Source organism: Streptomyces sp. NBC_00158 (genome assembly GCF_045160885.1).
Lineage (GTDB): Bacteria > Actinomycetota > Actinomycetes > Streptomycetales > Streptomycetaceae > Streptomyces.
Genome location: NZ_CP108161.1, coordinates 1708274 through 1764977 on the forward strand (window position 1 = coordinate 1708274; position 56704 = coordinate 1764977).

Below are 56704 nucleotides of genomic sequence, written 5' to 3' on the forward strand. Positions count from 1 at the left end.
GATCTTCTCCTCCTCCTTCACCTTGGTGGCGATGAAGTCCTCGACGTCCGGGTGGTCCACGTCCAGGACGACCATCTTGGCCGCTCGGCGGGTGGCGCCGCCCGACTTGATCGTTCCTGCGGAGGCGTCGGCGCCGCGCATGAAGGAGACCGGACCGGAGGCGTTGCCGCCGGAGGAGAGGAGCTCCTTGGAGGAGCGGATGCGGGAGAGGTTCAGGCCGGCGCCGGAGCCGCCCTTGAAGATCATGCCCTCTTCCTTGTACCAGTCGAGGATCGACTCCATGGAGTCGTCGACGGCAAGGATGAAGCAGGCGGAGACCTGCTGCGGCTGGGGCGTGCCGACGTTGAACCAGACCGGGGAGTTGAAGCTGAAGATCTGGTGCAGGAGGGCGTAGGTCAGCTCGTGCTCGAAGATCTCCGCGTCGGCGGGGGACGCGAAGTAGTCGTAGTCCTCGCCGGCCTTCGTGTAGGTCTTCACGATGCGGTCGATGAGCTGCTTCAGACCGGTCTCGCGCTGCGGGGTGCCGACGGCGCCGCGGAAGTACTTGCTGGTGACGATGTTGACCGCGTTCACCGACCAGAAGTCGGGGAACTCGACGCCGCGCTGCTCGAAGTTGACCGAGCCGTCGCGCCAGTTGGTCATGACGACGTCACGGAGCTCCCAGTTCACCTCGTCGTAGGGGTGCACGCCGGGGGTGGTGTGGATGCGCTCGATCCGCAGGCCGCCCTTGGCGGCCTTGGTCCCCTTGGCGCGGGAACCACGTGCCGAGCTGCTCGCCGTCTCTGTCATGCCGCCTGCCTCCCATATGCGGGCAAAAACGCCCTAAAGTGCCAGCGCTATTCCGCGGCACAGTGCTGTGTGTCTTCTATCTACGAACTCGCCCACCGGCCGGCCGGGCCGCGCTGCACTGCGGCCCCGAGCGGTCAGTCGGTGGCGGAGGCGGGCACGGGGACGACCGCGGGGGTCCCTCCGGGCTCGCACTCGTGGGGGTGAGGCCGCGGCACGCGCAGTTCCGCGATGGCGGTCTCGAAGTCTTCAAGGGTGTCGAACGCTTTGTAAACGGATGCGAACCGCAGGTAGGCGACGAGGTCGAGTTCCTGCAACGGGCCGAGTATGGCCAGACCCACGTCGTGGGTGGTCAGCTCGGCGCTCCCGGTGGCGCGCACCGCCTCCTCGACCCGCTGGCCGAGCTTGGCGAGGGCGTCCTCGGTGACCGGCCGTCCCTGGCACGCCTTGCGCACGCCGGAGATGACCTTGGTACGGCTGAAGGGTTCGGTGACCCCGCTTCGCTTGATCACCATCAGCGAGGCCGTCTCCACCGTCGTGAAGCGACGGGAGCAGTCGGGGCACTGACGGCGCCTGCGGATCGACGTTCCGTCGTCGGTGGTGCGACTGTCGACGACACGGCTGTCGGGGTGCCTGCAGAAGGGGCAGTGCATGGTTCCCTCACCCTCCTCTTGGCACGACTGAATCACCCCACGGAGCCCCTCAACGACGGAGAGCGAGTCTTCGCCGGGGGCTCGTGAAGCAGCCACAAGCATATGCGATCCAGAGGACCTCGGAGGACCGAGGACCACAACTTCTGGGCGGCCGCGCCCATCCAACCACTAGATCTTGGGTTGCGCCGGATTTACGCCGCTCCGCGTGTCGCGGTGTCCGATGGCCGGATACGGGGGGTCCCGGTGCCACACTGGGCCCGGCGGCGGACCCTGCCCGGACACGGCCGATCCAACCGGGAAGGGTACCGTAAGGAGCGGACGCGGAGCCGAACCCGCGTTCGGCCGGACGGGCGCCGAGCGCATTCCGCTTCGGCCGCCGCGGCCCTGTCCGACCGGCCACCCATTACCGGTCACCGGTCGCCATACACCCGCCGATCTAACCCGGGTGGGGGATCCGCGTTTTTTCACTCGAACGTGTGTTTGGCGCAACCTTTCGAAAGCTACTACCGTTGTCCAGCTAGGGAGAACATTTCGAGAGGGGCCGACGTGACCACCACCGCAGACAGTGCCACCATCACTGCCCAGAACCGCTCCCAGAGCCGACTCGAGCCGGTGCATGCCATGAATGACGCAAGTCAGAACCAGGAGGCGGAGGCCGTACGCCCCGCGCGCTCCCTGCCAGGGCGCCCTCCAGGCATCCGCGCCGACAGCTCCGGACTCACGGACCGGCAGCGGAGGGTGATCGAGGTCATCCGGGACTCCGTGCAGCGCCGCGGCTACCCGCCGTCGATGCGCGAGATCGGCCAGGCGGTCGGCCTCTCCAGCACCTCCTCCGTGGCGCACCAGCTGATGGCCCTGGAGCGCAAGGGCTTCCTGCGGCGCGACCCGCACCGGCCCCGCGCCTACGAGGTGCGCGGCTCCGACCAGCCCAGCTCGCAGCCCACGGACACCACCGGCAAGCCCGCCGCCTCCTACGTCCCCCTGGTCGGCCGGATCGCGGCCGGCGGGCCGATCCTGGCCGAGGAGTCCGTCGAGGACGTGTTCCCCCTCCCCCGCCAGCTCGTCGGCGACGGTGAGCTGTTCGTGCTCAAGGTCGTCGGCGACTCGATGATCGAGGCCGCGATCTGCGACGGCGACTGGGTCACCGTCCGCCGTCAGCCCGTCGCGGAGAACGGCGACATCGTCGCCGCGATGCTGGACGGCGAGGCCACCGTCAAGCGCTTCAAGCGGGAGGACGGCCACGTGTGGCTGCTCCCGCACAACGCCGCCTACCAGCCGATCCCCGGTGACGAGGCGACCATCCTCGGCAAGGTCGTCGCCGTGCTGCGGCGGGTCTGATCCGGGTGCCGCGACGGGCCTGATCCGGCCCCGTCGCCCCTCAGCCAGCTCCGGGACCCACTGCGCCGGTCCCGGAGCTGTTCCATGCCCGGGGACCGCCGTCCCGCTCGCACGGTCCGGACCCGGTCCCGCCCGGCCTCTACTTGCCGTCGGCCTTCGCGCTCGCGTCGATGGCGGCCAGGCTGCGGCGGACCTGGTTGCGGTCCGTGGTGTACCAGAAATCGGGCAGCGAGGACCGCAGGAAGCTCCCGTAGCGGGCCGTGGCCAGGCGCGGGTCCAGGACCGCGACCACGCCCCGGTCGCCGGAGGCCCGTACGAGCCGGCCCGCGCCCTGCGCCATCAGCAGCGCGGCATGGGTGGCCGCCACCGCCATGAAGCCGTTGCCGCCGTTCTCCTCGACCGACTTCTGCCGCGCGCTCATCAGCGGGTCGTCGGGACGCGGGAACGGAATCCGGTCCATGATCACGAGCTGGCAGCTGGGTCCGGGCACGTCGACGCCCTGCCACAGGGACAGCGTGCCGAACAGGCAGGTCTTCGGGTCGGCCGCGAAGGTCTTGATCAGCTCGCCCAGCGTCTCCTCGCCCTGGAGCAGGATCGGGTTGTCGAGCCGCCCGCGCAGCTCCTCGGCGGCGGCCTTGGCACCGCGCATGGAGGAGAACAGGCCCAGGGTGCGGCCGCCGGAAGCTTCGATCAGCTCCGCCAGCTCGTCCATCATGTCGCCGCGGGTGCCCTCCCGGCCCGGCGTCGCCAGGTGCTTCGCGACGTAGAGGATGCCCTGCTTCGGGTAGTCGAACGGCGAACCGACGTCCAGGCCCCGCCACACCGGCACCCCGTCGCCCTCCACCCCTTCCGGGGAGAGGCCCAGCGAGGCCGCCACCCCGTTGAAGTCGCCGCCCAGCTTGAGGGTCGCGGAGGTGAGGACCACCGAACGGTCCTCGAAGAGCTTCTCGCGCAGCAGCCCGGACACCGAGAGCGGGGCGACCCGCAGGGTGGCGCCGAAGCGGTCGTGGCGCTCGTACCAGACGACGTCGTACTCGGAGCCGTTCGTGATCCGCTCCGCCACCGCGTGGACGTTCTCCACGGCGGCGAGGGCCTGCTTGCGGACGGCGTCCTCGTCGTGGACGGACTTGTCGCGGGTGGCACCGATCGCGGAGATCACGTTGCGCGCGGAGTCGCGCAGCGACATCAGCGCGTAGCCGAGGTCCTCGGGGATCTCCTCCAGGCGGCCGGGGAGCGCCAGCTCCATCACCCGCTCGAAGGTCTCCGAAGCGGTCTGCAGGGCGTCCGCGATCTTCTCGTCGACGAGCTTGGCGGCACGCTTCACGGCCCGGTTGACCTGGCCCGGGGTGAGCTCGCCGGTGGCGACACCGGTCACGCGCGAGACCAGCTCGTGGGCCTCGTCCACGATCAGCACCTCGTGCTGCGGGAGCACCGGAGCGCCCTCGATGGCGTCGATGGCGAGCAGCGCGTGGTTGGTGACGACGACGTCCGCGAGCTTGGCCCGCTCCCGGGCCGCCTCCGCGAAGCACTCGGCCCCGTACGCGCACTTCGTGGCGCCCAGGCACTCCCTGGAGGAGACCGAGATCTGGCTCCAGGCCTTGTCGGAGACGCCGGGGGTGAGGTCGTCGCGGTCGCCCGTCTCGGTCTCGTCCGCCCAGTCGCGCAGGCGCAGCAGGTCCTTGCCGAGCTTGCTGGTCGGGGTGGCCGCCTCGAACTGGTCGAAGAGGCCCTCCTCCTCGTCCTGCGGCACGCCCTCGTGGAGGCGGTGCAGGCACAGGTAGTTGGACCGGCCCTTGAGCATGGCGAACTGCGGCCGCCGGCGCAGCTGCGGGTGCAGCGCCTCGACCGTGCGCGGCAGGTCGCGCTCGACGAGCTGGCGCTGGAGCGCGAGCGTCGCCGTGGCGACGACGACGCGCTCGCCGTGCGCGAGGGCCGGCACCAGGTAGCCGAGGGACTTGCCGGTGCCGGTGCCGGCCTGGATCAGCCGGTGGGAGTTGTCGTCGATCGCTTCGGCGACGGCTTCGGCCATGGCCACCTGGCCGGGCCGCTCCGTGCCGCCGACGGCGGAAACGGCGGCGTGCAGCAGGTCGGGGAGGGAGGGCTTCGTCATAGCACTGCCAACCCTACGGGGCGCCACCGACAGCGACCGCATCGATCACTCTTCAGGGGCTGTGGAGGGGATTGGGCACGGTGCCGTGCACGACGGCGCCCGGGCGGTCCGGGCGGTCGCGGTAGCCGTCCGCGTGGAGCCGGTTCCGGTTGAGGCAGAGCCTTTCGATCCGCTGCGGCAGCAGGTCGAAGAGGCGGTGCCGCTCCTTGTCCTCGGGGAAGCGGGCCTGGTGCTGGAGGATCTCCGCCCGTACGAGGGACCAGAACTCGTCCTCGGGCACGCCGAGCCGCTCGTCGCACAGGGCGGACAGGTAGCGGAAGACGCCGATGAACAGCCCGGAGTGGATGAACTGGGTGAGGAAGGCGGGAGGCTCGGTGAGGAGCGCGGCGCGGACCTCGTCGGGCATGGAGGCGTGCTCGGGCAGGGGGGTACGGCTGATGGTGACGTCGTCCACGAAGTCCTTGACCGCGAGGCGGACGGGAACGTCCCGCTCGTCGAAGATCACGACGGTGTTCTCCCCGTGCGGGGAGAACACCGTGCCGTAGCGGTAGAGGAAGTGCAGCAGCGGGGGCAGCAGGGCGGCGAAGAGGCGGCGCAGCCAGGCCTCGGGGGTGAGCCCGGAGCGGGCGACGAGCTCGGCGGTGAAGGAGCGGCCGCGGGGATCTACGTGCAGGAGGGCGGCGAGGGTGCGGGCGCGCTCGCCGGGGGCGAGCCGCCCGGCGAGCGGCTCCCGCCAGATCGCGCCGAGGAGTTCCCTGTACTGGTAGGGGACCTCGGGGAGCCCGTCGTACACGGGGTGGCGGACGGTGACCGAGGCGACCTCGCCGAGCAGTACGACCCGGCATTCGTCGCGCAGGAACGGGTCGTCGTCGCGGAGCGAGTGGATCCAGGCGGTGACGGCGGGCGCGGCCGCGCTGAGGTCGCTGGGCAGGCCCCGCCAGACGGTGGTGTTGAAGACGGACAGCGGGAGTTTGACGCTGTGCCGGTCCGGACGGGTGAGGTTGAGGAAGGTTCGGATCGACTGCTGCGGGATCCTGTCGTCCGGGTCGGCGGGGAGCGGCACGAGGGCGCCGGAGGCGAGGGCGGGGGCGAACAGCGGGAGGACGATCTCGTCCCACTGCCAGGGGTGGACGGGCAGGTAGAGGTAGCGGAGCGGGTCGAGGCCCCGGTCGCGCAGGATCCGGTCGAACGCCGCTCGGGTGGCGGGGTCGAGCTCGGCCGCGTAGAGCCGTGCCGGGTCTTCGAGGCCCGCGGTGCCCCGGTACTCGGCCAGAGAGGTGTGGGCGGCGAGCCAGGGCAGCCGCTGCCGGGTGCGCGCCTCGGGGGCCCAGGCGGCGGCGTCCGCGGCGGACCACCCGACGCGGCCCTTGTTGGCGACGAGCCAGGGGTGGCCGGTCTGGTGCCCTTCGAGGGCCGCGTAGTCGAGGTCGGCCAGGACGTCGGCGGTGAGCGCGTGGTGGTCGAGGCGTGCGTCGGCGGCGAGGGTGGAGCTGAGCTCGTGGATCAGGTGGCCGAGGGTCGGCCCGTCGAGGCGCAGCAGGGTGCGGGCCCGGACGAGGAAGGCGTACGGGTCCCCGAACGCGATCGGAGGCTCCGCGGAGGGGGCGGGCGGGGTCAGCGTGATCGTGTCCGGGGCGACCTGCCAGCTGTCGTAGGCGCGGCGGCGGGCGCGGAATCCCAGGCTGCTGCCGTCGTCGAGGGTCAGGGTCCAGGCGTCGCCGGCGGCCGAGGGGACCGGGACGGGGCTGACGATGTCCTCGTACGCGAACTCGCCGAGCATCTTGGCCAGCAGTCGGCGCGCCGCGAAGTCCCAGGTGGGCTGGTTGAGTTCGGGAGGCGTGCACGGGTGCTGGGGCGACGGGGGAACGGCGTGCTCGGCGGAGTCTGGGGCTGCGGGGAAATTCGGCACGGGACTCCTCGGATATCGGGAACCTTGCTGAGCGACGCGGAGTTCTGGAGATGAGAGCTGTGAAAACCGAAGCCGAATGTCGAGAACCTGATACCGAGCGAGGGTCGACGACGCCAACCGGGTCCGAATGAACGGAATAAGCGGAATGAGCGGGCTGAGCCGGATGGCAGGGCGGCGGTCAAAGCAGATTGCGCAGCGCCCGCTCACGGATCATCAGGGCGGCTCGCTTCTCGGGCAGGTCGATTTCCGTGGAATAGCGGAAACCGGCGTTCATGAAGGCTGAAACGGAGGGGGTGTTGCGAATGTCCGGTTCTGCGATGACGCGCGTGCATCGGGGGCGGTTGTCGAAGACGAGCTCGGCGACGGCGCGCAGCAGCATGGTGCCCAGGCCCCGGCCCCGGTTCGTGCCGTCTCCGATGAGCAGGTGGATACCCGTGTCGTGGGAGCGCGCCGGGTAGTGGCGGGAGACCGGGTCGAGGTCGCCCCGGTAGATCTCCCAGTAGCTCATGGGGCTGCCGTCGAGGAGGCCGAGGCAGGGGATGCTCTGCCCGTCGCCGTCGAGCTGGGCCCGCAAGTGGGCCTCGGTGACGGCCGGGGACCCGTTGAGCTCCCAGTAGGCGGCCACGTCGGGGTCGTTCATCCAGCCGGTGAGCAGTGCGAGGTCCCGGCCCGGCCGGACGGGTTCGAGGCGGAAGGGCCCTGCCGGTGTCGGGGTCGTGCCCCAGCCCGCCGGTGAGTCGAGGAGGTCCGCCTCGGCGAGCAGCGGCAGCAATCCGACGGTGAAGCGGTGCGCGGTGGCCTCGTGGGAGGCGGGGCCGCCGGCGGTGCTCGTGGTGGTGTCCGTGGGAGGCATCGGGGCTCTTCTCGGTGTCGGTGGGAGCGCGTCAGTCGTGGAGGGGGTTGGTGATGGTGACGTAGACGGACTGGGTGTCGACGGGGCCCACGAGCTCGTCGAGCCCGCCCAGGCGGGTGAGGAGGTTCGCCTTGCAGCGCAGGGTGGGCGAGTCGAGGAGCCGCGCGGGGACCGGGCCGAGGACGGAGGCCTTGCCGAGGAAGCGGCGGAAGGCGGCGAGGAGCACGCGTTCGTCGGCGAGCCGCTGCGATCCGAAGGCGCCGATGAGGCCGATCACGTTGTTGATGCCGAGGTAGTAGGCGAAGCGCTCGTCGGTGACGGCGTCCGGAACGAAGGTGTCGCTGGCGTCGCCGATGCCGGGGAGGCGTCGTTCCAGTTCTGCGCGGCGGGAGTCGCGGAAGTAGTAGCCCTGGTTGTCGCGGAAGCGGCCGCCGACGGGCCAGCCCGCCCGGTCGAGGAGCACCAGGGTGTTCTGCTGGTGCGCTTCGAGGGCGATCCCCGCGAGGGCGTCGAAGGCGAGGACCGGCAGCACGACGTGGTCGAGGTAGCGCAGGAACCACTCGGCGGCTACGGCGGCGACGGGCCGGCCGGTGGTGACGGCGAGGCGGGAGACGGTGTCGGCGAGCCGGGAGCGCATCGTGGTCCGGCCGGGCCACGGACGGAGGGAGGTCAGTGCGGCGACGCAGACGGCGTCGTCGTCGCAGCGGAAGGGGTTGTGGCGCAGTACGGCGTCGAATCCCCGGACGGGGGTGCCGTCCAGGGCGTCGACGGCGACCCAGGCGGGGTCGCGCACGATGTCGAAGCCGGGGTGGGCGGTCTGCCACTGCTCGGCGAGGCCGGTGCGGAGCAGCCGGTGGACCTCGACACCGCGGTGGAGTTCCTTGCGGAGGTTCTCACGGCGGGAGTTGGTGATGCGCAGGCCGAGGGAGAGCTTGAGCATCGCGGGGGCGCCGGGCCGGTGGACGGTGCGGACGGAGGAGGTGGGGTACCAGGGAGTGCCGTACGGGCCCAGGTCGGTGATGAGTCCCGCGTCGCGGAGGGCGGTGACGGCGGGGCGGTGGAGGAGGTCGCGTGCCTGCCAGGGGTGCAGGGGAACTGCGGTGGTGCCGGCCGGCAGTGGGAGGCCGGGGGCGAGCCGGGCGAGGAGCTGTGCGGCGGAGACCGGGCGGCCGCGTTCGGTCCAGGCGGAGTCGGTGGCGAGGGCGTCGGGCGCGACCGCGATCCAGTGCAGGGGGAAGGAGCCGTGGAGTTCGGGTGAGTAGTGGCGTACTTCGGTTTCGGAGAGTCCTTCGCGGCTCTTGGGGTCCGGTTGGAGGGGGTGGCCGAGGAGGAGTGACTGTTCGGCGGTGAGGAAGCGGTCGCCGGCGACGGGGTCCGGTCCGGTGGGGCGTTGGCGGCGGTCGGCGATGAACTCGGTGGTGCGGCGCACCGAGTCGGCGACCCGGCCTACGAGGTCGGTGCCGCTGCGGCCGTCGCCCTCACGGGCCAGCAGGGCCGCGAGGGAGACGGCGTCGACGGCGGGGGCGTGGGCGGGGGCGCCTTCGAGGCGGGCGGGGGCGAAGCGGTGCCAGCCTGCCGGGGACCAGTAGCGGACGGGGACGATCAGCGCGGCCCCGGAGGCGGGGAGGGGGATGCGGAGCAGGGTTCCGACGGGCCCGTCGGGGCGGCCGATGCCGCTCTCCCGGACCCAGCAGCGCAGTAGGTTCTCCACCGTCGCGGACTCGGCGGCGGTGGCCGGGTCGGGGTGGTCCAGCAGGTCGGGCAGCGCCGCCGGGTCGGGGCCGGTGGGCCCGGTGCCGCCGACCCGGGGGCGGAGGGTGCCGTCCTGCTGCCGGGGCACGGTGCCCGCCGGGGCGTGGGATGGGGTGGCCTGCGCCGCCGGAGCCCCGGGCACGGCCGCGGGCTCCGCTCCGGCCCGGTCCCGCCCGGGAGCCTGCTGCTCCCGGTCCACGGCCGGGGATGCCGCGGGCCGCTCGGGCCCCGGCGGTACCTGCGCGGCGGCGGACGCCCCGGGCGGCGGAGGCCCGGCGGGGTTCCCGGCGGCGGGCGGCCGGGCGGAGCCGTCGGGCCGCACCGGGGCGGGCGATGCCGCCGGGCAGGCCGCGGCCGGATGGTGGTCGGCGGCGTCTGCGGGCTGCGCCGGAGCCGGGGTGACGGCCGGGGCCGGGCCGCTGCCGGGACCGGCCGCCGGTCGGACTGGGGCCTGCGCAGCCGCGGGGGCGCCGCCGCTGCCCGGTGCCGTCTGCGTGGGGGCGGCTGCGGGCGCGGGCGGGCGCTCGGCGGGGGTGGCGGCCCGGGCCGGGGCGGAGGGGGCCGGCGCGGGCACCGAGCCGGGGAGGGTGGTGGGGGCCGGGGGGACCGCATCGACGGTCGGGGCCAGGCGGGCCGGGGCCGGGTGGGCCGGGGCCGGCGCCAGGTCGGCCTGCGCCGGGTGGGCCGGAGCCGACGGCTGGTGGGCCGGGGCCGGGTGGGCCGACGCCTGGTGGGCCGGGGCAAGGGGGGTGGGGGCAGGCGGGGCCGACGGCTGGTGGGCCGGGGCGAGGGGGGTGGGCGGGGGGCACGCGAAGGGGAGGGACGGGAGGGGGGTCGAGGGCGGGGTTTCCGGGGTTTCGGGACGGGGGGTGGTGGAGGGGTCGGGCATCGGGGGTCCTTCGGCGTGCGGTCAGTGGGGCCGACGGGCGGCGGCGGGGATGGAGTCGGCCAGCCGGTCCAGGACGGCCGCGGCCTGTTCGTCGGTCAGGGTCAGCGGGGGCAGCAGGCGGACGACGCTGGAGTGGCGGCCTCCGAGCTCGACGATCAGGCCCCTGTCCAGGCACTCCTGGCGCACCGCGGCGGCGAGTTCGGGTGCGGCGGCACCGGTGTCGGGGTCGACGAGTTCGACGCCGATCATCAGGCCGCGGCCCCGTACGTCACCGACGCACGGCTGCTCCGCCGCCAGGCCGCGCAGGGCAGTCAGCATCCGCCCGCCCAGGGCCTCCGCCCGCTCGGCGAGGCCGTTGCGGCGGACGTAGGCGAGGGTGGCGGTGCCCGCCGCCATCGCGAGCTGGTTCCCGCGGAACGTTCCGGCGTGGGCACCGGGGGCCCAGACGTCCAGCTCGGCCCGGTAGACGATCACGGCCAGTGGCAGGCTGCCGCCGATGGCCTTGGACAGGACCATCACGTCGGGGACCACCCCGGCGTGGTCGACGCCCCAGAAGGCCCCGGTGCGGCCCACCCCGGTCTGCACCTCGTCCGCGATCAGCGGGATGCCCCGGGCGGCGGTGATCTCCCGCATCCGGCGCAGCCAGGCGTCGGGAGCCGGGTGGACCCCGCCCTCGCCCTGCACGGGCTCGACGATCATGGCGGCGGGCAGCGGCACCCCGCCCTTGGGGTCGTCGAGCAGGGTCTCGGTCCAGCGGGCCCCGAGCCGCGCGCCCTCGGCGCCGCCGACCCCGAACGGGCAGCGGTGGTCCTGCGGGTAGGGCAGCCGGGTCACCCGTACGTCGCCGGCGCCGCCCGAGGCTTCCAGGGCTCCGGCGGTCATGCCGTGGTAGGCGCCGGTGAAGGTGAGCAGCCCGGTGCGTCCGGTGGCGGCCCGGACCAGTTTCAGGGCGGCCTCGACGGCGTCGGTCCCGGCGGGCCCGCAGAACTGGACGCGGGCGTCGGCGGCCAGTTTCGGGGGCAGGCTCTCGAAGAGCTCGGTGGTGAAGGCGTCCTTGACCGGGGTGGCCAGGTCGAGGACGTGCAGCGGGGCCCCCGAGTCGAGGACCCCGCGGATGGCTTCGAGGACGACGGGGTGGTTGTGCCCGAGGGCGAGGGTGCCCGCGCCGGAGAGGCAGTCGAGGTAGCGCCGCCCGTCGGCCCCCTCGATCGTCAGCCCCCGGGCGCGTACGGGGACGATGGGCAGCGAGCGGGCGTAGGTCCGGGCCGCTGACTCCCGCAGCGCCTGCCTGCGCAGGATCCCTTCGGCCGAGGCGGGTCCGCGTCCGCCCTGGGCCGGGACCTGTGTTCCCGGGTGCGCCGGGGTGCGCGGTGCGGTCTCGGCTGCGGTTCCGGCCGGGGCGCCGGCTGCGGTCGGTTCGGTCACGGCCACGACTGTCGGTCCTCCCGCGGGTTGCTCTTCCGGATTGCGCCTCGAACACGAACGCTGCTGCACCATCCCCCGTACGTACCAACGACGGTGACGGCTTCGGATCACGGGTGGGCCGAAGATCCTTGCGGTTCGGCCGGGCCGCGTCGGCAGGAACCATCGACCCGGCGCCCGCCGTCCTATGCCTCGGCGGCATAGTGGGGTGCTGCGATCCACCCCGATCGACTCCGTCTCAACACCTCGAAACTTCTGGGGGCTTACGACATGCGACCGAACCGACCGGTCACCGCGATCCTCTGCGCGGCCGCGCTCGCGCTGACCGCCTCGGCCTGCGGACCCGGCGACGGGGAGGCCGGCGCCGACGCCAAGCCGACCGTGGCTGCGCCCCTGCCGTCCGGCGCGGCGGACGGGATCAAGATTCCGGACGAGCTGAAGGAGCGGCTCAAGCAGCACGGCTTCGACCTGGAGAAGTGGAAGGGGGGTGCGTGGAAGAACTGGAAGAAGGAGGACTGGCTCCGCGAGGCGGGCGACTACGTCAACCCGATCATCGACGGTCTCTGGGACCCGGACCGGATGCGTGACGCGGAGCAGCCGCAGCGCCCGGCCGTCGACCCGGACGCCGGCAAGGACCAGGGCGTCACCGACCCGACCCCGGCTCCGGTGACCGCGCAGCCTGCGGCTTCGCCGTACCACTCCAGCGTCCCGGCCTCGGGCAAGGTCTTCTTCGACGGCCCCGAGGGCTCGATGGTCTGCTCCGCGACCGTGGTGAAGGACCCGGCCCACCCGGGCAAGTCCAACATGGTCTGGACTGCGGGCCATTGCGTGCACGCGGGCAAGGCCGGCGGCTGGTACCGCAACATCGCCTTCGTCCCGTCGTACAACAACGCGGGCAAGCCGGCGGCGGCGCTCAAGGGTGCGCCGCGCGAGCAGGTCGCCCCGTACGGCGTGTGGTGGAGCGACTGGGCGCAGACCTCGGACCAGTGGATCGCGACGGGCGGTCCGACGGGTGGCGCGGGTGCCCCGTACGACTTCGCGGTGCTGCACGTGACGCCGGAGAAGGGCGGCGGCAAGTCGCTGGAGGAGACGGTCGGTACGGCGCTTCCGGTGGAGTTCAACGCTCCGGCGGTGGGCAAGGTCGCGAGCATCACGGCGACGGGCTACCCGGCGGCGGCTCCGTTCGACGGGCAGAAGGCGTTCCAGTGCGCGGACAAGCCGGGCCGGCTGGCGCTGAAGCAGGCCGATCCGGTGATGTACCGCATCGGCTGCACGATGACGGGCGGTTCGTCCGGTGGCGGCTGGATCGCGGCGGGTGCCGACGGCAAGCCCGCGCTGGTGTCGAACACCTCGATCGGTCCGGCGAAGGCCGGGTGGCTGGCCGGGCCGAAGCTGGGTCCGGAGGCCAAGGGCATCTACACCGCGGTGAGCGCCAAGTTCAAGTGAAGCGGGCCGGATCGATCCGGGCACGTGAGATGAGGGCGTGAGATGAGGGAGGGCCCCCGCTGTTGCGGGGGCCCTCCCTCATTTCCGGTGGGCGACGCCGTGCGGCGCGTGGCCCTTACTGCTTGGCGAGGACGTACGGCGCGAGTTCGGCCGCCAGTTCCTCGTGGACCCGTGCCTTGAGCAGGGTGCCCTCCGGGGTGTGCTCCTCGGAGATGACCTCGCCGTCGGCGTGGGCCCGGGCGATCAGGGCGCCGCGGGTGTAGGGCACGAGGGCCTCCACCTCGACGGCGGGCCTGGGCAGCTCGGCGTCGATGAGCGCGAGGAGTTCCTCGATGCCCAGACCGGTACGGGCGGAGACGGCGATGGAGTGCCGCTCGATGCGCAGCAGCCGCTGGAGGACGAGCGGGTCGGCCGCGTCCGCCTTGTTGATCACCACGATCTCGGGCACGTTGACCGCGCCGACCTCGCGGATGACCTCGCGCACGGCCGCCAGCTGCTCCTCCGGTGCCGGGTGCGAGCCGTCCACGATGTGCAGGATGAGGTCGGAGTCGCCGACCTCCTCCATCGTGGAGCGGAACGCCTCGACGAGGTGGTGGGGCAGGTGGCGGACGAAGCCCACCGTGTCGGCCAGGGTGTAGACGCGGCCGGAGGGGGTCTCGGCCCGGCGCACGGTCGGGTCGAGGGTGGCGAACAGCGCGTTCTCCACCAGGACGCCCGCGCCCGTGAGGCGGTTGAGGAGGGAGGACTTGCCGGCGTTGGTGTAGCCGGCGATGGCGACCGAGGGGACCTTGTTGCGGCGGCGTTCCTGCCGCTTGATGTCCCGGCCGGTCTTCATCTCGGCGATCTCCCGGCGCATCTTCGCCATCTTCTCGCGGATGCGGCGCCGGTCGGTCTCGATCTTGGTCTCACCGGGGCCGCGGGTGGCCATGCCGCCACCGCCGCCGCCACCCATCTGACGGGAGAGCGACTGGCCCCAGCCGCGCAGTCGCGGCAGCATGTACTGCATCTGCGCGAGTGCGACCTGCGCCTTGCCCTCTCGGGACTTGGCGTGCTGGGCGAAGATGTCGAGGATGAGGGCGGTCCGGTCGACGACCTTGACCTTGACCACGTCCTCGAGCGCGATGAGCTGGCCGGGGCTGAGCTCGCCGTCGCAGACGACGGTGTCGGCCCCGCTCTCGAGCACGATGTCACGCAGTTCGCGGGCCTTGCCGGAGCCGATGAAGGTGGCCGGGTCGGGCTTGTCGCGGCGCTGCATGACACCGTCGAGGACGAGGGCGCCGGCGGTCTCGGCGAGGGCGGCGAGCTCCGCGAGGGAGTTCTCGGCGTCCTGCACGGTCCCGGAGGTCCACACACCGACGAGGACCACGCGCTCCAGGCGGAGCTGGCGGTACTCGACCTCGGTGACGTCCTCGAGCTCGGTCGAGAGACCGGCGACGCGGCGTAGGGCCGCGCGGTCGGAGCGGTCGAGCTGGTCGCCGTCCCGCGCTCCGTCGATCTCGTGGCTCCAGGCGACGTCCTCTTCCATCAGGGCATCGGCCCGAAGGCTCTCGGTGAAGCGCTGCGAGTCCCGCACGTCCTGCGTGTCCCGCGGGTCCTGGGAAGGGGAAGAAGAGGAGGTCATTGGATCCTTACGTCGATTCGATGGTGTCGCGCCGACCGGTTCCGGCGCCCGGCCGGCTCGGCCAGGGCCAAAGGTACCGCTGTGCGTGACATAACACTGTCATGTCCAACGTGTGGGCCGGTCCGGTGATTCCCCGGGACGGATCCCGGGGCCGGTTCACCCGGGGGGGCGTCCCCCTCGGCCTCGTCGATGGTGTCATGCCCGTTCCCCGGCCGTCATACCGTTTTCCGCGCCTACGGCTTGCCCGGCGCCTTCCCCCGGGCCGCCGCCGGGCCGCCCCACTCCGGGTGTCCGGGCATCGCCGGCGTGGTCTCCCCGTACAGCCAGGGCCGGAGGAAGGCGGTGAGGTCGCGTCCGGCTTCCTGCGAGGCCAGGCGTACGAAGTCGTCCGTGCCGGCGATGCCGTCCTTGTGCTCCGCGACCCAGCGCCGCTCGACGCGGTCGAAGGCGGCGGCGCCGATCTCCTGGCGCAGGGCGTAGAGGATCAGCGCGGCCCCGTCGTAGACCACGGGCCGGAACAGGCCGATCTTCTCGCCGGGCGCGGCCGCCTTCGGGGCGGCCGGGGGGCCGCCCTGGGCCCGCCACTGGTCGGAGCGCTGGTAGGCCTCGCGCATCCGCCGCTCCAGCGGGTACTTGCCGAGGCCGTCCGCGTACAGGGCCTCGTACCAGGTGGCGTGTCCCTCGTTGAGCCACAGGTCGGACCAGGTGCGGGGGGTCACGCTGTCGCCGAACCACTGGTGGGCGAGCTCGTGGACCATGACGGACTCCACGTACCACTCGGGGTAGCCGGCCGCTTCCCCGGCGAACAGGCCGTGCTCGAAGAGCGAGAGGGTCTGGGTCTCCAGCTCGAAGCCGGTCTTCGCGCGGGCGATGAGCACCCCGTAGTTCTCGAAGGGGTAGCGCCCGACGCGCTCCTCCATCCACGCGACGTGCCCGGCGGTCTTCATCAGCCAGGGCTCCAGCCGGTCCCGGTCGGCGGCGGGCACCACGTCGCGCAGGGGCAGGCCGTGCGGCCCGGTGTGGTGGAGGACGGCGGAGCGGCCGATGGAGACCTGGGCGAGCTCGGTGGCCATCGGGTGGAGGGTCCGGTACGTCCACTCGGTGGTGCCGGCCGCGCGCGCGGCCGGGAGCGTGCCGGGCAGCCCGTTGGCCACGGCCCTGTACCCGTCGGGGGCGGTGATCCGGAAGGTGAAGTAGGCCTTGTCGGCGGGGTGGTCGTTGCAGGGGAACACCCGGTGGGCGGCGTCGGCCTGGTTGGCCATGGCGAGGCCGTCCTCGGTGACGACCCACCCGCCGTCGGTGGCGCGGCCGCGCGGGTCGCTGGTGTGCCGGACGGTGATGTGCAGCGGGGCACTCGCCGGCACGGGGTGCGCGGGGGTCAGCACGAGGTCCTCCCCGGCGGCCTCGAACCGTGCGGGCTGCCCGTTGACCTCGACGGAGGCCACCGTCCCGTGCGTGAAGTCGAGGTTGATCCGCTCCAGCGGTTCCAGGCTGCGGGCCTCGATGGCGGTGACCGCGTCGAGGGGGCTGCGGTTGTCCTTGTACGTGAGGGACAGGTCGTACGAGAGGACGTCGTAGCCGGGGTTGCCCAGCTCGGGGAAGAGCCGGTCTCCGATGCCCAGCGGCTTCGGCGGGGGCAGCACGGCGGCGACGAGGGTGAGGGAGGCCGCGGCGAGCAGGGAGGCGCGAAGGCGCGGGGAGGTGAGCTGCATCCACCACCGCTTACCAGCGCCCGTCCCGGGGCTGCGAGCGGCGCGCGACGACTCCACCCGAACGGGGCGCCGCGGCCGGGCGGCGGACTCCGTACGCCCCCGCGTGCGCGCCCCGGCGCGCGCTGTCCCCGTCGTGCCGGGCGGATCACTCCTCGGGCTCCCCCGGGCTCCCCCGAAGCCTTCTCCGGCCCCTTCTCCCCCTCCCCCCGCGCCCCCGCGTTCCCCCGAACGCCCTTCGCTCCTCCCGCGCTCCTACACCCGGCTGACGTCGTACACGCCGGGTACGTCCCGCATCGCGCGCATCAGCGCGGGCAGGACCGCCGCGTCGGGCATCTGCAGGGTGTAGCTGTGGTGGACGCGCTGTTCGACGGGCGGCTCGACGGTGGCGGAGATGACCTCGACGCCCAGCCGGGCGATGGCCTCGGTGAGGTCGGCGAGCAGGTGCGGCCGGCCGAACGATTCGGCGGTGAGGGTGACCCGGCAGTCGGCGGTGGCCCGCCAGTGCACGGCGACCGAGGTGCGGCCCAGGGAGCGCATCTGGGCCACGGCCGGGCAGTGCTCGCGGTGGACGGTGACGGCCCCGCCGCGTACGACGAACCCGGCGACGGCGTCGGGCGGTACGGGGGTGCAGCATCCGGCGAGGCGGACGTGCGCGTCGGGCAGGTCGGCGACGGCGTTGCCCCCGCCGCCGCGCAGCCCCGCGACGGACAGCTGCGGCCGGGGCGCGGCGGTGGCGGGGCCGGGGCCGTCGGGGTGGGCCTGGAGCCAGCTGCCGATGGCGATGCGGGCGGCCGGGGTCCTGGCGTGCTCCAGCCAGTCGGGGGCGGGCCCGGAGGAGGCGTCCTGCGCGAGGAGCAGCTGGACGGTGTCCCCGTCGGAGAGCGGGGAGGAGAGGGAGGTGAGGCGCCCGTTGACGCGGGCGCCGATACAGCCGTGGGCCGCCTCGCCGTGCTGCGCGTAGGCGGCGTCGATACAGCTGGCGCCGGCCGGCAGGCCGAGGGTGCCGCCGTCGGCGCGGAAGACGGTGATCTCCCGGTCCTGGGCGAGCTCGGCGCGCAGGACGCTCCAGAAGGTGTCGGGGTCGGGTGCGGACTGCTGCCAGTCGAGGAGCCGGGAGAGCCAGCCGGGGCGGGTGGGGTCGACGCGTTCCTCGTCGCAGTCGGCGGTGGTCTCGCCGGTGGCGTAGGGGTTGCCGAGGGCGACGACGCCGGCTTCGGCGACGCGGTGCATCTGCCGGGTGCGGACGATGACCTCGGCGACGTAGCCCTCGGGGACGGCGACGGCGGTGTGCAGCGACTGGTAGAGGTTGAACTTCGGTACGGCGATGAAGTCCTTGAACTCGGAGACCACCGGGGTGAAGCAGGTGTGGAGTTCGCCGAGGACCCCGTAGCAGTCGGCGTTTTCGGCGACGAGGACGAGGATGCGGCCGAAGTCGGAGCCGCGCAGTTCGCCGCGCTGGCGGGAGATGCGGTGGAGGGAGACGAAGTGCCGGGGCCGTACCTGGACCTCGGCGGCGATGCCGGCGTCGCGCAGGACGGTGCGGACGGATTCGGCGATGGCGGCGAGGGGGTCGTCCTGGCCCGCGCGGGCGGCGATGAGGGCGCGGGTGTACTCGTACTCCTCGGGGTGCAGGATCGCGAAGACGAGGTCTTCCAGCTCGGTCTTGAGGGCCTGGACGCCGAGGCGTTCGGCGAGGGGGATCAGGACGTCGCGGGTGACCTTGGCGATGCGGGCCTGTTTCTCGGGGCGCATCACGCCGAGGGTGCGCATGTTGTGGAGCCGGTCGGCGAGTTTGATGGACATGACGCGGACGTCGTTGCCGGTGGCGACGAGCATCTTGCGGAAGGTCTCGGGTTCGGCCGCGGCCCCGTAGTCGATCTTCTCGACCTTGGTGACGCCGTCGACGATGAAGCAGACCTCGTCGCCGAACTCCTCCCGGACCTGTTCGAGGGTCACGTCGGTGTCCTCGACGGTGTCGTGGAGGAGAGAGGCCGTCAGGGTGGTGGTCTCGGCGCCGAGTTCCGCGAGGATGAGGGTGACGGCGAGCGGGTGTGTGATGTACGGCTCACCGCTCTTGCGCATCTGGCCGCGGTGGGAGTGCTCCGCGAGCAGATATGCCTTCCGCAGAATGGACAGGTCGGCGTCCGGATGGTGGGCGCGGTGGGCTTCTGCTACGTGTCCGATGGCGTCGGGCAGGCGGTCGCGGGACGTGGGCCCGAGCAGGGCGGCGCGCCCCAGGCGGCGCAGATCGAGTCGGCTTCGGCCTCGTCTGCGCAGCTCAGGGCGCATCTCGGCATGTGCTTCGGGGTTCGTGGCCTCTGCACTCATGGGCACCTCCGGCGGCTTCGACCGGCGGTGGCGGGCATGGGGTGAGCCCTCAGGGCCGGTGCCTGATGTTACCGACCCCACCACGTGGCGCAGTCCACCTCTCGCTCAGCGTGAAACGGATCACCCATGAGAGGGAATCTTCAGGCGAAAGCCGTTTCGGTGAGCCAGGCGGCTTCGAACTCGCCGGAGGCGACGATGACGGCGGGTCCGGTCATGTCGACGCGGCCGTCGGGGTGTTCGGTGATGACGAGGGTGCCGCCGGGCAGGTCGACGGTGTACGAGACCGGCTGTCCGGTCTCGGCGGGGTCGGCTCCGTCCCGGCGGATGGCGGCGACGGCGACGGCGCAGGCGCCGGTGCCGCAGGAGCGGGTCTCGCCGGAGCCGCGCTCGTGGACGCGCATGGCGACGTGCCGGGGGCCGCGGTCGACGACGAACTCGACGTTGACCCCGGCGGGGTAGGCGGAGGCGGGGCTGAACGGCGGGGGGCTGTACAGGTTGCCGGCGTGGTCGAGGCTTTCAACGAACGCGACGGCGTGCGGGTTCCCCATGTTCACGTTGCGCGCGGGCCAGGAGCGCTCGCCGACGGAGACGGTGACGTCGCCCTCGGGGAGCAGGGCGCGGCCCATGGAGACGGTGACGTCGCCGGTCTTGTCGAGGTGGACCTGCTTGACGCCGCCGCGGGTGGCGATGGCGAGGTCGCCGGGCTCGACGTGGCCGGCGTGCTGGAGGTAGCGGGCGAAGACGCGGACGCCGTTGCCGCACATCTCGGCGATGGAGCCGTCGCTGTTGCGGTAGTCCATGAACCACTCGGCCTCGTCGGCCATGTGCGCGGCCTCGGGGTGGGCGGCGGAGCGGACCACGTGCAGCACACCGTCGGCGCCGATGCCGGCGCGGCGGTCGCACAGGGCGGCGACGGCGGTCGCGGGCAGGTCGACGGCGTTGTCCGGGTCCGGGACGATCACGAAGTCGTTCTCGGTCCCGTGGCCCTTGAGGAAGGAGAGGGTGGTGTGCGTCACCCGCCCATGGTACCGAGCGGGCCGGGGCCGTGGCCTGCGGGATCAGCATGCGGTCAGGCCGCTGCCACGGGGCTGCCTCGGGGCTGCCGCAAGGGCCGTCGCGGCGGGGCGGCGCGGTCAGCGCAGCCGGGCCACCCGGTACACGGCGAGTGCTACGACGGCCAGCGCGACCAGCGCGTACAGTCCGGCCATCCGCCAGTCGGGGCGGCGGCCGCTGCCGCGGGGCGGCAGCCCGGGCCAGGCGTAGCCGACGCGGCGCGCGGCCATCATGCCCCAGCCGCCGGCGCAGCAGCTGATGAGGAAGCCGAGCATGGCGACGACGGCTCCGCCGTCCCCGAACTCGAAGGCGAGGGGGAAGGCGAACATCAGGGAGCCGGCGGCGGCCAGCATCACGATGGGAGCGATCTGCCAGATCCGCAGGCGGCGCTGCGGGCGCAGCTCGACCTCGAACTCGGGGCCGGCGGCCTCGGTGCCCGGTTCCGGTGCGTCGGGGCCGTCGGGGCTCAGCCGGGCCGGTTCGGCGGGCAGCCCGAGGCCGTCGGCGTCCGTGCCGGGACCCGTCGGGGTGCCGGTCGCACCGGGACCCGCCGGGGCGTCCGGCGTGCCGGGGCCGACGGGCGCGCCAGGCTCGCCGGGCCCGCTTCGGAGCACCGGGTCCGCTCCTCGCCTGGTGTCGTCCCGCCCCGTGTCACGAGGGCCGGCCTCCATAGCCACGCGCCCTCCCCACTCGGACTTCGTACGCCGCTGTTCAGAAGTTTGATGATGGCACGGACCCGGGCCCGCGACGGGCACACGGGGCTTCCCGATGCAATCACGTGATCAGGCTGTGACCGCTCGTTCGACCAACGACTGCGCGAGTCCGGGGAGTTCCCCCCGGTCGGCGGCGGCTCCGCTGAGCCAGTGCACGCGGGGGTCGCGGCGGAACCAGGAGTCCTGGCGGCGGGCGAAGCGCTTGGTGGCGCGCACGGTCTCGGCCTTGGCCTCGTCCTCGGTGCACTCCCCGGCGAGGGCGGCCAGCACCTGCTGGTAGCCCAGCGCGCGGGAGGCGGTGATGCCGTCGCGCAGTCCCCGGGCCTCCAGGGCGCGGACCTCGTCGACGAGGCCGTCGTCCCACATGCGGTCCACGCGCAGGGCGATCCGCTCGTCGAGCTCGGGGCGGGCCACGTCGACGCCGATCTGGACGGTGTCGTAGACGGATTCGTGGCCGGGCAGGTTGGCGGTGAAGGGCTTGCCGGTGATCTCGATGACTTCCAGGGCCCGGACGATGCGGCGGGCGTTGCTGGGCAGGATCGCGGCGGCCGCGGCCGGGTCGGCGGCGGCAAGGCGGGCGTGCAGGGCGCCGGGGCCGCGCAGGGTGGCCTCCTCCTCCAGCCGGGCCCTGACCTCGGGGTCGGTGCCGGGGAACTCCATGGCGTCGAGGGCACCGCGCACGTAGAGGCCGGATCCGCCGACGAGGACGGGGGTGCGGCCCTGGGCGAGCAGCTTGTCGATCTCGGCGCGGGCCAGGCGCTGGTACTCGGCGACGCTGGCGGTCTCGGTGACGTCCCAGATGTCGAGGAGGTGGTGCGGGACCCCGCCGCGCTCCTCCGGCGTCAGCTTGGCGGTGCCGATGTCCATCCCCCGGTAGAGCTGCATGGAGTCGGCGTTGACGACCTCGCCGCCGAAGTGGCGGGCCAGGGCGACGCCCAGGTCGGACTTTCCGGCCGCGGTGGGACCGACGACGGCGATGACCCGCGGGGCGGGGGCTGCATTCCTCACCGACACAGTCTCGCAGCCCCTGGTCAAACCACCGCCACCTACCCGTTCGGGTGAGGTGACGGGGTGCGGGCGGGGTCGTTGCCCTGAAGAGGTTCCGGCCCCGGCGTGCGCCTGGCGCGCATTTGGTGGAGACCGGTCGGGTCAGGGCGGAACTTCACCCGCACGAGTAACGTTATGGGAGTAGACATGGGCGTTTTTGACCGGATTTTTCGTCGCAAGGAAGAGGTAGTGGCCGAGCCGGCCGCCGCCGAGGCCGGGCCGGCGGAGGCGCTGGAGGCGGAGACCGAGCCGGCCGCAGGGACCGGGGAGGCCGCCGAGGCCGCGGAAGCCGGGTCTGCGGCGGCCGGGACCCCCGCGGCGGAGGCCGTGGAGATCCCGAAGCAGCAGTCGGCCGAGGCGGCCTCGGACAGCGAGGCCGGCGAGGGCGCCCGTACGTAGTCCCGCAGTCACGCCACTGGAAGGTGCCCCATGGGGTTCATGGACAATCTGAAGGCCAAGCTCGCTCCGGCGAAGGACAAGGTCGGCGACCTCGCGCAGCAGCACGAGGGCAGGATCGGCGAGGGCCTGGACAAGGTCGCCAAGGTCGTGGACTCCAAGACCCATGGCAAGTACAGCGACCGGATCACGACCGGCGCGGACAAGGCGAAGGACGCCCTGGGCAAGATCGCGCACAAGGACACCCCCGGCGGGCCGACGCCGCCGGCCGCTTCCTGACGCGGTGACCGGAGGGGCGCGGGATCTGAAGATCCCGCGCCCCTCCGTCATGCGTGCGCGTGTCGCGCGTGTCGTGCGTGTGCGTGTCGCGCGTGCGGGCGGCGGGGTGCGCCGCCCGGGTGTCCGCTACGACCAGGCGGCCACGAAGTAGCCGACCCCGTACGGGGCGTCCTCGTACAGCAGCCGGCCGTCCAGGCCCGCGCCCTCCGCGGCACCCGCGAGCACCTGCCAGGGCGCCCGGCCGGCCGCCAGCAGCTCGGCGGCGAGCGCGGGGTCCAGCGCGGCGAGGGCCCGCGTGTCGGCGGCGCCCAGGGCCCGCCCGGCGGCGGCGTCGAAGGCGGCGGCCCGTTCGTCCAGGTAGCCGGGGGCCTTCAGGGTCCGGCAGGCACTGCCGTCGCCCATGACGAGCATGGCCACCCGGTCCGCGGAGCGGCCCAGGTCCGCGCCGAGGAGGCCGCAGCCACTGGCCGGGAGGTCCTCGGCGACGGCCACCCCGGCGACCGGGGCCGCCGCCCAGCGGGCCTGCCCGAGCAGCCAGCCGGCCACCGCGAGGGAGGGCGGGAGGACGGTGCCGGTGGCCTCGCCGGTCGGCGGTCCGCCCAGGTCCGGTCCCAGGGTGACGGTCAGGTCCACCCCGACGCCGGCGAAGCCGCCGGGCGTGCCCTGGTCGTACCCGCCGCCCTCGGCCGCGGCCCCGACCACGACCAGCAGGTCGGGCCGGGCGGCGGCGAGCACGGCCAGCGCGTCGGAGCAGGCGGTACGGGCGTCGTCGAGTTCGGCGGCGGCGCCCGCGGCGACCTCCGGCACGAGGAGCGGCGGGGCGGGGCAGACGGCGGCGGCTACGAGCATGATCCGCAGCCTAGCCGCCCCGGCCCCCGCGCGGTCAGTCGATCGCGCAGCCCGAGGTGGCCGCCGGCAGCGGGGCCGGGACGCCGATGGACGGGATGCCGAGCATGACGCCCGCCGGCTGCGCCGGTGCCGCGTTGCGCTTCTCCCAGGCGTCGCCGGCGCGGGTGCGGCGCACGGACTGCGTCGGGCCTTCGGCGAGGAGGTGGTGAGGGGCCGCGTAGGTGATCTCCACGGTGACCACGTCGCCGGGGCGGACGTCCTCGTCGGGCTTGGTGAAGTGCACGAGCCGGTTGTCGGGGGCACGGCCGGACAGGCGGGCGGTGGCCCCGTCCTTGCGGCCCTCGCCCTCGGCGACCATGACCTCCAGGGTCCGGCCGACCTGCTTCTTGTTCTCCTCCCAGGAGATCTCCTCCTGGAGGGCGACCAGGCGCATGTAGCGGTCCTGGACGACCTCCTTGGGGATCTGCCCCTCCATCTCGGCGGCCGGGGTGCCGGGGCGCTTGGAGTACTGGAAGGTGAAGGCGCTGGCGAAGCGGGCCTCGCGCACGACGTGCATCGTCTGCTGGAAGTCCTCCTCGGTCTCGCCGGGGAAGCCGACGATGATGTCGGTGGAGATCGCGGCGTGCGGGATCGCGGCGCGGACCTTCTCGATGATGCCGAGGAATCGCTCCTGCCGGTACGACCGGCGCATCGCACGCAGGATCGGGTCGGAACCCGACTGCAGCGGCATGTGCAGCTGCGGCATCACGTTCGGGGTCTCGGCCATGGCGGCGATGACGTCGTCGGTGAAGTCCTTGGGGTGCGGGGAGGTGAAGCGGACCCGCTCCAGGCCCTCGATCTGGCCGCAGGCGCGCAGCAGCTTGGAGAAGGCCTCGCGGTCGCCGAGGTCGGAGCCGTAGGCGTTGACGTTCTGGCCGAGCAGGGTGATCTCGGAGACGCCCTCGGCGACCAGGGCCTCGACCTCGGCGAGGATGTCGCCGGGCCGGCGGTCCTCCTCCTTGCCGCGCAGCGCCGGGACGATGCAGAAGGTGCAGGTGTTGTTGCAGCCGACGGAGATCGAGACCCAGGCGGCGTACGCGGACTCGCGGCGGGTCGGGAGCGTGGAGGGGAAGGCCTCCAGCGACTCGGCGATCTCGATCTGGGCCTCCTCCTGGACGCGGGCGCGCTCGAGGAGGACCGGCAGCTTGCCGATGTTGTGCGTGCCGAAGACCACGTCGACCCAGGGGGCCTTCTTGACGATGGTGTCGCGGTCCTTCTGGGCGAGGCAGCCGCCGACGGCGATCTGCATGCCGGGGCGCTTCGTCTTCATCGGGGCGAGCCGGCCGAGGTTGCCGTACAGCTTGTTGTCGGCGTTCTCGCGGACGGCGCAGGTGTTGAAGACGACGACGTCGGCGTCGCCGTCGCAGCCCTCGGGCGCGCGGACGTAGCCGGCGTCCTCCAGCAGACCGGAGAGCCGCTCGGAGTCGTGCACGTTCATCTGGCACCCGTAGGTGCGCACCTCGTAAGTTCCCTTGGGGTCCACCACTGCCGTGCTCCGGTCGCTGCTGCTGGTCATGCATCAAGGGTAGGCGGTGCCGGAGGGCCCTCCGGTCGCCCGGTGCCCCCGGCCTGGACTCGCCGCTCATGGAGCTGTCCCAGTTGCGGTACCTCGTGGCGGTGGCCGACGAGGGCGGCTTCACCCGGGCCGCCGAGCGGCTGCACGTGTCCCAGCCCGGGGTGAGCGCGCAGATCGGGCAGTTGGAGCGGGAGCTGGGGCAGCGGCTGCTGGACCGCTCGGGGCGGCGGGTGACGCCGACGGAGGCGGGCGCGGCGGTACTGGAGTACGCGCGGGCCGCGCTGGCGGCGGTGGAGGGGATCCGGCGGACCGCCGACGAGTTCTCGGGGCTGCTGCGGGGGCGGGTGGCGGTGGGGCTGGTGCCGGGGGCGGCTTCGGCGGCGGTGGGCGCCTTCGACGTGGTCGGGGTGCTGGGGGACTTCCACGACGCGCACCCCCGGGTGGAGATCTCGCTGGCCGAGGACACCTCGGAGCGGATGCTGGCGGCGCTGCGCCGGGGGGAGCTGGACCTGGCGGTGGCCGGGCTGGCCGGGGAGCCGCCGCGGGGGATCACGGCGCGGGTGGTGCTGGACGAGCCCCTCGTCGCGGTGGTCCGGGCCGACGACCCCCTCGTACGGACGGCCGTGGACGGCCGGGTCGCGCTGGCGGAGCTGCGCGGGCGGGCGCTGATCGCGCTGCCGCGCGGGACGGGGCTGCGCGCGGTGCTGGAGCGGGCCTGCGCCGAGGCGGGTTTCGGCCCGCGGGTGGACTTCGAGGCGGCCGCGCCGGCCGTGCTGGCCCGGCTGGCGGCACGGGGGCTGGGGGTGGCGGTGGTCCCGGAGGGCGCCGGGTCGGCGGCCGGGCCGGGGGTGCGGGCGCTGCGGATCACCGGGCCGGAGCTGCGCGGCCGGGTCGCGCTGGCCTGGCGTTCGGACGGCCCGTCCGGCCCGGCGGCCCGCCGGCTGCTGGCCCGCCTGTGCGCGGCCCTGCCGGGCCCTCCGGGGGACGCGGGGTAGCGGCGGGGCCGGACACGTCCATGCGCCACGGCGGCCGGCGGGGCGGAGGTACGGGGCGAACGCCGGAGGCGAAGGCGCAGGGCGATCGCCCACGGCCGAGGCGGCGGCCCGGGAGCGTGCGGGCAGGGCGGAAGCCGGGGCCGGCAGCGCGGGTCGGGCCGCCTGAGCCGCCCGTCGGCCGGTTCCGGCGGGCGCGGCGGCGCTTCCCGCCCCGCTCCCGGCAGCGCCGTGCGGTCGCCGTGCGGGGCCGGAGCCACCGCCACGTTCCGCCGGAACCGGGCCCCCGCCGAGCCGTACCGGGCAGGGCGGGGCCGGAGAATCGACGCCACGTTCCGCCGGAACCGGGCCCCCGCCGGGCCGTACCGGGCAGGGCGGGGCCGGGGGCGAGGCCGCGTCCGCCGGAACCGGGCCCCCGCCGGGCCCGTACGGGCCGGGCAGGGTTCGCGCTCCGCTCGCGGGAGGGCCGCGCCGGGCGGCGGGGGCGGGCCGGCCGTGACAGGACGGCGGGGCGGGTGGGAGGATCCCGGCATGCCCCTCGTACCTCCCCGCATCAGCCGGCGCCGCCTCGTTCTGGGGCTGGTCGCCGTGCTGGTCGTGCTCGGGGGGCTGCTGTGGTGGCCGAGGCCCTTTGCGGAGCCGGAGCTCAAGGGCGGGCTGACCTTCAGCACGGGTGTGCGTACGGGTGTCTACCACCGCTACGGGCAGCTGCTGGAGGGGGCGCTCGCGCAGGACATGCCCGGGGTGGAGGTGCGGCTGGAGCCCAGCGAGGGTTCGCAGCAGAACCTCCAGCGGGTGGCCGCGGGGCAGGCGGACTTCACGATCGCCACGGCGGACGCGGTCTCCAAGTACCGGGCCGACGGGAAGCAGGGCGCGGACCGGCTGCGGGGCTGCGCGCGGCTCTACGACGACTACGTGCAGCTGGTGGTGCCGGCGGGTTCGCCGGTGCAGTCGGCCCGCGACCTGCGGGGCAAGCGGGTCGCGGTGGGCCAGGACGGCTCCGGCGTCAGGCTGGTCTCGGAGCGGCTGCTGACGGCGGCGAAGCTGAACCCGCACAAGGACATCACCGCCGTCGGGATCGGCATCGACACCATGCCCGCCGAGCTGGAGGCGGGGCGGATCGACGCCTTCTTCTGGTCGGGCGGCCTTCCGACGAACGCGGTGCGCGAGCTTTCGGAGCGCTTCGACATCCGGCTCGTGCAGCTGGGCGACCTGGTCGAGCAGCTCCAGGCCAGCGGCAGCCCGGCCCGCTACTACCGCGCCGCGGTGATGCCGCAGGACGCGTACGCGCGGGCCCGCAACACCTCGGCGGTGGCGACGCTCGCCGTGCCGAACCTGCTGGTGACCCGGGAGGACACCAGTGCGGAGCTGACCGAGCAGTTCACCCGGACGGTGATCCTCAGCCGGGACCGGATCGGGCACCAGGTGCACGCCGCCCAGCTGGTGGACCTGCGGACGGCGATCTACACGGATCCGCTGGACCTGCACGAGGGGGCCCGGCGGTACTACCGCTCGGTCAAGCCGTAGGCAGCAGCATCATCGCGGCGGCGGCCGCGCCGATCAGCCCGGCGTGGGTGCCGAGGGTGGCCGGGACGACCTGGAGGTCCTTGACGAAGGACAGGGTCGCGTACGAGGCCAGGTGCCTCCGGATCGGTGCGAAGAGGGTGTCCCCGCTGGCGGCGACCCCGCCCCCGATCACCGCGATGTCGGTCTCGACGAGGGTGGCGGTCGCGGCGATGGCCGCCGCGAGGGCCCGCCCGGCGCGGTCGAAGGCGGCCACCGCCACCGGGTCGCCGGCCGCGGCGGAGGCGGCGACGCCCGCCGCGGTGGGGTCGGGGCCGGTCCAGCCCTGGGCGAGGGCCCAGCGGGCGATGGCGGTCCCGGAGGCGAGGGATTCGACGCAGCCGTGGCCCCCGCAGACGCACCGCTCACCGTCGAAGGCGACGCTGATGTGGCCGATGTGACCGGCGTTGCCGGTGGGGCCGGGGTGGAGCTGGTTGTTCAGGATCAGGCCGCCGCCGACCCCGGTGGAGACCACCATGCACAGGGCGTTCGCGTGTCCCCGGGCGGCGCCGAGCCAGTGCTCGGCGGCCGTCATGGCCACGCCGTCGCCGGCCAGCACGACCGGGATGCGGGCGCCCCGCGCGGCCAGCTCGGCGGCGGTCCGCGCCTGTACGGGGAACTCCCGCCAGGCCCCGATGTTGACCGGGCTCACGGTGCCCCGGGAGGTGTCCACGGGGCCGGCGCTGCCGATGCCGCAGCGGACGGCCTTCGCCCACAGGGGGTCCTGCGCCAGTTCCGCGACCACCTCCGCGACCGCCGCCATGACCCCGTCGGCGTCCGTGCCGCGCGGGGTGGGACGCCGGGTGACCGCGGTCATCGCGCCGTCGGGGTGGACCAGCGCCCCGGCGATCTTCGTACCGCCGATGTCGATCGCCACGGTCGGGCCGGCGACGGCGGCCGCGGCGGCACCGCGCGGCACGGGGAAGGCTGAGGTGGGGGTGGTCACGGAGGCGCTCCTGCGAAGGGGTCGGATTTCAGTATGCCGCCGAGGGCGGGGCCGTACTCTCGCGGGGTTCCAGCCGGGGCAGCTCGCTCTCCCGGGCCCGGGGCGGGCCTCCCGCGAGGAGCGCGAGGAGCTCCTCGGCCGCGAGCCGCCCGAATCCGGCGGTGTCGCGGACCAGCGCGGTCAGCCGGGGGTGGGTGACCCGGCACAGGGCGGAGTCGTCCCAGGCGACGATGGAGAGCCGGCCGGGCACGGGGATGCCCAGCCCGGCGGCGACCGCGCTGCCGGCCACCGCCATCACGTCGTTGTCGTAGACGAGGGCGGTGGGCGGGTCCGGCTCGGCCAGGACCCGGCGGGTGGCGGCGGCGCCCTCGGCGTCGGAGTAGTCGGTGGGCACCGACCGGACGTGCCCCTCGGGGAGCCCGAGCCGGCGGGCCTCGGCGCGCAGCGAGGCGATGCGGCGGGCCGTGTGGGCGAGGCCGGGCAGGCCGGCGACGTGCGTGATCCGGCGGTGGCCGAGCCCGTGGAGGTGCCCCAGCACCCCGGCCATGGCGCGGGCGTCGTCGGCCCAGACGGACGACAGCGGCGGCGGGGAATCCGGCGCCACCGGCTCCCCGGACACCACCGGCTCCCCCGTCCCGCCGACGAACACGGCCGGGAGCCCGAGCCGGGCCAGCAGCTCCGGGCGCGGGTCCCGCGTACGGGGGTCGACGACGAGGACCCCGTCCACGCGCCGTTCGGCCCACCAGCGGCGGTGGACGGCGCATTCGGCGTCGATGTCCTCCACCACCTGGAAGAGCAGCGCGGTCCGCCCGGCGGAGAGCACCTCCTGTACGCCCGAGACGAGCTGGAGGAAGAACGACTCGACGCCGAGGGTGTGCGCGGGCCGGGCCAGCACCAGCCCGACGGACCCGCAGCGCTCGCCGGACAGCACCCGGGCGGCGTGGTTGGGCTGCAGCCCAGTTCCTCGGCGACCCGGCGGACCCGGGCGCGGGTGTCCTCGGAGACTCCCGGCCTGCCGTTGAGCGCGAAGGAGACCGCGCTCTCGGACACACCGGCCCGGCGGGCGATGTCCTTGATGGTGGGTCTGCGGGCCATGCCTGCCTCATCCCTCGGTGACGTGGACTGCGTTGGGGCGGACCGTACGCGATCCGCCCCCGCGGGTCCGCACCCCCGGCGAAACCCGGCCGCCCGGCGGCAAAGGCACTGTTGACCCCGCCCCGCGCGGCCCGGCAGGTTGTGGGCGTCCGGCGCATCCCCCCAACCCCGGGACCCTCCATGCACCGCACCCTGCGCTTCGGCGTCAACTACACCCCGGCACGCGGCTGGTTCCACCACTGGCTGGACTTCGACCTCTCCGAGGTCGGGGCCGACCTCGATTCGATCGCCGCCCTCGGCCTGGACCACGTACGGGTGTTCCCGCTGTGGCCGCTCTTCCAGCCCAACCGCACGCTGATCCGGCCGCGCGCCGTCGAGCAGCTCATCGCCCTCGCCGACGCGGCCGCCGCGCGCGGGCTCGACGTCGCCGTGGACGGCCTCCAGGGGCACCTGTCGAGCTTCGACTTCCTGCCCGCCTGGACGCGGACCTGGCACCGGCGGAACCTCTTCACCGACCCGGACCTCGTCGCCGGCCAGGAGGAGTACCTGCGCACCCTCGCCGCCGCCCTCGCCGGCCGGCCGAACTTCCTCGGGATGACGGTGGGCAACGAGATCAACCAGTTCTCCGGCCCCCCGCACCCCGACCCCGACCGCATCACCCCCGAGCAGGCGGGCCGCTGGCTGGAGCGGATGCTCGCCGCCTGCGAACGGGGCGCGCCGGGGCGGATGCACGTGCACGCGGAGTACGACGCCGCCTGGTACCAGGACGGGCACCCCTTCACCCCGGCCCAGGCGGCCCGGCTGGGCGCGGCCACCGCGGTGCACTCGTGGGTGTTCAACGGCACCGCGCAGCGCCACGGCCGGACCGGGACGGCCACCGAGCACCACGCCGCTTACCTGGTCGAGCTGTCGAAGGCCTGGGCCGAGGACCCCGCGCGCCCGGTGTGGCTCCAGGAGGTCGGGGCGCCGGCGCCGCTGATCCCCCCGGAGCACACCGCCCGGTTCACGGCCGCCACGCTGGCGGCCGCACTGGACTGCCCCGGGCTGTGGGGAGTGACGTGGTGGTGCTCGCACGACGTGTCCCGGGAGCTCGCGGACTTCCCGGAGCTGGAGTACGGCCTCGGCCTGCTCACCAACGACCGCCGCACCAAGCCCGCGGGGACCGTCCTGGCCCGCGTGGCCGCGGCGTGGCGGGACCGCGAGCACCGCCCGCCCGTACGCGACACCGCGCTGGTCCTGGACGAAACCGTTGGCCGTTCGACCTGCGCCCCGGGCGGCCCCTTCTTCGAAGCCTGGTCCTCCCTGACGGCCCGGGGCGCCCGCCCGACGGTGGTCCTGGCGGACCGCGCGCAGGACCCCACCCACCTGTCCGCACGCGGCATCACACAAGTACTCCACCTCAAGGACTTGGAATGACGGCCGGCACCGGGCCGGGGCCGGGGGCGGGGTGGGGTGTCGTCCGGGACTAGAACGAGATGTTTTCGGCGCGCGGTACCGCAAGGCAGCACACGCACGGATCAGGCGCCGAACATCGAAGCCCGTCCCGGACGACACCCCACCCCGTCACCGGCCCCGGCCCCACCCCCGCCCGAGTCGCACCGTGAGGAGCCTCCGATGCCCGACCCCGCCCCCTTACCCCCGACCAGACGCACCCTCCTGGCCGCCGCAGCCGCCGGAGCCGCAGCCGGAGCCGCAGCCCCGCTCCTCGGCCCGCCCACCCCGGCGGCAGCAGCCCCCGCACCCACCGCCCCGCCCGGCACCGGCACCGGCACCGGCACCGGCACCGGCGACCTGACCCCCCACGCCTCCTACTGGTTCCCCGGCTCCCTCCCCCACGGCACCCCCGCCCCCGGCGTCGTCTGGCGCTCGCTCGGCGACTGGAACCCGGAGTCGGACCCGGACCTCGCCCACAACACCGCGTCCGTGCCGCTGGCCCCGCGCTTCACCCCCGTCCCCCCGCACCGCGGCGCCCGCGCCGGCCAGGCCCGGATATCGGCGCTGGTCTCGTTCGGGCCGACCTCCCGCAATCCCTCACAGGGCTCGGCGACCGCCGACCACTACGCCCTGACGCACTGGGCGTACCTCGACGAGCTGGTCTTCTGGGGCGGCTCCGCCGGCGAGGGCCTCGTCCTGGCACCGAACGCGCCCGTCGTCGACGCCGCCCACCGCCACGGGGTCCCGGTGCTGGGCAACGTCTTCCTGCCGCCCGTCGCCTACGGAGGCGACCTCCAGTGGACGCGCGACCTCGTGCGGCGGGAGCCCGACGGCCGGTTCCCGGTCGCGGAGCAGCTGGTCCGCGTGGCGGTGGCGCACGGCTTCGACGGCTGGTTCGTCAACGCCGAGACGGACGGCGGCGACAGCGCCCTCGCCACCCGGATGCGCGAGTTCCTGCGGGCGCTGCGGGCGGCGGGCGCGCCGCACGGGCTGCGCATCACCTGGTACGACGCGATGAACATCACCGGCAGGGTCGGCTGGCAGGGCGCCCTGAACGCGCTCAACCAGGAGTTCTTCGAGGACCGTTCGGGCCGGGTCGCGGACACGGTGTTCGTGGACTTCCGCTGGACGGCGCGCACCCTCACCGACTCCGGCGCCCTCGCCGGCCGGCTCGGCCGCAGCCGCCACGAGCTGTGGGCGGCGGTGGACGTGGAGTCCAAGGGCTGGGACTCCGCCGTCCGTTGGGACGCGATCGTGCCGCGCGACCGCGACCACGTGGTCAGTCTCGGCCTCTACCGGCCGGAGTGGACCCGCAACCACCTCACGGACCGCTCCCCCGGCGCCTTCCACCGCGCCGACGACCGGTTCTGGACGGGCGAGTCCCTGGATCCGTCCAGGCCCGCGCCGCAGGCCGCCTGGCGGGCCCCGGCCACCTTCGTCGCGGACCGCTCCACCGTCGCCGGGCTGCCGTTCGGCTGTTCCTTCAACACCGGGCACGGGCTGCGCTGGTACGAGGACGGCGCGGTCGCCTCCGAGGAGCCGTGGAACCACCTGGCGCTCCAGGACCGGCTCCCGGGCCGGCGCTGGGTGGTGGACACGGCCGGGGCGCGCCCCTCGGTGACCCTGGACTTCGCGGACGCCTGGCGCGGGGGTTCCAGCCTGCTGGTGGCGGGCGCGCTCACCGGGCCGGCGACGGTCGCCCTGCACTCGACTCGCCTGCCCCTGACCGGCGGCGCCGTCGCGGAACTGGTCCACACGAGCGGCGGCGCGGCGCCGGTGTCCGTGGAGCTCGGCGTCGCCGTCCGCGAGCCGTCCGCCCCGGGGGCTCCGGTGCCGTACACGTGGCTGGCGGCGGGGACGGCGGGCGCCGGCCAGGGCTGGCGGACCTCCCGCGTCCCCCTCGCGCGCCTGGCCGGGAGGACCGCGTACGCGCTTGCCGTACGGATCACCGCGCCCGGGAAGGCGGCGGTGTCCTGGCGGCTCGGTGCCCTGACGGTACGCGACACCGCCGCGCGGCGGTCCCCGGCCCCGCCCCCGCACCTCAGGGTGGAGGCCGTCTCCCCGCAGGGCGACGGCCGCGCCGGGCTCCGCCTGCGCTGGGACCGGGCGGCCGGGCCGGTCCGGCACTACGAGCTCCACCGCCTCCTGCCCGACGGCACCCGCCGCTTCCTGGCCGGCACCTGCGCGGCCGCCCTCCACGTGCCCCTGGTCGTCCGCGCGGACGGGGAGCGGGCGGCCGTCTTCGAGCTCCGGACGCTGGACGAGACGTACACCGCCTCCGCCCCGGCCCGCACCGAGCTCCCCTGGCCCTGAGCCCTGAGCCCTAGCCCTCCTGCGGGTCGGTGCGGGGCACGGCCACCGTCACGCGCAGCCCGTGCGGCGGGTTCGTCTCGTAGGAGATGGACCCGCCGCCCGAGGCGAGCAGGGCGCGGGAGATCGACAGGCCGAGGCCGGAGCCCTTCACGTTCTGGTGGCGGCCGCTGCGCCAGAAGCGGTCGCCGACGCGCAGCAGCTCGTCCTCGGTCAGGCCGGGTCCCCGGTCGGCGACGACGACGAGCGCGCTGCGTCCCTCGGCGGAGACGGACACTTCGACCTCCTCGCCGGTGGGGGTGAACTTCAGGGCGTTGTCGATGACGGCGTCGAGGGCGCTGGACAGGGCGATGGGGTCGGCCCAGCCGGTGACGGCGGTGCGGCCCGCCTCGGTGAGCCGTACGCCCTTTTCCTCGGCGTAGGGGCGCCAGGCGGCGACCCGTTCGGCGGCGAGCTCCCCGATGTCGGTGAGGCTGATCTCGGCGGAGGCGTGTTCGGCCAGCGCCAGGTCCAGCAGGTCGTCCAGGACCTGGGCGAGGCGTTTGCCCTCGGTGCGCACGGAGGCGATCTCCTCGTTGCCCTCGGGGAGTTCGAGGGCGAGGAGCTCGATGCGCAGGAGCAGCGCGGCGAGCGGGTTGCGCAGCTGGTGGGAGGCGTCCGCGACGAACGCCCGCTGCTGCTCCAGTACCTCTTCGACGTTGTCAGCCATCTCGTTGAACGAGCGGGCCAGCCGTCTGAGTTCCGGCGGGCCGCTCGCGGCTGCGACGCGGGAGTTCATCCGTCCGGTGGCGATGCCGTGGGCGGCGGCGTCCAGGGTCCGTACGGGCTTGAGCACCCAGCTGGTCAGGCGCAGGGCGGCGCCGAAGGCGACCAGCATGGCGGCGGCGAGGCCCGCGGCGATGACCGCCCACCCGCGCAGGGTGCGGGCGCGCATCTGGTCGGTGGGTGATTCGGTGGCGACGACGGCGACGACGTCGCCGTTGAGGACGACCGGGGAGACGACGAGGAGTTTGCCGCTGGTCTGCCAGGGCCAGACCTGGCCGGGGTCGTGGCTGCGCCGGCCGGCGAGGGCGTCCTGGAAGGCGCGCTGGCCTTCCGTGGACTCGGGGAGCTGCCACCAGCCGGGGGAGCGGACCATGGCGTTGTCGTCGCGGTAGAAGATGCCGACGCGGATGCCGTACAGCTCGTGGTAGCGGGCGAGTTCGAGCTGGAGGGTGTTGCGGCGGTCGTCGGCGCCGCTGGCTCCGGAGCCCTCGGCGTCGATGACGAACTGTGCGAGGGCCGCGAAGCGGGCGCTGTCGTCGATGCGGTCGACCACCACCCGCTGCTGCTGGGCGGCGGCCAGGCTGACGGCGAGCGGGAGGCCGAGCGCGATCAGGACGCCCGCCATCAGGATGACCAGGAGCGGGAGCAGCCGGGTGCGCACGGCGGGGACCCCGCTAGGGGGCGGCCGGGGTGACGAGCCGGTAGCCCACCCCGCGGACGGTCTCGATGAGGGCGGGCATGCCGAGCTTGGAGCGCAGCGAGGCGACGTGCACCTCCAGGGTGCGGCCGGTGCCCTCCCAGCTGGTGCGCCAGACCTCGCTGATGATCTGCTCGCGGCGGAAGACGACGCCGGGCCGCTGCGCGAGCAGGGCCAGCAGGTCGAACTCCTTGCGGGTGAGGGGTACGTCGGTGCCGTTCACGGTGACGCGGCGGGTGGGCAGCTCCACGGCGACGGGGCCGAGCCGGACCGTGCCGGGGGCGCTCTCGGGGGCGGCGGCCTCGTCGGAGGCGCCGGTGCGCCGGGCGACGGCGTGGATGCGGGCGAGGAGCTCGCCGGTGTCGTACGGCTTGACCACGTAGTCGTCGGCGCCCATGTTCAGGCCGTGGATGCGCGAGCGGACGTCGCCGCGGGCGGTGACCATGATGACGGGCGTGGAGGTGCGCTTGCGGATCTTGCCGCAGACCTCGTAGCCGTCCTGGTCGGGCAGGCCCAGGTCCAGGAGGACCACGCCGAAGGGCTTGGCGCCGGCGGGCAGCAGGGCCTGGAGGGCCTCCTCGCCGTTGCGGGCGTGGGTCACCTGGAAGCCGTGCCGGGCGAGGATCGCCGACAGGGCGGCGGCGACGTGGTCGTCGTCCTCGACGAGCAGCAGCCTCATGGCGTCCCCCTTCCGGCTTCTTCCGCTTCAGCTTCCGTACACATGGTCACCATGCATCCACGCCCATGGGAGAGTCCCACGTCAAGAGGGTTCCGGTCCGGCGAGTCTTCCGTTATGCACCCGGTACGAGTACATCGCGGCCTTCGTGGGTACCGGGTACGGAGCGTATCGGTGCGAGGCCGTTTCGTTATGCTCAATTCTCCCTCAGATGTGCTGACGGTGTGCTCATCTCGTCACTACATTCCTCCCAACCGACGGAGGACGGAGCAAGAAGCCGATGAGCGGAGTATCAGTGACCAAGGACGTGGAGGATGCGGCCGGTGCCGCCGACGACCTGGTCGTACTGAGCAACGTCAACAAGCACTTCGGCGCGCTGCACGTGCTTCAGGACATCGATCTGAGCATTGCCCGCGGTGAGGTCGTCGTGGTGATCGGGCCCTCGGGCTCGGGCAAGTCGACGCTGTGCCGGACCATCAACCGGCTGGAGACCATCGACTCGGGCAGCATCACGCTGGACGGGAAGCCGCTTCCGGCCGAGGGCAGGGAACTTGCCCGGCTGCGCGCGGACGTGGGCATGGTCTTCCAGTCGTTCAACCTGTTCGCGCACAAGACGGTGCTGCAGAACGTGATGCTGGGTCAGCTCAAGGTCCGCAAGACGGACCAGGCGACGGCCCTGGAGAAGGCGAAGGCGCTGCTGGACCGGGTGGGCGTCGGCGCGCAGGCCGACAAGTACCCGGCGCAGCTGTCCGGTGGCCAGCAGCAGCGCGTGGCGATCGCCCGGGCGCTGGCGATGGACCCGAAGGTGATGCTCTTCGACGAGCCCACCTCGGCGCTGGACCCGGAGATGATCAACGAGGTGCTGGAGGTCATGCAGCAGCTCGCCCGCGAGGGCATGACGATGGTCGTCGTCACGCACGAGATGGGCTTCGCCCGTTCGGCGGCCGACCGGGTCGTGTTCATGGCGGACGGGAAGATCGTCGAACAGGCCGCCCCGGAGCAGTTCTTCAGCGCCCCGAAGAGCGACCGCGCCAAGGACTTCCTCTCGAAGATCCTGCACCACTGACGCTCTCGTCTGGTAGTGATCCGATCGGCGGCCCGTGCCGTCGCCCCACGACGTGTCCTGCTCGTCGTTCAACAACGTCTCACCCGAGGGAAGTTCACCATGAAGGTTCTCAAGACCGGCGCTGCCGTTGCCACGGCCGTCGTTCTCGCCCTGACGGCGACCGCCTGTGGCGGCGGCAGCAAGGACGCGGCGAGCGACGGCGGTCCGTCCGGCGGCGGCAAGACGGACAAGATCGTCATCGGCATCAAGTTCGACCAGCCGGGCCTGGGCCTGAAGACCCCGGACGGCAAGTTCGAGGGCTTCGACGTCGACGTGGCGACCTACGTCGCCAAGGAGCTCGGCTACCAGCCGGACCAGATCGAGTGGAAGCAGGCCGTCAGCGCCGAGCGCGAGAACCTGATCTCCAACGGAGACGTGAAGTTCATCGCCGCCACGTACTCGATCAACGACAAGCGCAAGGCGCGCGTCGACTTCGCCGGCCCGTACTTCCTGGCCCACCAGGACCTGCTGGTCCGCGCCGACGACAACTCGATCACCAAGGTCGAGGACCTCAACAAGAAGAAGCTCTGCTCCGTCACCGGTTCGACCTCGGCGCAGAACATCAAGAAGGACGTCGCCAAGGACGCCGACCTTCAGGAGTTCCCGGGCTACTCCGAGTGCCTCACCGGCCTGGAGAACAAGGCCGTGGACGCGCTGACCACGGACAACTCGATCCTCGCCGGTTACGCCGCGCAGGAGAAGAACAAGGGCAAGTTCAAGCTCGTCGGCCTGAGCATGAGCAACGAGAACTACGGCATCGGTCTGAAGAAGGGCGACAAGGAGCTCCAGACCAAGATCAACGCCGCGCTGAAGAAGATGGTCTCGGACGGTTCCTGGGAAGCGGCCATCAAGAAGAACCTCGGCCCGGCCGGCTACAAGAACGAGCCTGCCCCGCAGATCACCGAAGGCAGCTGATTTCCCGGTGGGGTGCGTCGCCGCCCGCCCGTCCGCGGGCGGCGGCGCGCCCCACCGGCCATCCTGGGGAGAGCGCAGGGCAACGTGTTCGACTTTCTTGATTCCGGGCAGTACGACCTGCTCGGAGCCTTCTGGGTGACGGTTCAGCTCACCCTCTACTCGGCGGTGGGTTCCCTGATATGGGGCACCGCCCTGGCCGGGATGCGGGTCAGCCCGGTCCCGCTGATGCGGGCCTTCGGCACCGCGTACGTCAACTTGGTCCGCAACACACCGCTGACCCTGCTGATCATCGGCTGCTCGCTGGGCCTCTTCCAGACGCTCACGATCAACCTGGGCGGCGACACGTCCAAGGAGACCGGCTTCCGCCTCGCCGTCCTCGCGCTGACCGCCTACACCGGCACCTTCGTCTGCGAGGCACTGCGCTCGGGCATCAACACCGTGCCCGTCGGCCAGGCCGAGGCGGCCCGCGCGCTGGGGCTGAGCTTCTTCCAGGTGCTCACCCTGATCGTGCTCCCCCAGGCCTTCCGGGCCGTCATCGCGCCGCTCGCCAACGTACTGATCGCGCTCACCAAGAACACCACGGTGGCCGCGGCCATCGGCGTGGCCGAAGCGGCCCTGCTGATGAAGGAAATGATCGAGAACGAAGCGGACGCGCTCTTCGCCATCTTCGGGGTCTTCGCCCTCGGCTTCGTCCTGCTGACCCTGCCCACCGGTCTGCTGCTGGGCTGGGTGGCCAAGCGAGTGGCGGTGAAGCGATGAGCACCAGCTCCGTGCTGTACGACGTGCCCGGCCCCAAGGCCAAGGCGCGCAACTGGATCTACACGGCCGTCTTCCTGGTCCTGTTCGCACTGGCCGCCTGGTGGATCCTGTCCGTCATGGCGGAGAAGAGCCAGCTCGACGCCGACAAGTGGACCCCCTTCGTCACCGACAGCCGGATCTGGACCACCTACCTGATCCCCGGCCTGCTGGAGACGCTGAAGGCCGGCGCGATCGCCATGGTGATCGCCCTGCCGCTGGGCGCCCTGCTGGGCATGGGCCGGCTCTCCGACCACGCCTGGGTGCGCATCCCGGTCGGCACGGTCGTCGAGTTCTTCCGCGCCGTTCCGGTGCTGATGCTGATGATGTTCGGCTCCGTCTTCATCGTGCAGTTCGTCCCCGCCGTGTCCTCGGACTTCCGCCCGCTGTACGCGGTCGTGATCGGCCTGGTCCTGTACAACGCCTCGGTCATCGCCGAAATCGTCCGGGCCGGTGTGCTGTCCCTGCCCCGCGGGCAGACCGACGCCGCCAAGGCGATCGGCATGCGCAAGGGCCAGACCATGGTCCACGTCCTGATCCCGCAGGCCGTCACGGCGATGCTGCCGGCCCTGGTCAGCCAGCTCGTGGTGATCCTCAAGGACACCGCCCTCGGCGGCTCGCTGCTCGGCGTGAACGACCTGCTCGCTGCGAACCGGCAGATCTCGGCGAACTACGCCAACACCATCGCCACGCTCGTGGTGATCGCCCTGCTCTACATCGGCGTGAACTTCGCCCTCACCTCCTTCGCCTCCTGGATGGAGGGCCGGCTGCGCAAGTCGAAGAAGAGCACCGGCACCGTGGTCGGCGTGGGCGATGTCAACGACATGGCGACCGGAGCCAACTCGGCGGCCTGACCGGTCCAGCCCGGCTCCAGCCCGGCCGGAAGGCCGCCGGAGGGCTGACGTAGGGTCAGTCATAGTGCGTAGCCCGTGTGGTGCGGCGGAATCCTCCGCCGCACCACACAGTGCTGTCCCGGCCGGGTGTCACTTGACGCCGGAACCTCCAGTGGGTTGCATACGTTCTGTGATCACATACCGGACATCGGGAGCCGCATCATGGACCCGGTGATCGTCGTAGGCGCGGGGCCCGTCGGGCTGTCCCTGTCCCTCGCCCTGGCCGGACACGGCGTGCCCAGCGTCCTGCTCGACGAGGGCCCCGGCAAGGACGAGCCCCGGCCCGCCCGCAGTGTCGTGCTGCACTCCGACACCGCCGCCATGGCCCACCGGCTGGGCTGTACCACCCTGCGCGACGAGGGCGCCCAGTACGCGGCCTGGCGCACCATGAAGCGCCGCCAGGAATCCCGCCGGATCACGTTCGAGGGCGCCTTCGAGGGGCAGGCCCCCCTGCACCTGCCGCAGCACGCCCTCGTACGCGGACTGCGCGACGCCGCCACCGCACACCCCCTGGTCCAGCTGGTCCCCGGCGCCAAGCTGGACTCCTTCGAGCAGGACGACCACGGGGTCACCGCCCGCGCCCGGGGCACCGAGAGCACCTGGTGGCGCGGCAGCCACCTCGTCGGCTGCGACGGGGCCCGCTCCACCGTGCGCAAGCTGCTCGGCATCCGCTTCCCCGGCCGGACCGCCGTCGAACGGCGCGCGGTGGCCGCCCTGCGCGCCGAACTCCCCTGGCCCGGCGAAGCGTTGCTGCACCGCAACCCGCCCTCCGGGCCCGAGGAGGTCACCGCCCGGCCGCTGCCCGACGGGGTGTGGCGGCTCGACTGGCTGCTGCCCGCCCGCGGGGACCTCGTCACGCCCGACGCCCTCGTCACCCTCATCCGGGACACCCTGGCCCTGTGGTGCGGCGGCACGACTCCCCCGTACGACCTCATCGACACCGGCGTGCACACCCTCCACCACCGGCTCGCCCTGCGCTGGCGCGACGGCCGGGCCTTCCTCGTCGGGGACGCCGCGCACCTGCTGGGCGCGGCCGGCACCCAAGGCGTCGAGGAGGGGCTGCGCGACGCCGAGAACCTCGCCTGGAAGCTGGCCCTGGCCTGGCACCAGGGCGCCTCCGAGGCCCTGCTCGACAGCTACGAGGGCGAACGCCGCACCGCCGTCGCCGCCCGGCTGCGCGCCGCCGACCAGGCCGTGCCCGTACTCCGCGGCGGGGGCGGGCTGCGGACCCTGCTGCCGGGGACGGGCCGGTCCGCCGAGGCCCTGCTGACGGACGGACACCTGGGGCGCGGTCCGCTGGGCGCGCAGCCCGCGTACGCCCCGCCCGTGGCCGTGCGCGAGGTCCCGACGGCGACCGAGCCGGGCGGACCCGTCGCGAACGTACCCGTGACCGCGCCCGACGGGGCGACCGTCCCGCTGCGCGACCTGCTGGGGCGGGGCCGGCTGCTGGTGCTGCTGGTCGCGCCGGGCACCGGGGTGTGGGACCGGCGGCACTGGCAGAGCGCCGGGGTGATGCCCCGCCTCGCGGCGGCCGTGAGCGCGCTGCCGGTCCCGGCCGACCTGCTGGTCGCCGACGCCTACCCGGGGGCGCCCGCGCACACCGTGCTGCTGGTACGCCCGGACGGGCACCTGGCGGCCACCTTCGCGGGGGTCCGTCCGGCCGAGCTGTACGCGGCGGCCGACGCCGTCCGGGCGGGCGCCCCGGCGGGCTCTCCCGCCACACCCGCCCCCGTGATCGATTGACCGCTCTCGGGGGCGCGTGGTTCACTCGCGGACATGACCGGCAACGACGTACGCCTGTGGCGGAGGGTTCACATGGACCTGCTCCGCTACGCGGGCTGCGTGTGTCGCCCCTCCTGCTGATTCGCCTTCCCTCCGCGCGCCCCTGAGCCCTGCCGGCCCGGCGCGCGCACCTTCGCGAACCCCAGGACGGTCACATCCATGCCTCCCGTGTACACGCACGCCCCTGCCCGCACGTCCTCGTCCGCCCCGACGGCGGCGGAACTCCTCGACTTCGCCCTGCGCACCGCCTCCGACCCGGAGATCGTCGACTCGCTCCCCCTCGACCCGGAGGGCCGCACCTGGATCCGGCTCGACGGGCCGGGCGGCAGCGAGGCCTGGCTGATCGGCTGGCCGCCGGGCACCGGCACCGGCTGGCACGACCACGCCGAGTCCCGGGGCGCGTTCGCCACCGCGCGGGGCCGGCTGACGGAGCACTCCCTGGCCGTCCGGCTGCCCTCGGAGGGCTGGCAGAGCCTGGAGCTGGCCCCCGACCTGGACCGCACCCGCAGCATCGGCGCGGTCAGCGGGCGGGCGTTCGGCGAGCACCACGTCCACGAGGTGCTCAACGAGTCCCCCTCGGAGCACGCGGTCTCCGTCCACGCGTACTACCCGCCGCTGCCGCTGATCCGCCGGTTCAGCCGCAGCGGTCCGGTGCTGCGGCTGGAGCACGTCGAGCGCCCGGCGGACTGGCAGTGAGCGCCGTCGGCATCGACGCCCTGCTGGAGCGGGTGCGTGCGACGTACGACCGGGTCGGCCCGCGGGAGGCGTACGAGGCCTCGCTGGACGGGGCCCTGCTGGTGGACATCCGCTACCAGGCGCTGCGCGAGCGGGACGGGCTGATCCCGGGGGCGGTGGTCGTGGAGCGCAACGAACTGGAGTGGCGGCTGGACCCCTTGGGCTCCCACCGCCTCCCGGAGGCCGACTCGCACGAGCTGCGGGTGGTGGTGATCTGCAACGAGGGCTACGCGTCTTCGCTGGCCGCGGTGTCGCTGCACGCGTTGGGGCTGCGCCGGGCGACGGACCTCACGGGCGGGTTCCAGGCGTGGCGGGAGGCGGGCCTGCCCGTTGTTCGACCTTCTTGACGCGCCGCACTCCTTCTTGACGCGCCGCTCGCGCGGTGCGGCCGCGGGCGGCCGTCCCTCCCTGACGCGGTCCTCGCGCCGCTCAGCGCCGGGGCGCTTCGCGGGCTTCGGGCCCGCTGCGCCGGACTCCGTCCGGCGGTCCGCTGGGCGGGGCCGGTTTGCGTGGCTGGTGCCGGTGGGCGTGTGCGGGTGGGTTGGCCGCTGCGCGGGGCTGGGTCCCCTACCCGCCCTTCCACCGTTCCCAGGGGCTCCGCCCCTGACCCCGCACGGGCGCTGCGCGCCCGTCGCCTCAAACGCCGGCGGGGCTATTCATAGCCTCTCCGGCGTTTGAGGCGCTGGGGGTCCCCCCAGCGGTAGCTGGGGGAGGGTCTGGGGGCGGAGCCCCCAGGGGGTCCGGGGCGGAGCCCCGGGGAACGGGCGAAGGGCGGGGCGGGGAACCGGCCCCGCGCAGCGGCCCACCCACCCGCACCCCACCGCCCCACCGGAATCCCCGGACGGGGTCACGCCTTGGAGGTGGCGACCTCCACCGGGCGGAGACGGAGCGCGGCCCGGCCCGGCAGGGCAGTGGCGGTCAGGGCCAGCAGCCCCGCCGCACCGATCACCACCGCGTACACCAGCGGCAGCACCGCAGGCGCGGCCACCCCCGTCATGCCCACGCTGAACGCGGTCAGTACGGCCAGCGAGATCCCGGACCCGAGCACCGCCCCGATCAGCAGCACGGCCAGGGTCTCCGTGCGCAGCATCCGCAGCACCTGCCGGCGCTTCGCCCCGGCGAGCCGCAGCATGGCGAACTCCCGGAACCGTTCGGCGGTGGACATCGCCAGGGTGTTGACCACCGCGATGGCGGTGAAGGCCAGCACAAGGCCCATGGCCAGCAGGTTGATCTCGGCGCCGGCCTCCTGCCGCTCGGCCCGGGCCGCGTCGGCCTGTGCCGCGGACAGTACCGAGACCCCCGGGGCGGCCAGCCGCTCCCGGCCTACCGACGGCTCCGCCGCGACGAGCACTCCGGCTGCGAGGGGGTTGTCCACGTGCGCGGCGACGAGGCCGTGCGGCAGGGTCAGGTCGCCGAAGCCCAGGCCCCGCCCGTACACGGCGGACACGGTCAGGGTCACCGGGGTGCCGTCGCCCAGGGTGAGCGCCAGCGGGCTGCCGGGCCGCAGCCCCAGCTGGTCGGCGGCGAGTTCACTGACGGCGGCGCTGTTCTCGCCGAAGCCGTCGAGGCTGCCACTGGTGACCGCGGGGTCCCAGGTGCGGGTGAGGCCGGCCGGGGTCACGCCCTGGGCCGCGTACTTGGTGAGGCCGACGCGTACCGAGGTGTGCACGATCTCGGTGGCGGCGGTGACGCCCGGCGTGCGGCGGATCCGCTCGGCGGTGCCGGGGGTCACGCCGGGGCCCTGCGCGGTGACGACCCACTGGGCGCGGACCCCTTCGCGGGCCTGGGCGCGGGCCGCGTCGCCGAGGGTCGGGGTGACGAAGAGCACGGTGCAGGTCATGCCGATGAGGAGGGTCAGTGGGGTGACGGCGGAGGCCATGCGGGTGGCGTTGCCGCGCAGGTTCGCGGTGGCCAGCCTGCCGCCGGGGCCGGCGAGCCGCAGCGGTCCGGCGAGCAGCGCGGTGGCGAGCCGGACCAGCAGCGGGCCGAGCAGGGACACCGCGCCGGCCAGTACCACCACGGCCAGGAAGGTCACGGGGGTGGAGGCGGGCTCGGTGCGCAGCGAGCCGAGTACGACGACCAGCACGGCGCCGCCGGCCAGCAGGAGCAGTCCGGCCAGGGTCCGGATCCAGGAGGGGCGTGCCCGCTCGACGGCGGCTTCGGCCAGTGCTTCGGCGGGGCGGATCCGGGCGATCCGGCGGCCGGTGATGCGTGCGGCGGCCCAGGCTCCGAGCAGGCTGGCTCCGACGGCGGCGAACATCGGGAAGATCCCGGCGGTGCGTTCCAGGTTGGCCGGGATCACTCCGCTGGTGACGAAGCGGCCGTGCAGCCAGGCGGCGAGGGGCAGTCCGGCGAGGGATCCCGCGGTGCCGGCGGCGACGCCGACGAGCAGGGCCTCGCGGCCGATCATGCGGCGCAGCTGCTTGGGGGTGGCGGCGATGGCCCGGAGCAGGGCGAGTTCGCGGTAGCGCTGCTGGACGGAGAGGGCGAAGGTGCCGACGACCACGAGGACCGCGACGAGCAGGGAGGTGCCGCCCATGGCTCCGCCCATGGAGACGAGCTTGATGCGTGCTCCGGCGGCGTCGAGGAACTCGACGGGCCCGCGGTCGTCCCCGGCGGCGACCTGTGCGGTGGCGCCCTGCGGGGTGGCGGCCAGCGCCTGCCTGATCTGTCCGGCGAGGCGGCCGGCGTCGACTCCGGGCCGGGGCAGTACGCCGACGGCGGTGACCTGTCCGGCGCGGGCGGCGAGCCGCTCGGCCTCGGTGTCGGCGAAGAACAGGGAGGTCTGGCGGGCGAGGTCGCCGTGGGCGGTGCGCGCGATGCCGCTGACGGTGTAGGTCTTGGGCTCGCCGGTGGCCTGGACGGTCAGCCGCGCGCCGGTGGCGAGTGAGGCCCGGGTGGCGAGGGCGCGGTCGATGACGACCTCGTCGCCGCCCTGGGGGGCGCGGCCCTCGGCGAGGGTGAAGGGGGTGAGGACGGCGGAGGTCCAGGCGTGCCCGTACGAGGGCCCGGCCGGGTCGGCGGGGGCCTTGAGGACCGGTACGGCCTGGAAGGTCAGTTCGGGCACGGCCCGCTCGACGCCGGGGACGGAGCGTACGGTCTCCACGGTGGAGGCCGGGAGCCAGGCCCGTTCGGCGACGGGTTTGGCCTTGTGCTTCGTCTTGGTCTTGCCCTTCTTCTCCTTGACCGTCGTCTGGTGGACGTTCTGGTCGGCGGAGACGACCACCGGGGTGCCGGCGTAGCGTTCGGTGGCGATCCGGCCGCGGAGTCCGGTCTCCAGGAGGGTGCCGCAGGCGGTGATCAGGGCCGCCGCGCACAGGAGCGCGACGAAGGCTCCGAGGAAGCCCGCTTTGCGGTCCCGGATGGTCTGAAGGGCGTAACGCAGCATCATGCGGTCAACTCTGGCCGCGCGCCGGTTTCCCGGCACTGGAGCACCCCGGCGTCCTCGTGCGGGGGCTAGCCCCACCCCCGGGACCCGGCCCCTTCTGCGGGGCCGGGGCTCAGTACCCGGGGGACCCCAGGCCGTCGGCGTCGTCGGCGCCCTGGTCCTCGGTTTCCAGCGCGCGCCGGACCACCCGCAGGGCCATGCCCTCCGGGTATCCCTTGCGGGCGAGCATTCCGGCGAGGCGGCGGATCCGCTTGTCCCGGTCCAGGCCGCGGGTGCTGCGGAGCTTGCGCTCCACGAGTTCCCGGGCGGTCTGCTCCTCCTGCTCGGAGTCCAGCTGTTCCAGGGCCTCCTGGACGAGGGTGGTGTGCACCCCCTTGGTCCGCAGTTCCTGCGCGAGGGCCCGGCGGGCCAGGCCACGGCCGCGGTGCCGGGACTCCACCCATGCCCCGGCGAAGGCGGCGTCGTCGATCAGGCCCACCTCCTCGTACCGGGAGAGGACCTCCTGCGACACCTCGTCGGGGATTCCCCGCTTCGCCAGGGCCTCCTCCAGCTGCCGCCGGGTGCGCGGCATCCCGGTGAGCAGGCGCAGGCAGATCGCCCGCGCCTGCTCCTCGGGACTCTGGGGCGGGAGCTCTTGGCGGCCCTCCCGGCCGCCCTTCGCTCTGCCGCCCCTCTCCTGCTCTTCCCGCACGGTCAGCTCTTGGCCACGGCGGCCTTGGCCGCGGGCTTGGCCTTCGATGCCGGGGCGGGCACGGAGGCGTCGGCCGGCGCGGCGGCGGGCTCGTCACCCTCGGCGTCCTTGCGGACGCCCACGCCGAGCTTCTCCTTGATCTTCCGCTCGATCTCGTTGGCGAGGTCGGGGTTGTCCTTGAGGAAGTTGCGGGCGTTCTCCTTGCCCTGGCCCAGCTGGTCGCCCTCGTACGTGTACCAGGCGCCGGCCTTGCGGATGAAGCCGTGCTCCACGCCCATGTCGATCAGGCCGCCCTCGCGGCTGATGCCCTGGCCGTAGAGGATGTCGAACTCGGCCTGCTTGAAGGGGGGCGCGACCTTGTTCTTGACGACCTTGCAGCGGGTGCGGTTGCCGACCGCTTCCGTGCCGTCCTTCAGGGTCTCGATGCGGCGGATGTCGATGCGCACGGAGGCGTAGAACTTCAGCGCGCGGCCACCGGTCGTGGTCTCCGGCGAGCCGAACATCACGCCGATCTTCTCGCGGAGCTGGTTGATGAAGATCGCGGTGGTCTTGGACTGGTTCAGCGCACCGGTGATCTTGCGGAGCGCCTGGCTCATCAGTCGGGCCTGGAGACCCACGTGGGAGTCGCCCATCTCGCCCTCGATCTCCGCGCGCGGCACGAGCGCCGCGACGGAGTCGATGACGATCAGGTCGAGCGCGCCGGAGCGGACCAGCATGTCGACGATCTCGAGGGCCTGCTCGCCGGTGTCCGGCTGGGACAGGATGAGGTTGTCGGTGTCCACGCCGAGGGCGCGGGCGTACTCGGGGTCGAGCGCGTGCTCGGCGTCCACGAAGGCGACGGTGCCGCCGGCCTTCTGCGCGTTGGCCACGGCGTGCAGGGTCAGGGTCGTCTTACCGGAGGACTCCGGGCCGTAGATCTCGACCACACGGCCGCGCGGCAGACCGCCGACGCCGAGGGCGATGTCCAGCGCGGTCGACCCGGTGGGGATGACCTCGATGGGGTCGTTCGGCTTGTCGCCGAGGCGCATGACCGCACCCTTGCCGAATTGCCGTTCAATCTGCGCGAGCGCGGCGTCGAGAGCCTTCTCGCGGTCGGTGCCTGCCATGGGTTCCACCCGGTTTGCTTGAGTCGATCGCTTCACGCCATTGACGCTAACGCCTGCCACTGACAATGCGCTCCCACGCCCGTTTCGGCTGTGGATAACCAATCAGAATGGATGTTCGATTTCCGTGTCAAGCGAGCCACGCCCACCCCGGCGCGGCGCCGGCCGCACCCCCGTCACCGGGGGCGGCGATCACCAGCGGGTCGGCGAGTGCGTCCGCGCGGGCGGTCGGGCTCGCGGAGGGTGCGCGACGGTCGTTGTCGGTGCCCGGGCCCAGCCTGGGCCGATGACTTACGCCATCAGTCCCGGCTTCCGGGCCGGGGACGTGCTGTCGGTCGCGTGCCCGTTCACGCCGGCCGTGGTCGAGCGGGGCGTGCGGCACGGCTGCGTGTCCGTGCGGTGGCCGTGGTGGAGCGTCGACACCGGCAGCGAGTTCTACCACTGGAGCGGGGTGGTCGGGCTCGGGGTGGAGACGGGCGGCCACCGGATCCCGGAGGCCGAGGTGGAGCTGTTCCGGACCGAACCGGCGCCCGAGCGGCTGGAGGCGGGGGACGCCTGCCTGGTCGGGGTGCCGCCGACGGTGGTGCACGTGACGTCGGTCGACCGGCACGACCCCCCGCAGGAGACGGGCTGGCTGCCGCGCCCCGGGATGACGGTGTGCGTGCTGCCCCGGGGGCTGTCCTACCGGGAGTTCCCGGACGGCAGCCATCTCGACGGCTGGGGCTACGGGATGCACCCGGACAACGGGATCCCGTACGTCTTCGAGCTGCTGATGCGCCCGTACGCGTTCCTGGAGCCGGGTGACGAGGTCGGCGACGGCGGGGGCCGCGCCTGGCGGTTCGACGGGCCCTGGGACTGGGTGCCGTTCGACGGGGCGCCGCCCGGCGCCGGGCCGCGGTGGCCGCTCGTCCTGCTGGCCCGTGCCGGGGCGCCGTGCTCGGACGGGGACGCGGCGGCGGTGGCGGTGGCGGCGGGCACGGCGGACGGGTCGCACGGGGAGACCGTCCGGCGGTGGATGTCCCTCACCGGGGCCTCGCCCACCCCGTGACCGGGGCCCGCCCCGTGCGCGGGCCCCGGTCACGGGCGGGGGTTACGGCTTCGGCACGGCGCAGCCGGGGCGGTTCAGGTCGATCTGGCTGCCGGGGCCGATGCAGGGGACGAGCGTGTAGGTCTGCTGGGCGTAGTTGATGCCCTGGCGGACCGTCACGTTGCCGTTCGCGTCGACCTCGCACGGGTTGTTGTCCGTGCAGCGCTGGCCGTCCTCGTTGCCCGTGTTGTTGACGGCGACGACCTTGCCCGTCGTCGTGTCGATCACCGGCGAGCCGGAGGTGCCGCCGATGGTGTTGCAGGACGAGGTGTAGCGGACCGAGTCCTTCCAGGTCCAGGCCCCCTCCTTGAGGCGGTACGCGAACCCGTCGACGTTGCAGCTGTAGGTGCGCTTCCAGTACCCGGAGACGACCTTGATGGACGAACCCTGGGCCGGGCGGGCGTCGTTGAGGGTGAGCGCGGCTATCCCGTACTGGCTCTGGATCTGCGCGTACGTCTTGGTGAGCTGGTAGAGCGAGACGTCCGTGTCCGTCATCGTCCCGTACGCGATCTTGCTGGCGCGCAGCGTGGCGACCTTCGAGCCGGAGGCGTTGAGCAGGGAGAACGTACGGCTGGACGCCCGGTTGACGAGGACTTCGCCGGCCGCCGGGAAGCCGGTTTCCAGGCAGTGCCCGTTGGACAGGACGAGCGCGGGGTCGCCCGGCTGGGAGTTCGGGGTGCGGACGACGGAGCCGGAGCAGTTGCTGAGCGCGACCGTGCCCGCGTACGTGACCGCGACGGCGGGCGCGGTGTCGGAGGCCGAGGCCATGGCCGGGGCCGCTGCCACTCCGGTGAGGAGTAAGGAGAGCGCGACGGCGGCGAGAGGCTTGTTCATGTGGGGGGTCCCCTCTGGTGAGGATGCGACGACCGAAGATCTTCCGGTTGTCATGCGCATTCTCAAACTCTGAACCCCAACCCACAAGAGGGCCTTCCCGGTTGGGCACCATCCCCGCCCGAACCCCTCGCGGTACATCCGGAATCAACCATTCCAACACCCCACGAGGCGGGCGCCGATGCCCGTACCGGGGCACATGGGCCGCCGCCCCGGGCTGACGTTAAAGCGCCCCTGGAAGGCCGGTACTCTGCGGTGCCCCCGACGACGGGGGCCGTGAAATTCCGCTCAGGAGGACCCATGGCCGTCAAGAAGGCCACGATCCAGCAGCAGGTGGCAGACGCCCTCGCCCAGGCCAACCCCGCCGACAAGCCCATCGTCACGATCCAGGCCATCGCCGGCCCCAGCGTGTGGCTGATGAGCATGCTCGGCCTCATCGGCCAGGCGTTCCTCTCCTACTACTTCGTCACCGTCACCGAGCAGGCCGTGGTGCTCCACAAGGCGAGCCGGATGAGCAACCGCCCCCAGGAGATCGTCTTCGCGATATCGCCCGCCGAGGCCGTCGGCAGCATCACCGAGGTCAAGCGCAACGCCGTCTGGAGCTCCTTCCGCATGCAGCTCCCCGGCCAGGCCTCGCCGACCCGGATGAACGTGCACCGCATCTGGCGCGGCGAGATGGACCAGCTGCTCGGCCTGCTGACGGGTCAGAACCAGCCCACGGCCTGACGCCCGACGGCCCGGGCGGCGGAGGGGGCCTCGTCCCCAGCCCCCTCCGCCCCCGGGCTCACCACCAGTACACGGGGTAGCGCACCGCCCCCCGCCGGGCCCGCGAGGCGGCCGTCCCGGCCAGCACCAGCAGCAGCGCCGCCCCCGCCAGCAGCGGTACGAACACCACCGGATCCGGCGCCTGGAGCACCACCACCACGGTGGTCGCCGCGGCCGGCGAGTGCGGGGTCCGGGCCAGGGTCATCACCCCCACGGCCACCCCCGCTCCCAGCGCCGCCACCCACGGCGCGTCCCCCAGCAGGGCGAGCCCCAGATAGCCCACCGCCGCGCACAGCAGGTGCCCGGCGACGACGCTGCGCGGCTGGGCCAGCGGCAGCGCGGGCACCCCGTAGACGATCGCCGCGCTCGCCGCGATCGGCGGGATCAGCACCGGCTCGTGCAGCAGCGCGCCGATGCCGACGAGCGCGAGCAGCGCGGCCGCCGCGACCCCGCCGCTGTGCAGGGCGGTGGCCCGGGCGGGCGGAGCGGGCGCGGGTGCCCGCCCCGCCAGTGCGCCCGGGAGGGCCGGGCGAGGGCGGCCGGCCACCCTCGCGGCCCGGCCCGTACGCGTGTCACTCGTGTCCACACTCATGGGGGCCAGGTCTACGCATGCTCCGCATCACAGCCCTATACGGAAGCCACGCACGGCCGAGTGACAACCAAAGGTTGACACCCTTCGGGCTGTCAACCTAGGGTTGCACCCATGACGAACCCTTCGGCAGAACCTGTTCGCATGACCAATCCGGTGCGCCTCGACGACCTGATCGAGGCCATCAAGAAGGTCCACTCCGACACCCTCGACCAGCTCAGCGACGCCGTCGTGGCCGCCGAACACCTCGGTGACGTGGCCGACCACCTCATCGGCCACTTCGTCGACCAGGCCCGCCGCTCGGGCGCCTCCTGGACCGACATCGGCCGCAGCATGGGCGTCACCCGCCAGGCCGCCCAGAAGCGCTTCGTCCCCAAGGCGGACAAGGACGGCGGCCCCGGCCTCGACCCGAACGCGGGCTTCGGCCGCTTCACCCCCCGCGCCCGCAACGTGGTCGTGTCCGCGCAGAACGAGGCCCGCGCCGCCGGCAACACCGAGATCCGCACCGAGCACCTGCTGCTCGGCCTGCTCGGCGAGACCGAGGGCCTGGCCGCACACGTCTTCACCTCCCGCGGCGTCGCCCCGGAAGACCTGCGCACCGCCGCGACCGCCGCCCTCCCCCCGGCCGAGGCGGAGGTACCCGAGCTCGTCCCCTTCGACGCGAACGCCAAGAAGGTCCTGGAGCTCACCTTCCGCGAGGCTCTGCGCCTGGGCCACGGCTACGTGGGCACCGAGCACCTCCTGCTCGCGCTCCTGGAGCTGGAGAACGGCGAGGGCCCGCTCAGCGCCGCCGGCCTCGACAAGGCGGCCGCCGAGGCCACCGTCACCGAAGTCCTCGCAGCCGTACTCGGCGCGGACGAGGGGAAGTAGCCCCGCCCGCCGACCCGCCCGCCGCCTCGCCCGTCAGCTCGTACCGCTTCACGTAAGCGCCGAGGAAGGCCTGCAGGGTGGCGACGGCCGGGATCGCGATGAGCGCCCCGACCGCGCCCAGCAGGGCGGTGCCCGCGATGACCGAGCCGAAGGCCACCGCGGGGTGGATGTCCACGGTCCTGGAGGTCAGCTTCGGCTGCAGGACGTAGTTCTCGAACTGCTGGTAGACCACCACGAATCCGAGGACGTACAGCGAGTCCCAGGGATCGTCGGCGAAGGCGATCAGCATCGGCAGCGCGCCCGCCAGGTACGTGCCGATGGTGGGGATGAACTGGGAGACCAGCCCCACCCACACCGCGAGGGCGGGCGCGTACGACACGTCGAGCACCACGAACAGCACGTAGTGCGCGACGCCGGAGATCAGTGCCATCAGCCCGCGCGAGTACAGGTAGCCGCCGGTCTTCGCCACGGCGATCTCCCAGGCCCGGAGCACCTCCCGCTGCTTGGCGGGCGGCAGCACGGAGCACAGCGCGCGCCGCAGCCTGGGCCCGTCGGCGGCGAAGTAGAAGGAGAACAGGAAGATCGTCAGGAGCTTGAAGAGCCCGCCGAGCACGGTGGCGGACACGTCGAGCACACCGGTGGCGCTGTTCTGCACGTACTTCTGGAGCCACTGGGAGTGCAGCAGGCTGTCCTGGATCTCCAGCCGGGAGAAATCGGTGTGGAAGGTCCGGTTGATCGAGTCGATCACCGAGTCGAGGTAACCCGGGAAGCCCTCGACCATGTCGATGATCTGCCCGGCGAGCATCGAGCCGAGCAGCGCGAGGAAACCCGCGCTCGCGACGAACACGCCCAGGAAGACCAGGAAGGTGGCGAGCCCGCGGCGCATGCCGCGGGCCGCCATCCTGGCCACGGCCGGTTCGATCGCGAGCGCGAGGAAGAACGCGATCAGGATGTTGACCAGCAGCCCGATCAGCTGGTGGAAGGCCCAGCTGCCGAGCTGGAAGCAGGCGACGAGGGCCAGTACGAGGACCACCGCGCGCGGCAGCCAGCGCGGCATCCGCGCCTCTCCCCCGGCCGGGGCGGTCCCGGGCGGGACGGCGCCCGCGCCCGCGGGGGCCGTCGGGGCACCGGCTCCGGGGCCGTCGGCCGCCGGACCGGCCGGCTCACCCGCCGCCCCCTCCGCCGCGCCCGTCGTCTGGTCGGTCGTCTCTTCTGTCGCTGCCACGCGGCCCAGTCTGTCCCAACGGCCGCCCGGACCACGAAGCCGGGCGATCAAGAAGCCCCCCGGTCCCGGCGGACGCCCGGAGCCGGCCACGGACCCGCCGCCGCGACGGCGCGGGCGGGGGCCGCATCAGCGCAGCGAGGCCGGCACGTCCATCGCCGAACACACCGCGCGCCACACGTCCTTGGTCTCCCAGCCCTCGTCCAGCGCCTGGTGGACGGTGCGTCCGCCCAGTTCGGCCATCACGTGGTCCCGGGCGAAGGAGTCCGCGTATCCCGCGCCGAAGTGCTCGGCCATCCGCTCCCAGAAAATCGTCAACCGCATGCCTCCAGTATCCCGCCCCGGAGAGTGCACCCGCCCCGTTGCTCCCCTGCGCCCCCGTGCGCGCGCCCTACGGTGTCACGCATGCCTGGAGACGAAGCTCCCGCCCCGGCCCCACCGGGCCCGGCGGCCCAGACGGCCACCTCCGCCCCCTGCTCCCCCGCGTCCGCCACGCCGCTGGCCCGTGCCGAGCGGTTCACCTGGCTCACGGCCCGGGTCCTGGAGCAGCGGCGGTTCGCGTTCCATTTCCTCGGCGGGGATCCCGACCCGGTCGACGCCGCCCTCGGCTCCTACCTGGGCGACGACGGGGGCTACGGGCACGCGCTCGACCCCGACCTGCGCGGCCCGCTGAGCCAGCCCCTGCACACCGCGCACGCCCTGCGGATCCTCGACGCCCTCGGCCGGTGCTCCGGGCAGCGCATCGAGCGGCTCTGCCGCCACCTGACCCGGGTCTCCACCCCGGAGGGCGCGCTCCCGCTGGTCCTGGCCGGCCCCCGGGACTACCCCGCCGCCCCGTACCACCCGGTGTGCGACGACCCGCCCGGGACGCTGCTGACCACCGGTCCCGTCGTGGGGATCCTGCACCGCAACCGGATCTGGCACGCCTGGCTGTTCCGGGCCACGGACTTCTGCTGGGAGCGGGTCGAGACGCTGCGCCAGACCCACCCGTACGAGGTCCAGAGCGCGGTGGCCTTCCTGGACGGCGCCCCCGACCGGGCCCGCGCCGCGGCGGCCGCCGACCGGCTGGGCCGGCTGGTGCGCGAGCGGCGGCTGGCGGTGCTCGAACCGGACCGTCGCGCGGAGTACCCGACCGCCCCCGGCTACGCGCCGGGCGAGCGGCTGTTCCCGTACGACTACGCGCGGCGGCCGGAGTCGCTGGCCCGGGGCTGGTTCACCGACGAGGAGATGCGGCGCTCGCTGGACTTCCTCGCGGCGGAGCAGCAGCCCGACGGCGGCTGGCCGGTGCACCGCCGGGCCTGGGCGCCGGGCAGCACGCTGGAGCGGAGGCCGATCGCCACCCTGGAGGCCCTGCTGACCCTGCGGGCGTACGGGCGCCCGGTCGGGGCCCCGGCCGGGCCCGGCGGGGTCAGCCTCCCAGGGCCCGGACGCCCGCGGTGACGACCACGGCGGCGCCGACGACCAGCAGGAACGGGGCGCGCAGCAGCAGCGCGACCCCGGCCGCGGCGAGCCCCGCGGCACGGGCGTCGAGGACCAGCTCGTGGCCGGTGCTGAAGGTCTGCTGGGCGGTGAGCGCGGCGAGCAGCGCGACGGGCAGCAGGGCGGAGAGCCGGCGCACGACGGGCCGCTCCAGGGCCCCGGCGGGCACGAGGAGTCCGGCGAGCTTGACGGCGTAGCATCCGGCGACGGTGAGCCCGATGGCGATCCAGACGTTCACGAGCGCTCTCCTTCCGGCGACCGGCGGCCCGTCATCCACAGCACCACGGGCGCGGCCAGCGCGGCGATCAGTACGGGCACCCCGGCCGGCAGCACCGGCAGGAAGCCCAGCCCCAGCACCAGGGCGAGGGCGGCGACGGCCCGCTCGGTGGTGCTCTTGAGCATCGGCGCGAGCAGGGCGAGGAACACGGCCGGCCCGGCGGCGTCCAGCCCCCAGGCGGCGGTGTCGCCGATGGCCTCGGCGCCGAGCGCGCCCAGCAGGGTGGTGAGGTTCCACAGCACGTAGAGGGCGAGCCCGGTCACGGTGAAGCCGAGCCGGGCCGACCTGCGGTCGGGCTGGGCCAGGGCCACGGCGGTGGTCTCGTCGATCACCCAGTGCGCGGCGAGGGGCCGCACGGCCTTCGGCAGGGCCAGCAGCTGGGACAGCCGCAGACCGTAGAAGGCGTTGCGGGTGCCGAGGAAGAAGGCCCCGGCGGCGGCGGTGAACGGGTTGCCGCCCGCCGCGAGTGCTCCGACCAGCGCGAACTGCGAGGCGCCGGTGAAGACGAGGAGGCTCAGCACACAGGCCTGGAGCACGCTGATCCCGGCCCCGGCCGCGGTCACCCCGAACGCGAACCCCGACAGCCCGACGGCCACGCCGACCCCGAGCGAATCCCGTACGACGGCGGCCCGCGGCCGGCCGTCGACCGTGCCGGGGGCCCCGCCGGGGGCCTCTTGTATCACCATCTGATGTTCTCCCACGCCCCGAACGTAGGCGGGGAGGACCGGACGGGTCTTGTACGTTCTTGCGCGCCCCGCTCAGTCCCGCCGGCGCAGCGGATCCCCGAGCAGCCGGGTCAGCTCCGGCCCGGCGGCCGCGAGCAGCGGGGCCCCGAACACCGTCAGGCTGGGCTCCCAGGGGTGGCCGAAGGTGCCGAAGCGCAGCTCCGGGTCGAGGTAGAGGTAGAAGTCGCCGTTCGGGAAGGCCCAGCCCGGCCAGGGCGGCTGCCCGGTGCGGCCGGCCCGGTGCGGGTCGAAGTCCCAGCAGGGGTGCTGCCAGTCCATCCAGTACAGCCGGTCCCCGGGCGCGGTGGCGGCGGTCAGCGCGGCCCGGACGGCTCGCTCCACCGGGCGGGTGTGCTCCTCGACGGGGTCGCCGAGCGGCCAGGTGGCGGACGGGGCGGGCGGGGCGAAGCCGGGCATCTCCACGACCTTGGTGCGGAAGCCGAACTCGCCCCACAGCCGGTTCCACACCGCGTCCTCCCGCGCCCCGCCGAGGCCCAGCACGGGGCGGGTCTCCGCGCCCGGAGCTCCCTCGGGGGCCAGGGTGAAGGTGCGTACGGTCGTCACCTCGGTGAACCCTGCCGCGAGCAAGTCCGTACGCGTCTCCCCGGCCACCTCGGCGCAGCAGTACCGGGCGCCCTCGTACCGGTACATCGCCCCGAGCCCCCGCCAGCTGCGGACGAGGTCGACGGCGGCCGGGGACGGGGTGAGCCCGCCGACGGCCACCACGTCGGTGCCGGGGACCACCCGGGCCCAGCCGGCGGCGGCGGGCCGGCCGTCCTCCAGGACCACGGCGGCGTCGCCGAAGCCGCCGCACCAGGCGGCCTCGGTCTCGAACTCGTCCAGCGGGTCGGGGTGCGGCCCGCTGCGGGCGGCCAGCTCCCGCAGCCGCGGCCACCAGGCGGGATCGGCCTCCCACGCGCCGAGGGAGCGCACGTCGGCGGGCGGGCCCTGGGGCGGGGCGAGCCCGTCGAAGGCGGCGGCCAGGACCGACCGTTCGGGGCCGGGCTCGAACCCGGCCGCCTCCAGCTCCCCGGCGAGGCCGGCCGGGTCGTGGCCGTGGACCTTCCAGCGGGCGGCTTCGCGGCGCGCGGCGAAGGCCTCCGCCTGGCGGCGCACCAGGCCGGGCGGCAGCGGTCCGGTCAGCGGGGGGTGGCCGACGGTGCCGTGGGTGCCGTAGTGCGTGCGCACGAGGGGCCCGTCGAGGCACACCACGGCACCTACCGGGGGCGGTTCGGACACCCGGCCCCGCACCCGCGTGTCGTACAGCTCCCGAAGTCCCCTGGCGTCCATGGGCCGAGACTAACCGGCGCGCTCCCTGCGGTAGGCGCCCGGCGGGACGCCGACGATGCGGGTGAAGTGCCGGTTCAGGTGCGGCTGGTCGGTGAAGCCGACGGTGACGGCGGCCTCGGCGGGCGGGGTGCCCGCGTCGAGGAGGCGGCGCGCCCGGCGGACGCGGGCGTCGGTCAGCCAGGTGTGCGGGGGCATCCCGTACCGCTCCCGGAAGGCGCGCAGCAGAGCGAAGGGGCTGGTGCCGAGTTCGGCCGCGAGCTGCTCCAGGGACGGCGGCTCGGCCATCCGCTCCTCCAGCACGGCCCGGGCCCGTTCGGCGTCGGCGGCGCCCGCGCCGCGCACCGGGCGGGCGGGCAGCGGGCCCGCGTGCCGGCTGAGCATCCGGGCCACCACGCCCCGCAGCAGGGTGTCGGCGGCCAGCGCGTTCCCGGCCTCGGCGGCCCGGTGGACCTCGGTGATGGCCCGGGCGCCCTGCGCGTCGGCGACCATGTCGGCGTTGAACCCGGGGGTGCCGCGCGGGGTGGAGATCTCGGCGGCGACCTCGGCGATCAGCTCGCGCGGGGAGTACAGGGTGGCGTACGCCCAGCCTTCGGGGACCCCGGCGCGGGCGGTGTGCGCGACCTCCGGGTTGATCAGCACCACGCTGCCCGGCCCGGCCCGCACGGTGCCGCCGGGCAGGCCGATCTCCTCGATGCCGCCGGTGACGGCGGCGATGACGTACCCGTCGTGGGCGTGGCGGGGGAAGGTGTGGCGCACGTAGTGGGCGCGCAGCAGGTCCAGGCCGGGCAGTTCCTGGTACTGCCAGTGCCGTGCCCACTCGCCGCGGCCGCCGCCGTCTTCCGTCCCCATGTCCTCATTCTGCGCCCCGTCCCGGCGGGGCGTTTACGCAGGTCGGGCCCGGTTGTCAGAGGCGGGGTGCACGATGGGGGCATGGCAGGCGCTGCGCTCGACTCGTTCTCCCCCGCGACCCGCT

The 56704-nt window shown here is 73.8% G+C and carries 50 protein-coding genes and 1 pseudogene (2 of these 51 cut by a window edge); 21 read left to right on the forward strand and 30 right to left on the reverse strand.

Annotation, left to right across the window (positions count from 1 at the left end):
- Both OG553_RS07570 and nrdR read right to left on the reverse strand, forming a co-directional pair.
- Positions 1-789: the start of a vitamin B12-dependent ribonucleotide reductase gene (locus OG553_RS07570; protein WP_405978257.1), read on the reverse strand. It extends 2094 nt beyond the left edge of the window; 789 of the gene's 2883 nt are visible here — the first part of the coding sequence; it begins with the start codon at positions 787-789; its stop codon lies off the left edge, out of view.
- A 134-nt stretch (positions 790-923) separates the two neighbouring features.
- The gene (gene nrdR, locus OG553_RS07575) at positions 924-1439 is read right to left on the reverse strand and encodes a transcriptional regulator NrdR (RefSeq protein WP_405978258.1); all 516 of its coding nucleotides are present in this window, start codon (positions 1437-1439) and stop codon (positions 924-926) included.
- 546 nt (positions 1440-1985) lie between these two features.
- On the opposite strand from nrdR, the gene lexA reads away from it, so the two are divergent.
- Complete coding sequence (gene lexA / locus OG553_RS07580; protein ID WP_125602045.1) at positions 1986-2777, forward strand: transcriptional repressor LexA; 792 nt, start codon at positions 1986-1988, stop codon at positions 2775-2777.
- 139 nt (positions 2778-2916) lie between these two features.
- Here the strand turns inward: lexA and OG553_RS07585 are convergent, their stop codons facing one another.
- The 5 genes from OG553_RS07585 to OG553_RS07605 all read right to left on the reverse strand — a co-directional run bounded on the left by OG553_RS07585 (position 2917) and on the right by OG553_RS07605 (position 11721).
- Positions 2917-4887 carry an ATP-dependent DNA helicase gene (locus OG553_RS07585; RefSeq protein ID WP_405978259.1) on the reverse strand — a complete coding sequence of 657 codons (1971 nt, stop codon included), beginning with the start codon at positions 4885-4887 and terminating at the stop codon, positions 2917-2919.
- A 52-nt stretch (positions 4888-4939) separates the two neighbouring features.
- Positions 4940-6796 carry an IucA/IucC family protein gene (locus OG553_RS07590; RefSeq protein WP_405978260.1) on the reverse strand — a complete coding sequence of 619 codons (1857 nt, stop codon included), beginning with the start codon at positions 6794-6796 and terminating at the stop codon, positions 4940-4942.
- A gap of 178 nt (positions 6797-6974) precedes the next feature.
- Positions 6975-7649, reverse strand: coding sequence for a GNAT family N-acetyltransferase (locus tag OG553_RS07595; RefSeq protein WP_405978261.1), 675 nt, complete (start codon positions 7647-7649; stop codon positions 6975-6977).
- Positions 7650-7680: 31 nt separating this feature from the next.
- Positions 7681-9600: an IucA/IucC family protein gene (locus tag OG553_RS07600; RefSeq protein ID WP_405982983.1), complete on the reverse strand. Its 1920-nt coding sequence runs from the start codon at positions 9598-9600 to the stop codon at positions 7681-7683.
- A 711-nt stretch (positions 9601-10311) separates the two neighbouring features.
- Entirely contained in the window at positions 10312-11721 is a 1410-nt protein-coding gene (locus OG553_RS07605; RefSeq protein WP_405978262.1) for a diaminobutyrate--2-oxoglutarate transaminase family protein, read from the reverse strand.
- Positions 11722-11982: 261 nt separating this feature from the next.
- On the opposite strand from OG553_RS07605, the gene OG553_RS07610 reads away from it, so the two are divergent.
- Positions 11983-13158, forward strand: a complete 1176-nt coding sequence (locus tag OG553_RS07610; RefSeq protein ID WP_405978263.1) for a trypsin-like serine peptidase — start codon at positions 11983-11985, stop codon at positions 13156-13158.
- A 115-nt stretch (positions 13159-13273) separates the two neighbouring features.
- On the opposite strand, the gene hflX is transcribed toward OG553_RS07610, so the two are convergent.
- The 6 genes from hflX to miaA all read right to left on the reverse strand — a co-directional run bounded on the left by hflX (position 13274) and on the right by miaA (position 21593).
- The gene (gene hflX / locus OG553_RS07615) at positions 13274-14779 is read right to left on the reverse strand and encodes a GTPase HflX (RefSeq protein ID WP_405978264.1); all 1506 of its coding nucleotides are present in this window, start codon (positions 14777-14779) and stop codon (positions 13274-13276) included.
- A 233-nt stretch (positions 14780-15012) separates the two neighbouring features.
- Complete coding sequence (locus OG553_RS07620; RefSeq protein WP_405978265.1) at positions 15013-16491, reverse strand: M1 family metallopeptidase; 1479 nt, start codon at positions 16489-16491, stop codon at positions 15013-15015.
- Between the two features lie 252 nt (positions 16492-16743).
- Entirely contained in the window at positions 16744-18819 is a 2076-nt protein-coding gene (locus OG553_RS07625) for a RelA/SpoT family protein (RefSeq protein WP_405978266.1), read from the reverse strand.
- A 140-nt stretch (positions 18820-18959) separates the two neighbouring features.
- On the reverse strand, positions 18960-19835 hold the full coding sequence (dapF, locus tag OG553_RS07630) for a diaminopimelate epimerase (protein WP_405978267.1): 876 nt from the start codon (positions 19833-19835) through the stop codon (positions 18960-18962).
- 117 nt (positions 19836-19952) lie between these two features.
- The gene (locus OG553_RS07635) at positions 19953-20543 is read right to left on the reverse strand and encodes a hypothetical protein (RefSeq protein WP_405982984.1); all 591 of its coding nucleotides are present in this window, start codon (positions 20541-20543) and stop codon (positions 19953-19955) included.
- A 111-nt stretch (positions 20544-20654) separates the two neighbouring features.
- On the reverse strand, positions 20655-21593 hold the full coding sequence (gene miaA / locus OG553_RS07640) for a tRNA (adenosine(37)-N6)-dimethylallyltransferase MiaA (RefSeq protein ID WP_405978268.1): 939 nt from the start codon (positions 21591-21593) through the stop codon (positions 20655-20657).
- Positions 21594-21821: 228 nt separating this feature from the next.
- On the opposite strand from miaA, the gene OG553_RS07645 reads away from it, so the two are divergent.
- Complete coding sequence (locus OG553_RS07645) at positions 21822-22031, forward strand: gliding motility protein (protein WP_405978269.1); 210 nt, start codon at positions 21822-21824, stop codon at positions 22029-22031.
- A 30-nt stretch (positions 22032-22061) separates the two neighbouring features.
- The gene (locus OG553_RS07650) at positions 22062-22307 is read left to right on the forward strand and encodes an antitoxin (RefSeq protein WP_405978270.1); all 246 of its coding nucleotides are present in this window, start codon (positions 22062-22064) and stop codon (positions 22305-22307) included.
- 126 nt (positions 22308-22433) lie between these two features.
- On the opposite strand, the gene OG553_RS07655 is transcribed toward OG553_RS07650, so the two are convergent.
- The gene (locus OG553_RS07655; protein WP_405978271.1) at positions 22434-23156 is read right to left on the reverse strand and encodes a hypothetical protein; all 723 of its coding nucleotides are present in this window, start codon (positions 23154-23156) and stop codon (positions 22434-22436) included.
- Positions 23157-23190: 34 nt separating this feature from the next.
- Positions 23191-24711 carry a tRNA (N6-isopentenyl adenosine(37)-C2)-methylthiotransferase MiaB gene (gene miaB / locus OG553_RS07660; RefSeq protein WP_405978272.1) on the reverse strand — a complete coding sequence of 507 codons (1521 nt, stop codon included), beginning with the start codon at positions 24709-24711 and terminating at the stop codon, positions 23191-23193.
- Between the two features lie 68 nt (positions 24712-24779).
- Between miaB and OG553_RS07665 the strand changes: the two genes are divergently transcribed.
- Positions 24780-25706: a LysR family transcriptional regulator gene (locus OG553_RS07665; protein ID WP_405978273.1), complete on the forward strand. Its 927-nt coding sequence runs from the start codon at positions 24780-24782 to the stop codon at positions 25704-25706.
- Positions 25707-26234: 528 nt separating this feature from the next.
- On the forward strand, positions 26235-27230 hold the full coding sequence (locus OG553_RS07670) for a TAXI family TRAP transporter solute-binding subunit (RefSeq protein ID WP_405978274.1): 996 nt from the start codon (positions 26235-26237) through the stop codon (positions 27228-27230).
- Here the strand turns inward: OG553_RS07670 and OG553_RS07675 are convergent.
- Together OG553_RS07675 and OG553_RS07680 are read right to left on the reverse strand one after the other, a co-directional pair.
- Entirely contained in the window at positions 27220-28185 is a 966-nt protein-coding gene (locus OG553_RS07675) for an ROK family protein (RefSeq protein WP_405982985.1), read from the reverse strand. The two genes, OG553_RS07670 and OG553_RS07675, sit on opposite strands and share 11 nt — an antisense overlap.
- Before the next feature lie 55 nt (positions 28186-28240).
- Positions 28241-29307: pseudogene (locus OG553_RS07680) on the reverse strand (LacI family DNA-binding transcriptional regulator).
- 180 nt (positions 29308-29487) lie between these two features.
- Here OG553_RS07680 and OG553_RS07685 point away from each other — a divergent pair.
- Both OG553_RS07685 and OG553_RS07690 read left to right on the forward strand, forming a co-directional pair.
- Entirely contained in the window at positions 29488-30723 is a 1236-nt protein-coding gene (locus OG553_RS07685; RefSeq protein WP_405978275.1) for a glycosyl hydrolase, read from the forward strand.
- A gap of 198 nt (positions 30724-30921) precedes the next feature.
- Positions 30922-33054 carry an endo-beta-N-acetylglucosaminidase gene (locus OG553_RS07690; RefSeq protein ID WP_405978276.1) on the forward strand — a complete coding sequence of 711 codons (2133 nt, stop codon included), beginning with the start codon at positions 30922-30924 and terminating at the stop codon, positions 33052-33054.
- A 10-nt stretch (positions 33055-33064) separates the two neighbouring features.
- On the opposite strand, the gene OG553_RS07695 is transcribed toward OG553_RS07690, so the two are convergent.
- Both OG553_RS07695 and OG553_RS07700 read right to left on the reverse strand, forming a co-directional pair.
- Entirely contained in the window at positions 33065-34477 is a 1413-nt protein-coding gene (locus tag OG553_RS07695; RefSeq protein WP_405978277.1) for an ATP-binding protein, read from the reverse strand.
- 13 nt (positions 34478-34490) lie between these two features.
- Positions 34491-35192, reverse strand: coding sequence for a response regulator transcription factor (locus OG553_RS07700; protein ID WP_405978278.1), 702 nt, complete (start codon positions 35190-35192; stop codon positions 34491-34493).
- Between the two features lie 277 nt (positions 35193-35469).
- Here OG553_RS07700 and OG553_RS07705 point away from each other — a divergent pair, with 277 nt between their 5' ends.
- The 8 genes from OG553_RS07705 to OG553_RS07740 all read left to right on the forward strand — a co-directional run bounded on the left by OG553_RS07705 (position 35470) and on the right by OG553_RS07740 (position 41761).
- A complete protein-coding gene (locus OG553_RS07705) occupies positions 35470-36255 on the forward strand; it encodes an amino acid ABC transporter ATP-binding protein (RefSeq protein WP_042801963.1) in 786 nt (261 codons plus the stop codon).
- A 99-nt stretch (positions 36256-36354) separates the two neighbouring features.
- A complete protein-coding gene (locus OG553_RS07710; protein ID WP_405978279.1) occupies positions 36355-37209 on the forward strand; it encodes a glutamate ABC transporter substrate-binding protein in 855 nt (284 codons plus the stop codon).
- An 84-nt stretch (positions 37210-37293) separates the two neighbouring features.
- On the forward strand, positions 37294-37968 hold the full coding sequence (locus OG553_RS07715; RefSeq protein WP_405978280.1) for an amino acid ABC transporter permease: 675 nt from the start codon (positions 37294-37296) through the stop codon (positions 37966-37968).
- Entirely contained in the window at positions 37965-38858 is an 894-nt protein-coding gene (locus tag OG553_RS07720; RefSeq protein WP_405978281.1) for an amino acid ABC transporter permease, read from the forward strand. Before OG553_RS07715 ends, OG553_RS07720 begins: the two co-directional genes overlap by 4 nt.
- 201 nt (positions 38859-39059) lie before the next feature.
- Complete coding sequence (locus tag OG553_RS07725) at positions 39060-40640, forward strand: FAD-dependent monooxygenase (RefSeq protein ID WP_405978282.1); 1581 nt, start codon at positions 39060-39062, stop codon at positions 40638-40640.
- A 72-nt stretch (positions 40641-40712) separates the two neighbouring features.
- On the forward strand, positions 40713-40760 hold the full coding sequence (locus OG553_RS07730) for a hypothetical protein (protein WP_311314449.1): 48 nt from the start codon (positions 40713-40715) through the stop codon (positions 40758-40760).
- Positions 40761-40838: 78 nt separating this feature from the next.
- Positions 40839-41375 (forward strand): cysteine dioxygenase, encoded by a 537-nt coding sequence (locus OG553_RS07735; RefSeq protein ID WP_405978283.1) that lies wholly within the window; start codon positions 40839-40841, stop codon positions 41373-41375.
- The gene (locus OG553_RS07740) at positions 41372-41761 is read left to right on the forward strand and encodes a rhodanese-like domain-containing protein (RefSeq protein ID WP_405978284.1); all 390 of its coding nucleotides are present in this window, start codon (positions 41372-41374) and stop codon (positions 41759-41761) included. The genes OG553_RS07735 and OG553_RS07740 overlap by 4 nt, the downstream gene beginning before the upstream one ends.
- Positions 41762-42261: 500 nt before the next feature.
- Here OG553_RS07740 and OG553_RS07745 read toward each other — a convergent pair whose 3' ends face one another.
- From OG553_RS07745 to recA, 3 genes are all read right to left on the reverse strand, one after another.
- Positions 42262-44805, reverse strand: a complete 2544-nt coding sequence (locus OG553_RS07745) for an FtsX-like permease family protein (protein WP_405978285.1) — start codon at positions 44803-44805, stop codon at positions 42262-42264.
- 109 nt (positions 44806-44914) lie between these two features.
- Complete coding sequence (recX, locus tag OG553_RS07750; RefSeq protein WP_405982986.1) at positions 44915-45541, reverse strand: recombination regulator RecX; 627 nt, start codon at positions 45539-45541, stop codon at positions 44915-44917.
- Complete coding sequence (recA, locus tag OG553_RS07755; RefSeq protein ID WP_405978286.1) at positions 45496-46599, reverse strand: recombinase RecA; 1104 nt, start codon at positions 46597-46599, stop codon at positions 45496-45498. The genes recX and recA overlap by 46 nt, the downstream gene beginning before the upstream one ends.
- Before the next feature lie 283 nt (positions 46600-46882).
- On the opposite strand from recA, the gene OG553_RS07760 reads away from it, so the two are divergent.
- Entirely contained in the window at positions 46883-47644 is a 762-nt protein-coding gene (locus OG553_RS07760) for a hypothetical protein (RefSeq protein ID WP_405978287.1), read from the forward strand.
- Between the two features lie 42 nt (positions 47645-47686).
- On the opposite strand, the gene OG553_RS07765 is transcribed toward OG553_RS07760, so the two are convergent.
- Positions 47687-48517 carry a serine protease gene (locus OG553_RS07765; protein ID WP_405978288.1) on the reverse strand — a complete coding sequence of 277 codons (831 nt, stop codon included), beginning with the start codon at positions 48515-48517 and terminating at the stop codon, positions 47687-47689.
- A gap of 297 nt (positions 48518-48814) precedes the next feature.
- Here OG553_RS07765 and OG553_RS07770 point away from each other — a divergent pair, with 297 nt between their 5' ends.
- Positions 48815-49240 carry a hypothetical protein gene (locus tag OG553_RS07770; RefSeq protein ID WP_405978289.1) on the forward strand — a complete coding sequence of 142 codons (426 nt, stop codon included), beginning with the start codon at positions 48815-48817 and terminating at the stop codon, positions 49238-49240.
- Positions 49241-49298: 58 nt separating this feature from the next.
- Here the strand turns inward: OG553_RS07770 and OG553_RS07775 are convergent, their stop codons facing one another.
- A complete protein-coding gene (locus OG553_RS07775; protein WP_405978290.1) occupies positions 49299-49871 on the reverse strand; it encodes an HPP family protein in 573 nt (190 codons plus the stop codon).
- A gap of 141 nt (positions 49872-50012) precedes the next feature.
- On the opposite strand from OG553_RS07775, the gene OG553_RS07780 reads away from it, so the two are divergent.
- On the forward strand, positions 50013-50738 hold the full coding sequence (locus OG553_RS07780; RefSeq protein WP_405978291.1) for a Clp protease N-terminal domain-containing protein: 726 nt from the start codon (positions 50013-50015) through the stop codon (positions 50736-50738).
- Here the strand turns inward: OG553_RS07780 and OG553_RS07785 are convergent.
- Both OG553_RS07785 and OG553_RS07790 read right to left on the reverse strand, forming a co-directional pair.
- A complete protein-coding gene (locus OG553_RS07785; protein ID WP_405982987.1) occupies positions 50692-51795 on the reverse strand; it encodes an AI-2E family transporter in 1104 nt (367 codons plus the stop codon). The genes OG553_RS07780 and OG553_RS07785 overlap by 47 nt on opposite strands.
- Before the next feature lie 294 nt (positions 51796-52089).
- Positions 52090-52284: a DUF3046 domain-containing protein gene (locus tag OG553_RS07790; protein WP_125605242.1), complete on the reverse strand. Its 195-nt coding sequence runs from the start codon at positions 52282-52284 to the stop codon at positions 52090-52092.
- 81 nt (positions 52285-52365) lie between these two features.
- Here OG553_RS07790 and OG553_RS07795 point away from each other — a divergent pair, with 81 nt between their 5' ends.
- The gene (locus tag OG553_RS07795) at positions 52366-53400 is read left to right on the forward strand and encodes a hypothetical protein (protein WP_405978292.1); all 1035 of its coding nucleotides are present in this window, start codon (positions 52366-52368) and stop codon (positions 53398-53400) included.
- Here the strand turns inward: OG553_RS07795 and OG553_RS07800 are convergent.
- From OG553_RS07800 to OG553_RS07815, 4 genes are all read right to left on the reverse strand, one after another.
- Positions 53369-53677, reverse strand: coding sequence for an AzlD domain-containing protein (locus OG553_RS07800; RefSeq protein WP_405978293.1), 309 nt, complete (start codon positions 53675-53677; stop codon positions 53369-53371). The two genes, OG553_RS07795 and OG553_RS07800, sit on opposite strands and share 32 nt — an antisense overlap.
- The gene (locus OG553_RS07805; RefSeq protein WP_405978294.1) at positions 53674-54402 is read right to left on the reverse strand and encodes an AzlC family ABC transporter permease; all 729 of its coding nucleotides are present in this window, start codon (positions 54400-54402) and stop codon (positions 53674-53676) included. Before OG553_RS07805 ends, OG553_RS07800 begins: the two co-directional genes overlap by 4 nt.
- 72 nt (positions 54403-54474) lie before the next feature.
- On the reverse strand, positions 54475-55731 hold the full coding sequence (locus tag OG553_RS07810; protein ID WP_405978295.1) for a DUF2716 domain-containing protein: 1257 nt from the start codon (positions 55729-55731) through the stop codon (positions 54475-54477).
- 9 nt (positions 55732-55740) lie between these two features.
- Positions 55741-56580 (reverse strand): AraC family transcriptional regulator, encoded by an 840-nt coding sequence (locus tag OG553_RS07815; protein WP_405978296.1) that lies wholly within the window; start codon positions 56578-56580, stop codon positions 55741-55743.
- Between the two features lie 81 nt (positions 56581-56661).
- On the opposite strand from OG553_RS07815, the gene OG553_RS07820 reads away from it, so the two are divergent.
- Positions 56662-56704: the 5' portion of an ATP-dependent helicase gene (locus OG553_RS07820; RefSeq protein WP_405978297.1), read on the forward strand. Its footprint extends 4550 nt past the window's final position; 43 of the gene's 4593 nt are visible here — the first part of the coding sequence; its start codon is at positions 56662-56664; its stop codon lies off the right edge, out of view.

Bases quoted from the DNA above. Each gene is read 5' to 3' on its own strand.
- nrdR (WP_405978258.1), bottom strand. From the start codon at position 1,439: ATGCACTGCCCCTTCTGCAGGCACCCCGACAGCCGTGTCGTCGACAGT.
- OG553_RS07585 (WP_405978259.1), bottom strand. From the start codon at position 4,887: ATGACGAAGCCCTCCCTCCCCGACCTGCTGCACGCCGCCGTTTCCGCC.
- OG553_RS07595 (WP_405978261.1), bottom strand. From the start codon at position 7,649: ATGCCTCCCACGGACACCACCACGAGCACCGCCGGCGGCCCCGCCTCC.
- OG553_RS07610 (WP_405978263.1), top strand. From the start codon at position 11,983: ATGCGACCGAACCGACCGGTCACCGCGATCCTCTGCGCGGCCGCGCTC.
- hflX (WP_405978264.1), bottom strand. From the start codon at position 14,779: ATGACCTCCTCTTCTTCCCCTTCCCAGGACCCGCGGGACACGCAGGAC.
- OG553_RS07620 (WP_405978265.1), bottom strand. From the start codon at position 16,491: ATGCAGCTCACCTCCCCGCGCCTTCGCGCCTCCCTGCTCGCCGCGGCC.
- OG553_RS07625 (WP_405978266.1), bottom strand. From the start codon at position 18,819: ATGAGTGCAGAGGCCACGAACCCCGAAGCACATGCCGAGATGCGCCCT.
- OG553_RS07635 (WP_405982984.1), bottom strand. From the start codon at position 20,543: ATGGAGGCCGGCCCTCGTGACACGGGGCGGGACGACACCAGGCGAGGA.
- OG553_RS07650 (WP_405978270.1), top strand. From the start codon at position 22,062: ATGGGGTTCATGGACAATCTGAAGGCCAAGCTCGCTCCGGCGAAGGAC.
- OG553_RS07655 (WP_405978271.1), bottom strand. From the start codon at position 23,156: ATGCTCGTAGCCGCCGCCGTCTGCCCCGCCCCGCCGCTCCTCGTGCCG.
- miaB (WP_405978272.1), bottom strand. From the start codon at position 24,711: ATGACCAGCAGCAGCGACCGGAGCACGGCAGTGGTGGACCCCAAGGGA.
- OG553_RS07665 (WP_405978273.1), top strand. From the start codon at position 24,780: ATGGAGCTGTCCCAGTTGCGGTACCTCGTGGCGGTGGCCGACGAGGGC.
- OG553_RS07670 (WP_405978274.1), top strand. From the start codon at position 26,235: ATGCCCCTCGTACCTCCCCGCATCAGCCGGCGCCGCCTCGTTCTGGGG.
- OG553_RS07685 (WP_405978275.1), top strand. From the start codon at position 29,488: ATGCACCGCACCCTGCGCTTCGGCGTCAACTACACCCCGGCACGCGGC.
- OG553_RS07690 (WP_405978276.1), top strand. From the start codon at position 30,922: ATGCCCGACCCCGCCCCCTTACCCCCGACCAGACGCACCCTCCTGGCC.
- OG553_RS07700 (WP_405978278.1), bottom strand. From the start codon at position 35,192: ATGAGGCTGCTGCTCGTCGAGGACGACGACCACGTCGCCGCCGCCCTG.
- OG553_RS07705 (WP_042801963.1), top strand. From the start codon at position 35,470: ATGAGCGGAGTATCAGTGACCAAGGACGTGGAGGATGCGGCCGGTGCC.
- OG553_RS07710 (WP_405978279.1), top strand. From the start codon at position 36,355: ATGAAGGTTCTCAAGACCGGCGCTGCCGTTGCCACGGCCGTCGTTCTC.
- OG553_RS07720 (WP_405978281.1), top strand. From the start codon at position 37,965: ATGAGCACCAGCTCCGTGCTGTACGACGTGCCCGGCCCCAAGGCCAAG.
- OG553_RS07725 (WP_405978282.1), top strand. From the start codon at position 39,060: ATGGACCCGGTGATCGTCGTAGGCGCGGGGCCCGTCGGGCTGTCCCTG.
- OG553_RS07735 (WP_405978283.1), top strand. From the start codon at position 40,839: ATGCCTCCCGTGTACACGCACGCCCCTGCCCGCACGTCCTCGTCCGCC.
- OG553_RS07745 (WP_405978285.1), bottom strand. From the start codon at position 44,805: ATGATGCTGCGTTACGCCCTTCAGACCATCCGGGACCGCAAAGCGGGC.
- recA (WP_405978286.1), bottom strand. From the start codon at position 46,599: ATGGCAGGCACCGACCGCGAGAAGGCTCTCGACGCCGCGCTCGCGCAG.
- OG553_RS07760 (WP_405978287.1), top strand. From the start codon at position 46,883: ATGACTTACGCCATCAGTCCCGGCTTCCGGGCCGGGGACGTGCTGTCG.
- OG553_RS07765 (WP_405978288.1), bottom strand. From the start codon at position 48,517: ATGAACAAGCCTCTCGCCGCCGTCGCGCTCTCCTTACTCCTCACCGGA.
- OG553_RS07770 (WP_405978289.1), top strand. From the start codon at position 48,815: ATGGCCGTCAAGAAGGCCACGATCCAGCAGCAGGTGGCAGACGCCCTC.
- OG553_RS07775 (WP_405978290.1), bottom strand. From the start codon at position 49,871: ATGAGTGTGGACACGAGTGACACGCGTACGGGCCGGGCCGCGAGGGTG.
- OG553_RS07780 (WP_405978291.1), top strand. From the start codon at position 50,013: ATGACCAATCCGGTGCGCCTCGACGACCTGATCGAGGCCATCAAGAAG.
- OG553_RS07785 (WP_405982987.1), bottom strand. From the start codon at position 51,795: ATGCCGCGCTGGCTGCCGCGCGCGGTGGTCCTCGTACTGGCCCTCGTC.
- OG553_RS07790 (WP_125605242.1), bottom strand. From the start codon at position 52,284: ATGCGGTTGACGATTTTCTGGGAGCGGATGGCCGAGCACTTCGGCGCG.
- OG553_RS07795 (WP_405978292.1), top strand. From the start codon at position 52,366: ATGCCTGGAGACGAAGCTCCCGCCCCGGCCCCACCGGGCCCGGCGGCC.
- OG553_RS07805 (WP_405978294.1), bottom strand. From the start codon at position 54,402: ATGGTGATACAAGAGGCCCCCGGCGGGGCCCCCGGCACGGTCGACGGC.
- OG553_RS07810 (WP_405978295.1), bottom strand. From the start codon at position 55,731: ATGGACGCCAGGGGACTTCGGGAGCTGTACGACACGCGGGTGCGGGGC.
- OG553_RS07815 (WP_405978296.1), bottom strand. From the start codon at position 56,580: ATGGGGACGGAAGACGGCGGCGGCCGCGGCGAGTGGGCACGGCACTGG.